Annotated in this window: 56 protein-coding genes (1 of these 56 only partly in view); 11 read left to right on the forward strand and 45 right to left on the reverse strand. The window is 73.5% G+C overall.

Annotated elements, in window-relative coordinates:
• Positions 1-113: 113 nt before the first annotated feature.
• Together ABZ881_RS26700 and ABZ881_RS26705 are read right to left on the reverse strand one after the other, a co-directional pair.
• Positions 114-917 (reverse strand): ABC transporter permease, encoded by an 804-nt coding sequence (locus tag ABZ881_RS26700; RefSeq protein WP_358488381.1) that lies wholly within the window; start codon positions 915-917, stop codon positions 114-116.
• Positions 914-1,891: an ATP-binding cassette domain-containing protein gene (locus ABZ881_RS26705; protein ID WP_358488382.1), complete on the reverse strand. Its 978-nt coding sequence runs from the start codon at positions 1,889-1,891 to the stop codon at positions 914-916. Before ABZ881_RS26705 ends, ABZ881_RS26700 begins: the two co-directional genes overlap by 4 nt.
• Before the next feature lie 102 nt (positions 1,892-1,993).
• Between ABZ881_RS26705 and ABZ881_RS26710 the strand changes: the two genes are divergently transcribed.
• The 4 genes from ABZ881_RS26710 to ABZ881_RS26725 all read left to right on the forward strand — a co-directional run bounded on the left by ABZ881_RS26710 (position 1,994) and on the right by ABZ881_RS26725 (position 6,503).
• Complete coding sequence (locus tag ABZ881_RS26710) at positions 1,994-2,809, forward strand: helix-turn-helix domain-containing protein (protein WP_358488384.1); 816 nt, start codon at positions 1,994-1,996, stop codon at positions 2,807-2,809.
• A gap of 34 nt (positions 2,810-2,843) precedes the next feature.
• Positions 2,844-4,955 (forward strand): RecQ family ATP-dependent DNA helicase, encoded by a 2,112-nt coding sequence (locus ABZ881_RS26715; protein ID WP_358488385.1) that lies wholly within the window; start codon positions 2,844-2,846, stop codon positions 4,953-4,955.
• A gap of 63 nt (positions 4,956-5,018) precedes the next feature.
• Complete coding sequence (locus ABZ881_RS26720) at positions 5,019-6,029, forward strand: ABC transporter substrate-binding protein (RefSeq protein ID WP_358488387.1); 1,011 nt, start codon at positions 5,019-5,021, stop codon at positions 6,027-6,029.
• A 39-nt stretch (positions 6,030-6,068) separates the two neighbouring features.
• Positions 6,069-6,503: a nitroreductase family deazaflavin-dependent oxidoreductase gene (locus ABZ881_RS26725; protein WP_344020386.1), complete on the forward strand. Its 435-nt coding sequence runs from the start codon at positions 6,069-6,071 to the stop codon at positions 6,501-6,503.
• Positions 6,504-6,680: 177 nt separating this feature from the next.
• Here ABZ881_RS26725 and ABZ881_RS26730 read toward each other — a convergent pair whose 3' ends face one another.
• Positions 6,681-7,931: a methyltransferase domain-containing protein gene (locus ABZ881_RS26730; protein ID WP_358488388.1), complete on the reverse strand. Its 1,251-nt coding sequence runs from the start codon at positions 7,929-7,931 to the stop codon at positions 6,681-6,683.
• Positions 7,932-8,079: 148 nt separating this feature from the next.
• Between ABZ881_RS26730 and ABZ881_RS26735 the strand changes: the two genes are divergently transcribed.
• A complete protein-coding gene (locus ABZ881_RS26735) occupies positions 8,080-8,697 on the forward strand; it encodes a hypothetical protein (protein WP_358488390.1) in 618 nt (205 codons plus the stop codon).
• Between the two features lie 54 nt (positions 8,698-8,751).
• Here ABZ881_RS26735 and ABZ881_RS26740 read toward each other — a convergent pair whose 3' ends face one another.
• The 13 genes from ABZ881_RS26740 to ABZ881_RS26800 form a co-directional block, all read right to left on the reverse strand.
• Complete coding sequence (locus ABZ881_RS26740) at positions 8,752-9,798, reverse strand: ABC transporter substrate-binding protein (protein ID WP_358488391.1); 1,047 nt, start codon at positions 9,796-9,798, stop codon at positions 8,752-8,754.
• A 118-nt stretch (positions 9,799-9,916) separates the two neighbouring features.
• Positions 9,917-10,798, reverse strand: coding sequence for an alpha/beta hydrolase (locus ABZ881_RS26745; RefSeq protein WP_358488393.1), 882 nt, complete (start codon positions 10,796-10,798; stop codon positions 9,917-9,919).
• Entirely contained in the window at positions 10,795-11,832 is a 1,038-nt protein-coding gene (locus ABZ881_RS26750) for an amidohydrolase family protein (protein WP_358488394.1), read from the reverse strand. Before ABZ881_RS26750 ends, ABZ881_RS26745 begins: the two co-directional genes overlap by 4 nt.
• Complete coding sequence (locus tag ABZ881_RS26755; protein ID WP_358488395.1) at positions 11,829-12,932, reverse strand: amidohydrolase family protein; 1,104 nt, start codon at positions 12,930-12,932, stop codon at positions 11,829-11,831. Before ABZ881_RS26755 ends, ABZ881_RS26750 begins: the two co-directional genes overlap by 4 nt.
• Complete coding sequence (locus ABZ881_RS26760) at positions 12,929-13,432, reverse strand: Rieske (2Fe-2S) protein (RefSeq protein WP_358488396.1); 504 nt, start codon at positions 13,430-13,432, stop codon at positions 12,929-12,931. The genes ABZ881_RS26755 and ABZ881_RS26760 overlap by 4 nt, the downstream gene beginning before the upstream one ends.
• A gap of 70 nt (positions 13,433-13,502) precedes the next feature.
• Complete coding sequence (locus ABZ881_RS26765; RefSeq protein ID WP_358488398.1) at positions 13,503-14,453, reverse strand: LysR family transcriptional regulator; 951 nt, start codon at positions 14,451-14,453, stop codon at positions 13,503-13,505.
• Position 14,454: 1 nt separating this feature from the next.
• Positions 14,455-15,972, reverse strand: a complete 1,518-nt coding sequence (locus ABZ881_RS26770) for a histidine kinase (protein WP_358488399.1) — start codon at positions 15,970-15,972, stop codon at positions 14,455-14,457.
• Between the two features lie 15 nt (positions 15,973-15,987).
• Positions 15,988-16,230, reverse strand: a complete 243-nt coding sequence (locus ABZ881_RS26775; RefSeq protein ID WP_358488401.1) for a hypothetical protein — start codon at positions 16,228-16,230, stop codon at positions 15,988-15,990.
• Positions 16,227-17,291, reverse strand: a complete 1,065-nt coding sequence (locus ABZ881_RS26780; protein WP_358488402.1) for an ABC transporter ATP-binding protein — start codon at positions 17,289-17,291, stop codon at positions 16,227-16,229. Before ABZ881_RS26780 ends, ABZ881_RS26775 begins: the two co-directional genes overlap by 4 nt.
• Positions 17,288-18,337, reverse strand: a complete 1,050-nt coding sequence (locus ABZ881_RS26785; protein ID WP_358488404.1) for an ABC transporter ATP-binding protein — start codon at positions 18,335-18,337, stop codon at positions 17,288-17,290. Before ABZ881_RS26785 ends, ABZ881_RS26780 begins: the two co-directional genes overlap by 4 nt.
• Positions 18,334-19,209, reverse strand: a complete 876-nt coding sequence (locus tag ABZ881_RS26790; RefSeq protein ID WP_358488405.1) for an ABC transporter permease — start codon at positions 19,207-19,209, stop codon at positions 18,334-18,336. Before ABZ881_RS26790 ends, ABZ881_RS26785 begins: the two co-directional genes overlap by 4 nt.
• Complete coding sequence (locus ABZ881_RS26795) at positions 19,196-20,212, reverse strand: ABC transporter permease (protein ID WP_358488406.1); 1,017 nt, start codon at positions 20,210-20,212, stop codon at positions 19,196-19,198. The genes ABZ881_RS26790 and ABZ881_RS26795 overlap by 14 nt, the downstream gene beginning before the upstream one ends.
• Complete coding sequence (locus ABZ881_RS26800) at positions 20,209-21,825, reverse strand: ABC transporter substrate-binding protein (protein WP_358488408.1); 1,617 nt, start codon at positions 21,823-21,825, stop codon at positions 20,209-20,211. Before ABZ881_RS26800 ends, ABZ881_RS26795 begins: the two co-directional genes overlap by 4 nt.
• A 495-nt stretch (positions 21,826-22,320) precedes the next feature.
• On the opposite strand from ABZ881_RS26800, the gene ABZ881_RS26805 reads away from it, so the two are divergent.
• Positions 22,321-23,049 (forward strand): IclR family transcriptional regulator, encoded by a 729-nt coding sequence (locus ABZ881_RS26805; RefSeq protein ID WP_358488459.1) that lies wholly within the window; start codon positions 22,321-22,323, stop codon positions 23,047-23,049.
• Positions 23,050-23,188: 139 nt separating this feature from the next.
• Here the strand turns inward: ABZ881_RS26805 and ABZ881_RS26810 are convergent, their stop codons facing one another.
• From ABZ881_RS26810 to ABZ881_RS26930, 25 genes are all read right to left on the reverse strand, one after another.
• Complete coding sequence (locus ABZ881_RS26810) at positions 23,189-24,193, reverse strand: amidohydrolase family protein (RefSeq protein WP_358488409.1); 1,005 nt, start codon at positions 24,191-24,193, stop codon at positions 23,189-23,191.
• A gap of 9 nt (positions 24,194-24,202) precedes the next feature.
• Positions 24,203-25,312: a zinc-binding dehydrogenase gene (locus ABZ881_RS26815; RefSeq protein ID WP_358488411.1), complete on the reverse strand. Its 1,110-nt coding sequence runs from the start codon at positions 25,310-25,312 to the stop codon at positions 24,203-24,205.
• Complete coding sequence (locus ABZ881_RS26820) at positions 25,309-26,175, reverse strand: SDR family oxidoreductase (protein ID WP_358488412.1); 867 nt, start codon at positions 26,173-26,175, stop codon at positions 25,309-25,311. The genes ABZ881_RS26815 and ABZ881_RS26820 overlap by 4 nt, the downstream gene beginning before the upstream one ends.
• Positions 26,172-26,492, reverse strand: coding sequence for an SDR family NAD(P)-dependent oxidoreductase (locus ABZ881_RS26825; RefSeq protein WP_358488413.1), 321 nt, complete (start codon positions 26,490-26,492; stop codon positions 26,172-26,174). Before ABZ881_RS26825 ends, ABZ881_RS26820 begins: the two co-directional genes overlap by 4 nt.
• Positions 26,489-27,553: a hypothetical protein gene (locus tag ABZ881_RS26830; protein WP_358488414.1), complete on the reverse strand. Its 1,065-nt coding sequence runs from the start codon at positions 27,551-27,553 to the stop codon at positions 26,489-26,491. The genes ABZ881_RS26825 and ABZ881_RS26830 overlap by 4 nt, the downstream gene beginning before the upstream one ends.
• Complete coding sequence (locus tag ABZ881_RS26835; protein WP_358488416.1) at positions 27,550-28,098, reverse strand: UGSC family (seleno)protein; 549 nt, start codon at positions 28,096-28,098, stop codon at positions 27,550-27,552. Before ABZ881_RS26835 ends, ABZ881_RS26830 begins: the two co-directional genes overlap by 4 nt.
• Positions 28,099-28,144: 46 nt before the next feature.
• Positions 28,145-29,443, reverse strand: coding sequence for an AMP-binding protein (locus tag ABZ881_RS26840; RefSeq protein ID WP_358488417.1), 1,299 nt, complete (start codon positions 29,441-29,443; stop codon positions 28,145-28,147).
• 26 nt (positions 29,444-29,469) lie between these two features.
• On the reverse strand, positions 29,470-30,594 hold the full coding sequence (locus ABZ881_RS26845; RefSeq protein ID WP_358488460.1) for an NDMA-dependent alcohol dehydrogenase: 1,125 nt from the start codon (positions 30,592-30,594) through the stop codon (positions 29,470-29,472).
• 59 nt (positions 30,595-30,653) lie between these two features.
• Complete coding sequence (locus ABZ881_RS26850; RefSeq protein WP_358488462.1) at positions 30,654-31,595, reverse strand: TIGR03560 family F420-dependent LLM class oxidoreductase; 942 nt, start codon at positions 31,593-31,595, stop codon at positions 30,654-30,656.
• A 22-nt stretch (positions 31,596-31,617) separates the two neighbouring features.
• The gene (locus ABZ881_RS26855; RefSeq protein WP_358488418.1) at positions 31,618-33,069 is read right to left on the reverse strand and encodes an aldehyde dehydrogenase family protein; all 1,452 of its coding nucleotides are present in this window, start codon (positions 33,067-33,069) and stop codon (positions 31,618-31,620) included.
• An 8-nt stretch (positions 33,070-33,077) separates the two neighbouring features.
• Positions 33,078-34,187: an NDMA-dependent alcohol dehydrogenase gene (locus tag ABZ881_RS26860; protein WP_358488420.1), complete on the reverse strand. Its 1,110-nt coding sequence runs from the start codon at positions 34,185-34,187 to the stop codon at positions 33,078-33,080.
• Between the two features lie 194 nt (positions 34,188-34,381).
• Positions 34,382-35,470 (reverse strand): zinc-binding dehydrogenase, encoded by a 1,089-nt coding sequence (locus ABZ881_RS26865; RefSeq protein WP_358488421.1) that lies wholly within the window; start codon positions 35,468-35,470, stop codon positions 34,382-34,384.
• 78 nt (positions 35,471-35,548) lie between these two features.
• Positions 35,549-36,481, reverse strand: a complete 933-nt coding sequence (locus ABZ881_RS26870) for an FAD-dependent oxidoreductase (RefSeq protein WP_358488423.1) — start codon at positions 36,479-36,481, stop codon at positions 35,549-35,551.
• 5 nt (positions 36,482-36,486) lie between these two features.
• Positions 36,487-38,169 (reverse strand): UGSC family (seleno)protein, encoded by a 1,683-nt coding sequence (locus ABZ881_RS26875; protein ID WP_358488424.1) that lies wholly within the window; start codon positions 38,167-38,169, stop codon positions 36,487-36,489.
• Positions 38,170-38,205: 36 nt separating this feature from the next.
• Positions 38,206-39,777 (reverse strand): ABC transporter substrate-binding protein, encoded by a 1,572-nt coding sequence (locus ABZ881_RS26880; RefSeq protein ID WP_358488425.1) that lies wholly within the window; start codon positions 39,775-39,777, stop codon positions 38,206-38,208.
• Positions 39,778-39,804: 27 nt separating this feature from the next.
• On the reverse strand, positions 39,805-40,596 hold the full coding sequence (locus ABZ881_RS26885; RefSeq protein ID WP_358488426.1) for an ATP-binding cassette domain-containing protein: 792 nt from the start codon (positions 40,594-40,596) through the stop codon (positions 39,805-39,807).
• A complete protein-coding gene (locus ABZ881_RS26890) occupies positions 40,586-41,497 on the reverse strand; it encodes an ABC transporter ATP-binding protein (protein ID WP_358488428.1) in 912 nt (303 codons plus the stop codon). The genes ABZ881_RS26885 and ABZ881_RS26890 overlap by 11 nt, the downstream gene beginning before the upstream one ends.
• Positions 41,494-42,387: an ABC transporter permease gene (locus tag ABZ881_RS26895; protein ID WP_358488429.1), complete on the reverse strand. Its 894-nt coding sequence runs from the start codon at positions 42,385-42,387 to the stop codon at positions 41,494-41,496. The genes ABZ881_RS26890 and ABZ881_RS26895 overlap by 4 nt, the downstream gene beginning before the upstream one ends.
• Positions 42,384-43,364: an ABC transporter permease gene (locus ABZ881_RS26900; RefSeq protein WP_358488430.1), complete on the reverse strand. Its 981-nt coding sequence runs from the start codon at positions 43,362-43,364 to the stop codon at positions 42,384-42,386. The genes ABZ881_RS26895 and ABZ881_RS26900 overlap by 4 nt, the downstream gene beginning before the upstream one ends.
• 122 nt (positions 43,365-43,486) lie before the next feature.
• Positions 43,487-44,443: a thioredoxin-disulfide reductase gene (trxB, locus tag ABZ881_RS26905; RefSeq protein ID WP_358488432.1), complete on the reverse strand. Its 957-nt coding sequence runs from the start codon at positions 44,441-44,443 to the stop codon at positions 43,487-43,489.
• Entirely contained in the window at positions 44,440-46,032 is a 1,593-nt protein-coding gene (locus ABZ881_RS26910) for an ABC transporter substrate-binding protein (protein ID WP_358488433.1), read from the reverse strand. Before ABZ881_RS26910 ends, trxB begins: the two co-directional genes overlap by 4 nt.
• Positions 46,029-46,955: an SDR family oxidoreductase gene (locus ABZ881_RS26915; RefSeq protein ID WP_358488434.1), complete on the reverse strand. Its 927-nt coding sequence runs from the start codon at positions 46,953-46,955 to the stop codon at positions 46,029-46,031. The genes ABZ881_RS26910 and ABZ881_RS26915 overlap by 4 nt, the downstream gene beginning before the upstream one ends.
• An 11-nt stretch (positions 46,956-46,966) precedes the next feature.
• On the reverse strand, positions 46,967-47,968 hold the full coding sequence (locus ABZ881_RS26920; protein ID WP_358488436.1) for an ABC transporter permease: 1,002 nt from the start codon (positions 47,966-47,968) through the stop codon (positions 46,967-46,969).
• On the reverse strand, positions 47,965-48,924 hold the full coding sequence (locus tag ABZ881_RS26925) for an ABC transporter permease (RefSeq protein WP_358488438.1): 960 nt from the start codon (positions 48,922-48,924) through the stop codon (positions 47,965-47,967). Before ABZ881_RS26925 ends, ABZ881_RS26920 begins: the two co-directional genes overlap by 4 nt.
• The gene (locus ABZ881_RS26930; RefSeq protein WP_358488440.1) at positions 48,921-49,907 is read right to left on the reverse strand and encodes an ABC transporter ATP-binding protein; all 987 of its coding nucleotides are present in this window, start codon (positions 49,905-49,907) and stop codon (positions 48,921-48,923) included. The genes ABZ881_RS26925 and ABZ881_RS26930 overlap by 4 nt, the downstream gene beginning before the upstream one ends.
• 705 nt (positions 49,908-50,612) lie before the next feature.
• On the opposite strand from ABZ881_RS26930, the gene ABZ881_RS26935 reads away from it, so the two are divergent.
• On the forward strand, positions 50,613-50,876 hold the full coding sequence (locus tag ABZ881_RS26935) for a hypothetical protein (RefSeq protein WP_358488441.1): 264 nt from the start codon (positions 50,613-50,615) through the stop codon (positions 50,874-50,876).
• Between the two features lie 200 nt (positions 50,877-51,076).
• On the opposite strand, the gene ABZ881_RS26940 is transcribed toward ABZ881_RS26935, so the two are convergent.
• The 3 genes from ABZ881_RS26940 to ABZ881_RS26950 are packed head-to-tail and all read right to left on the reverse strand — an operon-like array spanning position 51,077 to position 53,678.
• On the reverse strand, positions 51,077-52,090 hold the full coding sequence (locus tag ABZ881_RS26940; RefSeq protein ID WP_358488443.1) for an ABC transporter ATP-binding protein: 1,014 nt from the start codon (positions 52,088-52,090) through the stop codon (positions 51,077-51,079).
• Entirely contained in the window at positions 52,087-53,118 is a 1,032-nt protein-coding gene (locus ABZ881_RS26945; protein ID WP_358488445.1) for a hypothetical protein, read from the reverse strand. Before ABZ881_RS26945 ends, ABZ881_RS26940 begins: the two co-directional genes overlap by 4 nt.
• Entirely contained in the window at positions 53,115-53,678 is a 564-nt protein-coding gene (locus tag ABZ881_RS26950) for a UGSC family (seleno)protein (protein ID WP_358488446.1), read from the reverse strand. The genes ABZ881_RS26945 and ABZ881_RS26950 overlap by 4 nt, the downstream gene beginning before the upstream one ends.
• Before the next feature lie 189 nt (positions 53,679-53,867).
• Here ABZ881_RS26950 and ABZ881_RS26955 point away from each other — a divergent pair, with 189 nt between their 5' ends.
• From ABZ881_RS26955 to ABZ881_RS26970, 4 genes are read left to right on the forward strand one after another with little or no spacing between them, the layout of a single operon-like run.
• Entirely contained in the window at positions 53,868-54,596 is a 729-nt protein-coding gene (locus ABZ881_RS26955) for a PIG-L deacetylase family protein (RefSeq protein WP_358488447.1), read from the forward strand.
• A complete protein-coding gene (locus tag ABZ881_RS26960; protein ID WP_358488448.1) occupies positions 54,593-55,294 on the forward strand; it encodes a 4-carboxy-4-hydroxy-2-oxoadipate aldolase/oxaloacetate decarboxylase in 702 nt (233 codons plus the stop codon). Before ABZ881_RS26955 ends, ABZ881_RS26960 begins: the two co-directional genes overlap by 4 nt.
• The gene (locus ABZ881_RS26965) at positions 55,291-55,995 is read left to right on the forward strand and encodes an alpha/beta fold hydrolase (protein ID WP_358488449.1); all 705 of its coding nucleotides are present in this window, start codon (positions 55,291-55,293) and stop codon (positions 55,993-55,995) included. The genes ABZ881_RS26960 and ABZ881_RS26965 overlap by 4 nt, the downstream gene beginning before the upstream one ends.
• Positions 55,995-56,270, forward strand: a complete 276-nt coding sequence (locus tag ABZ881_RS26970; RefSeq protein WP_358488450.1) for a muconolactone Delta-isomerase family protein — start codon at positions 55,995-55,997, stop codon at positions 56,268-56,270. Before ABZ881_RS26965 ends, ABZ881_RS26970 begins: the two co-directional genes overlap by 1 nt.
• A gap of 52 nt (positions 56,271-56,322) precedes the next feature.
• On the opposite strand, the gene purU is transcribed toward ABZ881_RS26970, so the two are convergent.
• Positions 56,323-56,643: the 3' portion of a formyltetrahydrofolate deformylase gene (purU, locus tag ABZ881_RS26975; RefSeq protein ID WP_358488452.1), read on the reverse strand. Its footprint extends 552 nt past the window's final position; only the last 321 of its 873 coding nucleotides appear in the window; the start codon falls outside the window, past its right edge; it ends in the stop codon at positions 56,323-56,325.

Here is a 56,643-nt window from a genome sequence, read left to right on the forward strand (position 1 = left end):
CCGTCCATGATGCCGACACCGGAGCGGACGGCGGCGCACTCGCGCAGCACGGCCGCCTCCATGTCCTCGCCGGGCCGCGGATAGTGGCGGGCCCGGGTCACCCCACGGCGAGCTCACCGGCTGCGCCGGGCGAACGCCCAGGACGCCGCCGCGAGGAACAGCACGGCCGCGCCGGCGCACCAGGCCAGCGCGACCGCCACCGTCGACCCCAGCCCCACGGCCGGGGCACCGTCGGATCCCATGCCCACCAGCAGCCCGCGGACCGACTCGATCACCGGCGTCACCGGCTGGACCTCGGCGAATCCGCGCAGCCAGCCGGGCATCGTCTCCGGCGGGACGAACGCGCTGGAGACGTAGGGCAGGAAGAGCATCACGAACCCGAACCCGCCGGCCGCGGCGGGTGTGCGCACCACGACGCCGACGAACACCGACACGCAGGTGATGGCGAGGATGTAGGCGGTGACGACGCCCACCGCGCCCAGCCCGGCGGCGATGCCGGCGTCGGCCCGGAAGCCGATCAGGGCCGCCACGCCGAGCACGATGGCCGTCGTGACGAGGTTGCGCGCCACGCTCGCCAGCACGTGCCCGGCCAGCACCGTCGCGCTCGCGACCGGCATCGACCGGAACCGGTCCATGATCCCGTCGGCCATGTCCTGGGTGACCGCGATCGCCGTGTTCGACGCCCCGAAACCGGCGCAGAGCAGGATCACGCCGGGGGTGGCGTAGGTCAGGTAGTCGGTGCCGACCTCCATCGCGCCGCCGAAGACGTAGACGAACATCAGCATGATCAGGGTCGGCATGATCAGGGCGACCAGGAGTTCGTCGGGATCGCGGCCCGCCAGCCGCAGCGCCCGCCCGGTCATGGTCGCGGTGTCCGGGCCGAACCGCGTCCACCGTGCCTGCACCGGGGCGCTCACGCCGCGGCTCCCCGGTCGCCACCGGCCGCCGCGGCCCCGCGATCGCCACCGGCCGCCCGGCCGGTCAGGGCGAGGAACGCGTCGTCCAGGCTGGGCGCCCTGACCTGCCACTGCTCGGGCACGGCACCCGTCCGTTCGACGCCGGCGAGTACCTGCCGCACGTGCCCGACCGAGCCGTCGGTGGGCACCCGCAGCGTCCGCGAGCCCGGGACCGGCAGGCCCAGTGCCGCGGCCACCCTGGTCGCCTCCGGGCCGGCGGCGAAGGTGAGCTCGACGCCCGCGTCGCCGACCCGGCGCTTGAGCTGGGCCGGGGTGCCCTCGGCGACCACCCGGCCGGAGTCGATCATCGCGACCCGGTCGGCGAGCCGGTCCGCCTCCTCCAGGTACTGGGTGGTGAGGAACAGGCCGGCGCCGTCGGCGACGACCCGCTCGATCACCTCCCACATGCCGCGCCGGCTGCGCGGGTCGAGGCCGGTGGTCGGCTCGTCGAGGAACAGCACCCGGGGGCGCCGGACCAGCCCGGCGGCCAGGTCGAGCCGGCGACGCATCCCGCCGGAGTAGGTGTCCAGCCTGCGGTCGGCCGCGGCGGCCAGGTCGAAGGCGTCGAGCAGCTCGTCCACCCGGGGGCGCACGGCGCGCCGCGGCAGGTGCGCCAGCCGGGCCATCATCGTCAGGTTCTCCCGGCCGGTCAGCTTCCCGTCGACGGCCGCGTACTGGCCGGTGAGGCCGATGACCTCGCGCACCCGGCGGGCCTCGGACAGCACGTCGAACCCGGCGACCCGGGCGGTCCCGCCGTCCGGGCGGGCCAGCGTGCTGAGGATGCGCACGGTGGTGGTCTTCCCGGCGCCGTTCGGGCCGAGCAGGGCGAGCACCTCGCCGCGGCCGAGCTCCAGGCCGATGCCGTCCAGCACCCGCACCGAGCGGTAGCTCTTGCGCAGGCCGGTGGCCTGCACGAGGAGATCCGTTCCGGTCATCGCCGTCCCCCTTCTGATTACGATACAAACTGTTTATAGCATCAACTGCTTACCGTGGACACCGTCGGTGTCCCGCCGGATCGGGACGGGAGGATGGGCGGCATGGGCGAGCACGAACCTGATCCCGGCCTCCCGCCGACGCTGCGCAGGCTGTGGCGCCGCGCGGAGCGGCCGCGGCGGGGCCCGAAGCCGGCGCTGAGCGTCGACGCGATCGTGCGGGCCGCCGCCGCGATCGCCGACGCCGAGGGGCTCGCGGCGGTGTCCATGGCCCGGGTCGGTGACGCGCTGGGCTACTCGGCGATGGCCCTCTACCGGCACGTGGAGAGCAAGGACGAGCTGCTGGCCCTGCTCGCCGACCACATCGCCGCGGACCTGGCGATGCCCGCGCACGCCGGTGACTGGCGGTCCGGTCTGCACGCCTGGACGCTCACCCAGATCGAGGCGGTGCTCGCCCGGCCCTGGTTCCTCGATCTGCCGCTGGCCACCGTGCAGCCCGGGCCGAACCGGGTGCGCTGGCTGGACGAGGCGTTCGGGGTGCTGCGCGGGATCGACCTGCCCGCCGCGGAGAAGCTGGCGATCATCGGCCTGCTGGCCCAGCACGTGCTCGCCGAGGGCCGGGTGCAGGTGGAGGCCGGGCGGGCGGCGGCGGCCGGGGCCCGGCGGGCCCGCGGGCTCCCGGCCGACGCCCCGGTCGGCGAGCTCACCCCGGACGAGCTGGCGGCGGCGAACCCGCTGAACGACTTCGAGGCCGTGCTGCGCCATCTCGCCGAGCCGGCCGACTACCCGCACCTGACCGAGGCGCTGGCCGGCGGCGGGGACGGGTTCGCCGCCGCCGACCCGGACACCGACGTCGACTTCGGGCTCACGATCGTGCTCGACGGCGTCGAGGCGTACCTGCGACGCCGCGGCGCCCGGTGACGCGCACGCGGAACTGTCGGGGGGTGGGTGCAGCATGGCGGGCATGACGGCTGAGGGGGACGCCGCGCTGCGGGCGCGGGCGGAGGAGGTGCTCGGGCAGCTGGCCGGCCCGGGCGCCCGGCTGCGCGAGGACCAGTGGACGGCGATTTCCGCGCTCGTCGCGCAGCACCGCCGGGCACTCGTCGTGCAGCGCACAGGCTGGGGCAAGTCGGCGGTCTACTTCGTGGCCACGGCGCTGCTGCGCGAGCAGGGCGCCGGGCCGACGGTGATCGTCTCGCCGCTGCTCGCACTGATGCGCAACCAGATCGACGCGGCGATCCGGTCCGGGATCGTCGCGGTCACCGTGAACTCGGCCAACGCCGACGAATGGGACGCGGTGTACGCCGACATCGCGGCGGGCGACGTCGACGTGCTGCTGGTCAGCCCGGAGCGGCTGAACAACCCCGACTTCCGGGACCGGGTGCTGCCGAAGCTGGCGGCGAGCGCCGGGATGCTGGTGGTCGACGAGGCGCACTGCGTGTCCGACTGGGGGCACGACTTCCGGCCGGACTACCGGCGGCTGCGCACGCTCATCGCGGAGCTGCCGCCCGGCATCCCGGTCCTGGCGACGACGGCGACCGCGAACGACCGGGTGGTCACCGACGTCTCCGAGCAGCTCGGGATGGGCCGCGACCAGCAGGACACCCTGGTGCTGCGCGGCTCGCTGGACCGCGAGTCGCTGCGGCTGGCCGTCGTGTCGCTGCCCACCCCGGCGCGGCGGCTGGCCTGGCTGGCCGCGAAGCTCGGCGAGCTGCCCGGCGCCGGGATCGTCTACACGCTCACCGTGCAGGCCGCCGACGAGGTCGCCGAGTTCCTGCGCGAGCGCGGGTTCGCGGTGCGCTCCTACTCCGGGAAGACCGATCCGGAGGACCGGCTGACCGCCGAGACCGACCTGCAGGAGAACCGGGTGAAGGCGCTGGTGGCGACGTCCGCGCTCGGCATGGGCTTCGACAAGCCCGATCTCGGGTTCGTCGTACACCTGGGCGCGCCGGCCTCACCGGTCGCCTACTACCAGCAGATCGGTCGCGCCGGGCGCGCGCTGGAGCGGGCCGAGGTGGTGCTGCTACCGGGCCGGGAGGACCGCGACATCTGGGCGTACTTCGCGTCCCTGGCGTTCCCGGCGGAGCCGCTGGTCCGCCAGACCCTCGACGTGCTGTCCGACCACCCGCAGTCGACGGCGTCCATCGAGACCAGGGTGGACCTGTCCCGCACCCGGCTGGAGATGCTGCTCAAGGTGCTCGACGCCGACGGCGCGGCGAAGCGGGTGAAGGGCGGCTGGATCGCCACCGGCGAGCCGTGGGTGTACGACACCGAGCGGCACCAGCGGGTGAACGAGGCCCGCCGGGCCGAGCAGCAGGCGATGCTCGACTACATCGCGACGTCCGAGTGCCGGCTGGTCTTCCTGCGCCGCCAGCTCGACGACCCGGACCCGACGCCGTGCGGGCGCTGCGACACCTGCACCGGCACGGTGTGGTCGAACGACGTGCCGGCCGACGGCGAGCAGGCGGCGGCCGAGCGGCTGACCCGCCCCGGGATCGAGATCCCGCCGCGCAAGATGTGGCCGTCCGGGATGAAGGAACTCGACGTTCCGCTCTCCGGCCGGATCGCGGCGGGCGAGCAGGCCGGGAGCGGGCGGGCGGTCGGTCGGCTCTCCGACATCGGCTGGGGCACCCGGTTGCGCGAGCTGCTCGCCGGGCCGGACGAGCCGGTGCCGGCCGATGTTCTCGACGCGGTGGTCCGGGTGCTGGCCGGGTGGGAGTGGGAGCAGCGCCCGGTCGGCGTGGTCGGGATCGGCTCGCGGACCCGGCCGCACCAGCTCGACCACCTGGCTCGGCGGATCGCCGAGATCGGCCGGCTGCCGCTGCTCGGGTCGCTGCCGCCGGCCGGGGAGCGGCCGGGCCCGAAGGAGAACTCCGCCCAGCGGCTCGCCGCGGTGTGGTCGGCGCTCGACTCCGGCGCGCTGCCCGACCTGTCCGGTGTGGACGGGCCGCTGCTGCTCGTCGACGATCTCGTCGACTCCGGGTGGACGATGACGGTCGCGGCCCGCGCCGTCCGCCGGGCCGGCGCCCCGGCTGTGCTCCCGATGACACTTGCCGTCGCCGGCTGATCGACCCTTGACAACTCCGTCGAGCGAATGGAGGTTTGCCTCGCCTCACTGAAGGGACACCTCATGTCGTCACTGCCGCTCGGGCGGTTCCCCGTGGTCGCCGCGCTCCTGTCGGCCGCGGCAGTCCTCGCCGGATGCAGCTCTCCCGCGTCCGAGGACGGTGCGTCGGCGGGCCCCGCCGACGGCCGGTTCCCGGTGACGGTGACGCACGCCTTCGGCGAGACGACGATCCCCGAGAAGCCGCAGCGCATCGTCGCGCTCGGTGCCAACGACCTGGCCGTGGCCCAGGCGGTGGACGCCCCGATCGTCGGGGCCGTGCAGAACGTGAGCGGGTCCGGCCCGGCGCTGCCGTATCTCGATCCGCTGCCCGCAGAGGTGCTGTCGATCAGCGGCGAGGCCCCCACGATCTCGGCCGAGCAGATCGCCACCTTCGATCCGGACGTGATCCTCGCGGTGTCCGCGTGGCAGGTCGCCGATCGGGCGACCTACGACCAGCTCTCCGCGATCGCCCCGGTCGTCGCCCCGGCCGAGGGCCTCTACGCCGCCTCCATGCAGGACGACGCCCGCCAGGTCGGCCGCGCGATCGGCGAGGAGGAGAAGGTCGAGGAGCTGATCGCCACCGCCGAGGGGCAGCTCGCCGAGGTCCGCGAGCAGCTCCCCGGGCTCGCCGGGAAGACCTACCTCTACGGCCAGGCGCGCGGCGAGATCCTGCCGATGGTCGTCGGCGAGCAGAACCAGTCGACGGTGTTCGTGCGGGCGCTGGGCCTGGACGTCCCGCCGTCGTTCAAGGACGCTCCCGCCTCCGACGATCTCGCGCCCGGCACCGTCGGCGTGTCCTACGAGGAGATCGGCCGGCTCTCCGACGCCGACCTGCTCATCATGACCTTCGCCGGTGCCGACGACCGGGCGACGTTCGAGGGGAACGAGCTGGTGCAGCGGGTGCGCGCGGTGCGGGAGGGCAACTACGTCCCGATCGACCTCGACACGGCCGTGGCGCTGCAGGCACCGAACCCGGTGTCCACCGGATGGCTGCTCGACCAGCTGCGACCGTCGCTGGAGAAGGTCGCCGGCTGATCGGGACCCGATGTCCTACCCGCGAGTAGGCTCGACCACATGAACCCTCCGGACTTCGCGCTGAAGGCGATGAACGCCGGTCACCGCCTGCTGATCAAGCTCACCGGTGGCAAGGTCGGCTACTCGACGATGGGCATGCCGGTCGTGGAGCTCACCACCACCGGCCGGCGGACCGGCGAGCCGCGCACCGTGCTGCTGACCGCGCCCGTGCACGGCGACGGACGCTACGTCGTCGTCGCCTCGCGCGGCGGGGACGACAAGCACCCGGCCTGGTTCCTGAACCTGCGGGCGAACCCTGACGTCGAGGTCGCGGTGCAGGGTGGTCCGCGGGTGCCGATGCACGCCCGGGTCGCGTCCCCCGAGGAGCGGGCCGAGCTCTGGCCGACGATCACCGGGAAGTACCGCAACTACGCCGGCTACCAGCGCAGCACCGAGCGGGAGATCCCGCTGGTGCACCTCGAGCCGAAGGACTGACCGCACCCCGGGTGCGAGCGCGCACCCCTTCCACCCGGTGCGGCGCCGAGCGCGGGGTGCGGGAAGCGAAGCGCCGGGGTGCGGCGCCGAGGGCGGGATGCGACACCACGCCCCGGACGCGACACGGCGTGGTCCCGAACAGCGCCGGCCGGGTTCGGGTGGCGGGCGACCCTGCGGTCAGCCCGCGGGCGTGTCCCCGGTGGCCCGCGACCGCCCGGGCGGGGTGCGCTCGTCGGGCCGCGGCCCCCAGCTCGGGTACAGCAGCGTCCCGGCCGAGTCGGTGAGTGGCTCCCCGGCCGGCAGGTCGTCCTCCGCACCCGGGACGGCCGCGTCGATACGCAGGTCGGCGGCGTGCGGCCGGCCGGCCGCGATCCAGCCGGCCGCCAGCTCGGCCAGCCGGTCGGCGGCAGCGGCACCGCCGGGGCCGAACGACCGGATCGTCGCGGCGGGTTCGGCGAGCAGCAACGCGCATCCCTCGCCGGCGCTGACGCCGAGCCCGGCCCGGCCCCCGGCCAGCGGGAACAGCGCGTCGGCGAGCCGCCCGCGGGCCGGTCCCAGCAGCCGGACGACCGCGGGCTCGGCGAGCGCGCACCACAGGCCGAGGCCGTCCCAGAGATCCGACACCGATCCCGGCGTCGGCGACGGGTGATCGGTCCCGAGGTCGCGCAGTGCACGTTCGAGCACGCCCGGATCGGGGTCCGGTGCGCCGTTGCCGGAGTGCTGCACGGTCCAGCCGGACCCGGGCAGCACGGTGTCGGCGCCCGGGTCGGCGCCCGCACCGCGGAGCCGGACGAACGCACAGCTGCGCACCGACACCGACGCGAGCCGGTGCGGACCGGTCCGTGCGAACGCCACCGACAGCTGGCTGCCGCGCACGGTCAGCGGGAGCAGCAGCCTCCCGGTCGGGGTCAGCTGCAGCACCCACTCCGGGCGGATGCCGGTGGAGCCGACGGTCAGCTCGATCCGGTCGTAGGGCGCCGACGGCGGGTACCCGTCGGCCCCGTCGGCGGTGACCACCTCGATCTCGTCGAGACCGGCCGCGAGCAGGTGGGCGCGCGCGCCCTCGACGAGGTCCTCGTCGATGTCGACCGTGGTCACCGCCCCGCGGCAGCCGACGATGTGCGCGAGCAGCCCGGCGTTCCAGCCCGCTCCGGCACCGATCTCGAGGACGCGGTGGCCGGGCGCGGCGTCCAGCTGTTCCAGCATGATCGCCACCATCGACGGCTGCGACACCGAGCTGACGGTGACGCCGTCGGCCGTCTTGATCGGCACGGCCTCGTCGGCGTAGGCGTCGAGCGGGTCGCTGCCGGGCAGGAACAGGTGCCGGGGCACGGCCTGCAGGGCGGCCCGGATCCGCGGGCTGTGCACCCGGCCGTCGCGCTCCAGGTCGGCCACCAGCCGGGCCCGGGCGTCCTCCGCCGTCCGCATGCCGCGCATCCTTGCGGGTAGTCCGTCCGCAGGACAAATCCCGCCCGGGACGAACGACGTAGCCGGACCCCGTCAGCAGCGGCTCCCGCGCACCGCGCGGTGCTCCTAGGCTCGGCGCCGTCACCGTCCCGCTCGACGAGGAGCACCGATGACCTGCCCCTCCACACATCCGGTTGCCGGCTCGCTGTTCGGCCGCCGGCACGTCGTGCTGCCCGGGACCGTCGGTGACGACGAGCTGCGCGCGCTGGCCGCCGAGGCGGCGGCGCTCCCGGCGGAGCCGGCCGGGGACGGTGGCACCGTCGCGATCGCGTCGCTGCGCCGCCCGGTGATCGCGGACGTCGCGCTCCGGCTGAGCGGGCTCGCGGCGGCCCGGCATCTGGCGTCGCCGTTCGAAGCGACCGAGGTCAGCTTCGTGACCCGGGGCGCGGTGGCCGCGGTTCCGCGGCGCGAGCAGCGCTACTACCTGGGCTGCACGGCGTCGGTGGTGCTCGCCGGGACCGGGACACTCACCGAGCATGCCGAGCGCGACCGGGCCGATGTGCTGCAGCGCAGCCGGATCGGGCCGGGGGACGTGGTCCTGCTGCGTGGCTGGAGCCCGCTCGGCGCGGCCGATCCGCGCCCCTACCTCCGCATCGTCGCCGACGGCGGTCCGCTGCTGATGATGCGCCTGCGGCAGAACCTGGTCGGTTCGACGCGGGAGCCGGCCTGGCTCCCGCTGCTGACCGAGGCCGAGATCGCCGAGGCCCGCACCCGAGCCCAGCACTGACCCCGCCGCCCACGCTCCCGCACCGCCCCGGCCCACCCGCACGGGAGGCGACGGTCAGGGGGTGGGGGCGGCGGAGGTGAGGGTGGTGTCGAGCCACGCACCCGGGTCGAGGCCGGGCGGCAGCTGCCCGATCCCGACGATCTCGTCGTAGGCCGCCTGCCAGCGCTCCGGCGAGACGCCGAGCAGCGTGTCGCCGGCGGTGTAGGCGTCGACGTAGGCGGACAGCGCGGCCGTCGCCACCTCCGGATCGGCCAGCGCCGGGACCTCGTACTCCGAGCCGATCAGCCGCATCGTCTCGGCGAACCCGTTCGCCTCGTCGTCGATGATGAACTGCATGGCCTCCTCGACGGCGGCGGCGTAGCGCTCCAGCCGGTCGCGGGTCTGCGGGTCGGCCATCTGCTCGGCGGAGGTGACGTACATCTGGGCGCCGGCGTCGACGTCCTGGTTCGGGTCGTAGACGACGGCCTCGGGCCGGGTGCGGTCGAGGAGCACCGAGGTGTCCAGCGAGACGATGTAGGCGTCCACCCGGCCGGAGGTGAGGAGATCGAACACGCCGGGGCTCAGCCCGACGACCTGGCGGGGCACCTCCTCCGGCGGGACCCCGGCGGAGCCGGCGACCAGGTCCAGGGTGATCGAGCTGGTCCCGCCCTCGGACGGGGTTCCGACGAGCCGGCCGCGGAACTGCTCGGCCCGGGTGATCGGGGCGGCCTCGGTGGAGATCATCCGGATGGTGCCGGTGTGGATCGGCTCGCCGAACGCGAGCAGCGGGGCGTCGCGCTCACCGGCGGCGATCATCGTCTCGATGTCGCCGATCCGGGTCAGCTCGGCGCCGCCGGCGAGCACCGTCTGGATCGCGGGCGCCGAACCCTGGGTGGCCTCGAACGTGACGTCCAGGCCGCGCGCCTCGAACAGGCCGCGGGTGTCGGCGATCATCTCGGGGGCGAACGACAGGCTCTCCAGCGGCAGCACGTTGAGGAAGGTGACCGGCTCGCCGCCGCTCTCGCCGTTCCCGCCGCAGGCGGCGAGCACCGCGCAGGCGGCCAGCGCGGCGGCGCAGGTCCGGCCGATGCGACGGGCACTCCGGGTGGTCGTGGTGGTCATGGCTCACGTCTCCTCGCGTCGTTGCGATCCGTGGCGGTCCCCGGCCACAACGCTAGGAAGGACGGCGGGGACGGCGGAAATAGACGATCCGCCTGCTCGTCATCACTGACGTTGATGATCACTGACGTCGATGCCGGGCCGGCAGGAACGCGGCCAGCTCGGCGAGCACCTCGCCGGGGGCCTCCTCGGCCAGCAGGTGCCCGGCGTCCAGGGCCCGCCCGGTGGCGTCCGGCGCCCAGACCCGCCAGCCGTCCAGGACGTCCGGGGACCGGCCGAGCGGCCCGCGCCGCCCCCACAGGACGAGCGTCGGCGCGGTGATCGTGCGCCGGCCGCGATCGGCCTCGTCGTCGGCGGCGTCGACGTCGAATCCCGCCCGGTAGTCCTGGCACATCCCGTGCACCACCTCGGGACGCGCCCAGGCGGCGGCGTACGCGGTGAGCGCCGCCGGGTCGCAGACCTCCGCCAGCCCGCGGCCGAGGATCGCCTCCGGCTCCGCGGCGACCAGCCGCTCCGCCAGGTCGGCGGGCTGCGACAGCAGGAACCAGTGGAACGCCCCGCGGGCGAACCGGGCGTCGGCGCGGGCCAGCACGTCGGCCGTCGGCAGGATGTCCAGCACGGCCAGGGCGCTCACGGTGCCCGGATGGTCCAGCGCCATCCGGTACCCGCAGCGGGCACCCCGGTCGTGCCCGACGACGGCGAACCGGTCGTGGCCGAGCGCGGCCATCACCGCGACCAGATCCGCCGCCATCGTCCGTTTGCCGGACACGGCGACGTCCGCGCCGGGCGGGAGCGTGCTGTCGCCGTAGCCGGGCAGGTCGGCCAGCACCAGGGTGCGGCCGTCGAGCAGGCCGGGGGCGATCCGGTGCCACATCACCGAGGTCTGCGGCCATCCGTGCAGCAGCAGCACCGGCGGTCCCTCCCCCGCCTGCCGGACCCGCACCGTCGCACCGGACGGCGCCGGGACGTCCCGGGCGCGGCCGGGCAGCCCGATCCCGCTCACCCGAGCCGGTACCAGGCGGCGGCCGTCCCGCCGCGCACCGCGGCCGACTCGTCGTCGTCCAGCACCGCGGCGAGCCGGTCGGCGCCCGGGCCGTGGTCGTGCGGGTGGTCCCCGGCGTGCATCAGCAGCTCCGGGCCGAGCAGGTCGACCGCCTCCCTGGCCTGCACCGGATCGGCCGGCAGGTGGATCGGCGCGGTGGTGAACCGGACGTGCTCGCGGACGATCTCCGACGGTGGCCGGTCCACCCACGGCACTTCCCGCCACACGCCCTTCCAGTCCTTGTCGAACCGCCACAGCAGGGGCGGCAGCCAGGTCGAGCCGCACTCGGCGACGGTCACCCGCAGCCCGGGGAGCTCGGCGAACACGCCCTCGGTCACCAGGCTCACCAGCTGGCCCTGCCCGACGACGTGCCCGTTCGCCAGGTAGTCCTCCAGGTAGCTGTGCGTCATCCCGCTCGACGACGGCGCCTGTCCGGCGCGACCCCAGGCGTGCAGGGTGACGACGAGACCGTGCTCGGCGGCGGCGCGCAGCACCGGCCGGTTCCGGACGTGCCCCCAGCGGGTGTCGTTGCGGACCGGCAGCAGCACCGTGACGACCTCGGATCGGGCGCCGATCCGGCCGATCTCGGCGACCGCCGCGTCGACGTCGAGGGTCGGCACCACCATCGCCACCCGCAGCCGCGGATCGTGGGCCTGCCAGCGCTCCAGCAGCCAGTCGTTGACCGCGCGGCAGAGCGCCGCCTCGTAGTACGGGTTGCGGTTGGTCTGGAAGGTGCTGGTGCAGGTGAGGATCGCGGTACCGGTGCCGTCCGGGGTGAGCACCCGCTCGCCCAGCTCGCCGACGTCGGACAGCGGCCGCCCGCCGGGACCGACGCCGGGCGGGTAGGCGCCGCCCTGGGTCGGCGACAGCGACACCCCGCCGTCGGTGGTGTAGTCGCTCCAGTACGGGTCCATGTGCGCGACCAGCTCGGCCAGCGCGGACGGGACACAGTGGACGTCGGTGTCGATTCTCTCCGACCCCAGGCTCACGCTCACGACGCCACCCGCTCGGGCAGGCCGTAGAGCCGGCAGGCGTTCGATCCCATGATCGACTCGCGCAGGTCGGGCGGGAACAGCCGCGGCGCCGCCTGCGGCGAGTCGAAGTCCCAGTGCGGGTAGTCCGAGGCGAACATGATCCTCTCGCCCAGCCCGAGATGCCGGACGACGGTGGCCAGGTCGGCCGGGTCGCGCGGCTCCTCGATCGGCTGGGTGGTGAACCACAGGTGCTCGCGCAGGATCTCCGACGGCGGCCGGTCCAGGTGCGGGACGTCCTCGCGCAGCGCGGCCCAGCCGTCGTCGAGCGACCACATCAGCGGCGCCGCCCAGGCCAGTCCGCCCTCCACGCAGACCACCTGCAGCTCGGGGAACTCGGTGAGCACGCCCTCGCAGAGCAGGCTGGTGACCAGCGCGCCCATCATGTTGCCGTTCCAGACGTGTTCCTCGAGGTAGAACGAGGGCCAGCCGGCGCCACGGTGCTGCTCCAGTCCGCCGGTGTGCGCGGCGATCGGCAGGCCGGCCTCGGCGGCCGCGGCGTAGATCGGCCAGTACCGGCGCCTGCCGAACCCGGACTCGCCGCCGGTGGCCAGCAGCACCTGGCAGAACCGCGGGTCACCGGCGCGCCTGCGGATCTCCGCGGCGGCCAGGTCCGGCGACTCCAGCGACACCGCGATCGACGACCGCAGCCGCGGCTCGCGGTCCAGCCAGCACTCGGCCACCCAGTCGTTGAGCGCCCGGCACAGCGAGGCGGCGAAGTCCGGCGTCTCGGCGCCCCAGCTGTGTGACTGCAGCGGGATGAGCACGCCGTGGTCGATGTCGAACTCGTCCAGCAGCTGGTCGCGGACGAGCTGCAGGTCGCTGCCCGGGAAGGCACCGTCCGGCCAGGCGTCCAGCCGGTACCCGGAGTTGCGGACCCGCGGGTAGACGTCCGGCGGGGCGGGGACCCGGCTGCCGAACAGCTCGTAGCGGCGCCGGGCGGCCGGGTCCAGCCGGCGCAGCAGCTCGGCCGGCGGGCAGGTCGGGTGGATGTCGGTGTCGACGATGGTGAAGGTGGTGCGCCGGCGGGGCGGTGCCGCCGGCGCCTCGGGTGCGGTGGTCACGGGCTCTCCCCCGGGCTCGGCACGGTGCGGGCGGGTCGCGGCGTGGTGTCGACGACGACGTGATCGCCCGAGCCGAACCGCTCCACGGTCACGTCGAAGGTCTCCGCGACGAACGGGCCGGGCCGCCGCTCGCCGGGCGCCGGATCGGTGGCACCGGCACAGTCCTCGCCGGCGGGCTCTACGCTCACCTCGTAGCTGCGGGCGGGCGGCTCCGCCGGGCCGAGGAACGACTGGCCGGTCGCCAGGTCGTACTCCCAGCCGTGCCAGGGGCAGGCGATCAGGGCGTGCTCGTCGTCGCGCTCGTAGCGCCCCGGCATGCTCGACCGGACCCACGCCTGGGTGCGGCCCCGGCACAGCGGGCCACCCAGGTGCGGGCAGTGGTTGTTGAGTGCGTAGAACCGGTCGCCGACCCGGAAGACGCCGATCGAGCGCCGTCCGCGGGTGACGATCTTCCGTTCGCCGGGGGCGAAGTCGTCCACCCGGGCCACCACGATCCGCATGCCCCCGACGCTATGTCGCAGGTCACCCGGGCCGGAAAGAAAGAGTTGGGATGCCGGGCATCCACCGGGTCTATGGGCCGGGGCGCAACGACCGCGATGCGCTGTCCAGCATCGAGCGGAGCCAGGTGTGCGCAGCGTCGCCGGAGCGCAGCCGGTGCCACCAGAAGACCTCCACGATCGGCGGCGGGTTCCCGGGGCACGGCACGATCCGCAGGTCCGGACGGTCGGCGAAGCCGGCCGCGAGCCGTCCCTGCATGACGGCGACCCGGTCGGTCCCGGCGACGAACCACGGGGTCGCCGCGTAGCTGTCGACCCGCACCGCGACCCGCGGCCGGCTGCCGAGCATGGCGAGCAGCGGGGCGAGCGGGGAGCTCGCCGGGTACTGCGCGTCCGGATGGTTCGGGATGACCCACGGCAACCGTTCCAGGTCGGCCAGGCCGATCCGGTCGGACACCGGGTTCGCCGCGTCGACGACGCACACCCAGCTGTCCCGGAACAGCTCCTGGCCGCACAGCTCGTCCACCTTGAACTCGGCCTTCGGCGCGGAGATGATCCCGTCCAGCGTGCGCAGCGTCTCCGGCAGGTCGGCCGGCAGCCTGCCCTTGACGACGGGGACGTGCAGCCGGACGCCGGGCGCGGCGTCGTGCACCGCGCGCGAGAGCGCCTCGCCCATCGCCGCGAGCACGTAGTCGGTGGTCATCACGGTGAACTCCCGCTCGGAGACCTCGGGCCGGAACGGCTCCTCCGGCGCGAAGAACCGCTCCAGCCCCAGGCACAGCGGCTCGATCTGGACGGCGAGCCGGCGCCCGAGCGGCGACAGCACGAAGCCGCCGCGGGTGCGTTCGAGCAGGTCGTCGTCGAAGTGCCTGCGCAGCCGGGCGAGCGCGGCGCTCGCCGCGGGCTGGGTCACCCCGACCCGCTCGGCGGCCCGGGTGACGTTCCGCTCGCGCAGCAGCTCGCGCAGGATCACCAGCAGGTTGAGGTCGACGTTGGCCAGCGCGACCGCGGCGGAGCGGGGCACCTCAGGCGCCCTCCCCGTGCAGGCCGGCGACCGGCAGCACGGTCCGGACGGTCCAGCCGCCGTCCGGGCGCGGGCCCGCCGAGCAGGTGCCGCCCCAGCGCTCGGCGCGCTCGCGCATCGACACCAGCCCGATGCCGCCGGGGACGCCGGTCAGCGGATCGGCCGGCCGGATCCCGGTGCCGTCGTCGGCGATCTCGACGACCAGGTCGCCGTCGATCCGCTCGATCCGCACCCGCACCGTGTCGGCGCCGGCGTGCTTGACGACGTTGTGCAGCGCCTCCCGGACGGTGCGGTACAGGTCGTCGGCGACGCCGGGGCCCAGTCGCGGGTCCACCGGCGCGAGCACGTCCACCCGCAGGCCGGTCCGGGACTGCACCTCGGAGGCGTGCGTGCGGACCGCCTCCACCAGGTCGCCGCCGCGCGGCGCGGCCGGGTGCATCTCGCGCACCAGCAGCCGCAGGTCGTCCAGCGCGTCGGCGGACATCTCGGAGAGCTCGGTGGCCGCGCCGAGCACCCGGCTCGGGTCCGGATCGGAGCGGTCCAGCTGGCCCTGCAGCGCGGAGACCTGCATCCGGATCGAGAACAGCTGCTGCACCACCGAGTCGTGCAGATCCCGGGCCAGCCTGCGGCGTTCCGCGGTGCGCGCCTCGGACCGCGAGCGGGCGACCAGCCGGGCGGTGTCCACGGCGACCGCGGCGTGCGCGGCCATCGCCTCCAGGAACGCCAGCGACGACGGGTCCGGCGCCTCGTCCGGCTCGTAGTAGGCGTTGATCACGCCGACGGTGGTGCCGCGCACGACCATCGGCATCGCGACGAAGCCGTCCCAGTCCGGCCGGCCCATGATCTCGTGCAGCGGCTCCCACGCCGGGTCGGACAGGATCGCCGCCCGGCGGTGCGGCACCACGACCGGCTCGCCGCGCGCGTGCGCCTCCAGGAACCGGATGTCGGCGCCGCGTTCCCGGCAGGACCGCAGCCGCCGGACGAAGTCCGGTGCGGACCCGAACCCAGCCATCCCGAGCACCTGCAGGTCGGCGGCCGGGTCGTCGACGGCCAGGATCTGCGCGGCCGCGATGTGCGCGGTGCCGATGATCTCGCGGGCGATCGCGTCCAACGTGCTGGTCAGCGAGCCCGCCTCGGCGACCCCGGCGGCCGCCCGGACGATCGCGGTCAGCCGCTCCTGCCGGGCCAGCCGGTCGGTGACGTCGCCGAACCACACGGCCCAGCCACCGGTGCCGTCCGGCGCGATCCGGTACCGCAGCTCGCGGCCCGGACCGTCCGGACCGGGCCGGCGCAGGGTCCGGGTCCCCGACGGGCCGGCCGGGCCGGGGACGAACGGCGCCGGGGTGCCGAGCAGTTCGTCGGCCGGGCGGCCGAGCAGCGCGGCGGCGGCCGGGTTCAGCGATCGGAACCGACCCTCGTCGTCGAGCAGGACGAGGCCGTCCGGGCACACCGCGACCAGCGCGGCGGCTCCGGGCGCATCCCGGTCCGGCACCGGAACGGTCGTCACATCGTCGTGCACCGCACCATCATGCGGTCACCCGGCGCCGGGTTCGAGCGTTTCATCAGGGTAATTGATATCGATCCGCTCCTCCGGCACCCCGAGTGCCGAGCCCAGCACGGACCGCATCATGTCCTTCGGGACGAGGCAGTCCGCGCAGGCGTCCGGCCCGGCGCTGATCCGGACCTCGAGCCGGTCGCCCGCCTCGGTCACCTCCATCGCGTAGTCGTCGGCCTCCAGGCCGGTGCGCAGCCCCTCCAGGGCGGTGTGGTCGATCACGGGCGGGTCCCCTCGTTCTCGGTGCCGTTCGGGCCGGTGGGTGGGTCCAGCGGGAAGTGGCAGGCGGTGCGGTGCCCCGGCGCCAGCTCCAGGAGCACCGGCTCCTCCTCGGCGCAGCGCTGCTGCGCGCGCGGGCAGCGGGTCCGGTAGCGGCAGCCGCTCGGCGGGTCCAGCGGCGACGGCGGTTCGCCGGGCGGCGCTTTCGGCCGCCGCACCCGTCCGGTCGCCGGGTCCAGGCCGGGGATGGAGTCGAGCAGCGCCGCGGTGTAGGGGTGCCGGGGCGCCCGGTAGAGCGCGGTCGCCGGGCCGATCTCGGCGAGCTGCCCGAGGTGCATCACCGCGACCCGGTCGCTGACCTGCTTGACCAGCGCCAGGTCGTGTGCGATGAACAGGTACGAGAGGCCGAGATCGGTGCGCAGCCGTTCGAACAGGTTCAGCACCTGCGCCTGGATCAGCACGTCGAGCGACGACACCGCCTCGTCGCAGATGAGCAGTGCCGGGTCCAGCGCGATCGCCCGCGCGATCGCGACCCGCTGGCACTGCCCGCCGGACAGCTCGTGCGGGCGCCGCCGCCCGTAGAGCGACGGATCGAGGCCGACCATGTCCAGCAGCTCGTCGACCCGGCGGGCGCGCGCCGACGCGGTGCCCTCCCGGTAGCCGATCAGCGGCTCGGCGACCAGCTCGGCGACCCGCCAGCGCGGGTTCAGCGAGCCGAACGGGTCCTGGTAGACCATCTGCAGCGATCGCCGGGCGCGCACCAGGTCGCGCCGGCGCAGCCCCATCAGGTCGACGCCCTGGAACTCGATCTCGCCGGACTGCGGCCGCGGTGCCTGGATCAGCGACCGGGCCAATGTGGACTTGCCGGAACCGGTCTCGCCGACCACGCCGAGCGTCTCGCCCGGGTATACCTCCAGCGACACGTTCGACACGGCGTGCACGACGCCGCCCTTCACCCCGCCCGCGGCCCGCACCGGGAACTCCTGGACGACGTCGCGGGCGGCCAGCAACGGCGCCGCCGGGGCGGCCCGGGTGCCGGTCTCCCGGTGATCGGTGACCGTCATCGCCGTCCCTCCTCGGTGCCGGTGGTGCCGCCCGGCTCGGGATGCCAGCAGGCCCAGCGGTGGCCGGGCTCGTGTTCGGCCAGCGGCGGCTCGGTCAGGCACTGCTCGTCGGCCGACGCGCAGCGCGGCCGGAACGGGCAGCCCTCGGGCAGCGCCCGCAGGTCCGGCGGCTGGCCGGGGATCACCGGCAGCAGCGTGTGCGACGGCCGGTCGAGCAGCGGGATCGCGCCGAGCAACGCGGCCGTGTACGGCATCCGGACCGCACCGAACAGGGTCGGTGCCGGTGCGTACTCGACGGCCCGGCCCGCGTACATCACGAGCACGTCATCGGCGTAGCTGGCGGCCAGCCCGAGATCGTGGGAGATCATGACGACGGCGGTGCCGAGCCGCTGCTGCAGCTCGGCCAGCAGCTCCATGATCTGGGCCTGGGTGGTCACGTCGAGCGCGGTGGTCGCCTCGTCGGCGATCAGCAGCCGGGGCTGCCCGGCGAGCGCGATCGCGATCATCACCCGCTGCCGCATGCCGCCGGAGAGCTGGTGCGGGTACTCGAAGAAGCGCCGTTCCGGCGCCGGCAGCCGGACCATCGTCAGGAGTTCGACGGCGCGCTCCCGGGCGGCCCGGGCGTCGACGTCGGCGTGCACCCGGACGGCCTCGGTGATCTGGTTGCCGATCCGCATCGTCGGGTTGAGCGAGCGGGCCGGGTCCTGGAAGACCATCGCGATGTCCGCGCCGCGCCGGCGGCGCATCGCGCGCTCCCCGAGCCCGATCAGCTCGGTGCCGTCGAACATCGCCGAGCCGGTGACCCGCGCGGACTCCGGCAGCAGGCCGAGCAGCGCCCGGGAGCTCACGCTCTTGCCGGACCCGGACTCGCCGATCACCGCCAGCGTCCGGCCGGGGGCGACGCTGTAGGACAGCCCGTTGACCGCGTGCACGGGCACCCCGTCGCGGGTGAACCGGACCCGCAGGTCCCGCACCACCAGCAGCGGATCGGGTACCGGCGCCGGGCCGGTGCGGGCCGGGGCGGTGTCGGTTCCGGAGATGCTCATCGGCCGCTCCATCGTGCGCGCAGGGTCTCGCCGAGCAGGTTGAAGGTCAGGACGGTCACGAAGAGCACCAGGCACGGCCAGACGACCAGCATCGGCGTCGCGGACAGGCTCTGCTGGCCCTGGGCGATCATGTTCCCCCAGCTCGGTGCGGGTGGCGGGATGCCGAGGCCGAGGAACGACAGCGCGCCCTCGATCACCATCACGATGCCCATGCCGAGCATCCCGAAGGTGATCAGCTGGGGTGCGATGTTGGGCGCCACGTGCCGCAGCAGCGTCCGGTGCCCGGGTGTGCCGCACAGCTCGGCGGCCGCCATGAACGGCTGCTCACGCAGTCGCAGGGTGGCCGCCCTGGCGATCCGGGCGAACGCCGGGACGCTGAAGAACGCCAGGGCGAGGATGGTGTTCGTGCGGCTCGGGCCGAGGCTCTGCGCCACCGCCAGGGTGAGCACCAGCGACGGGAACGCGATCAGCACGTCCAGCACCCGCATGATGACGGTGTCGACGATCCCGCCGAGGAAGCCGGACACCGCGCCGAGGGTGCCACCGACCAGTAGACCCAGCAGGTTCACCGAGACCGCGACGATCAGCGACGAGCGCCCGCCGTGCAGCACCCGGGACAGGATGTCGTTGCCGTTCGGGTCGGTCCCGAGCAGGTGCCCCGGCGAGAGCGCCGGGAGGTAGCTGTCCAGCACGCTCCCGCCGATCGGCGGTGGCACCGGCAGCACCAGCGGGCCGACGAAGCAGGCCGCAGCGATCAGGGCGAGCAGCCCGCCGGGCAGCACGATCGCCGGGGTCCGGAGCAGGCCGCGCCGCCCCGGTGGTGAGTCAGGGGTGACAGGGGTTCCGGAGGTGACGGGCTCAGCGACTGCCATAGCGGATCCTCGGGTCGAGCACGGCGTAGAGCAGGTCGGCGAGCAGGTTGGCCAGTACGGCGATCACGGCGAACACGACGACGCACGCCTGCACCACCACGAAGTCCCGGGTGTTGATCGCCTGCAGGAGCAGCTGCCCGAGGCCGGGCAGCGCGAAGATCTGCTCGATGATCACGGTCGCGCCGATCAGCGTGCCCAGGTTCAGCCCGACCACGGTGATCAGCCCGAACGACGAGTTCCGGAAGGCGTGCCGGACCAGCACCCGCCACGGCCCGGCGCCCTTCGCCCGGGCCGTGGTGATGTAGTCCTCCCCCTGCAGCTGGTCCACCAGGTCGCCGCGCAGGAACCGGGTGTAGAAGCAGAACAGCGGGAACGCGATCGCCACCGCGGGCAGCGCCAGCGAGTGCAGGTTGCCGGTCACGCTCTCCGAGAGCGGGACGAAGCCGATCGCCGGGAACATCGAGAACTGCACCGCGAACAGCAGCACCAGCAGCAGCGCCAGCACGTAGTTCGCCACCGACAGCCCGGTGATGCCGACCAGCATGCTGAGCCGGTCGAACAGGTGGTTCGGCCGGTAGGCGGCGAGCAGCGCGACCGGGACCGCCAGGCCGAGCGACAGCACGAACGCCAGGCCGACCAGCTGCCCGGTGACGGCGAGCCGCTCCCCCAGCAACGGGGTGACCGGCTGGCCGCTGATCACCGAGCTGCCGAGGTCGCCGGTCACCGCGCCGCCGAGCCACTGCAGATAGCGCACCGGTCCGGACCGGTCGAGCCCGAGCCGCTGTTCCAGCGCCGCGATCTGCTCGGCGGTCGCCTCCGGCCCGAGCAGCTGCTGGGCCGCCCCGCCAGGGATCAGGCTGAGCACCCAGAAGGTCAGGATGCTGGCGCCGAGCACGATCGGGATGGCCATCAGCGACCGCTTGCCGACCATCCGCAGCGCCGGCGAGCCGAGGAACGATGCGAGGCCGCCGGACCGGTCGCGGACCGGTGCGCCGGCCGTCACTGCTGCGGCTCCCGCCAGACCTCGTCCCAGTGCACGCCGGTGTTGACGACGATCGGCGGGATCTGGGTGGTCAGCCCGGGTCCGTACACCCCCGGGACCGCGAGGTTCGCCGGGGCGAACGCCAGACCGAACGGGCCGTAGTGGTTCTCGGCGATCAGCCCGCCCGCCCGGTCGTAGAGCTCCTGGCGCTCGGCGGGATCGACCGACGCGGCGGCCTCGTCGAACAGCGCGTCCAGCTCGGGATCGGCGACCCCGGAGAACGGGCTCTCCGAGTCGAACCGGAAGTTGACGCCGACGCCGGCCGCCGGGTCCCAGGATCCGGCGGTCTGCAGCATCGCCTGCCAGCTGCCCGCGTTGAACGCCTGGACCAGTGTGGACAGCTCGTAGGTCTCGGTCCGGACGGTGATGCCGGCCTCCTGCCACTGCGTCTGCAGGGCGGTCATGACCTGCTCGGCGACGTAGGCGCCGAGCGTCCCGAGATCGACCTCCAGCCCACCGAGATCGGCGACGAGCTGCCGGGCCCGCTCCGGGTCGTGGCCGGTGTAGCCGTCGATCCCCTCGGTGTGGAACAGCCCGCCGGGGCCGGTGAAGCTCTGGCTGACCGGGTACTGGCCGCCGAACAGGCCCTGGGCGATCGCGTCGAAGTCGGTGGCGGCGTAGATCGCCTCCCGGGCCCGAGGGTCGTCGAACGGCGCGGCCCGGGTGTTGAGCTGGACGACATAGGGCGACGTCGCGGGCTGCACCGTCACGCTGAGCTGCCCCTGCGACTGCGCCTGCTCCAGCAGCGGGGTGGTGGTCAGCCCCTCGTACGCCTGCGCCTGACCGGCCAGCAGCGCCTGGTAGGCGGGCTGGTCGCCGCCGATCGACTGGAAGGTCAGCCGGTCCAGGTAGGGCAGCCCGTCCTTGAAGTAGTCGGGATTGCGCTCCAGCACCAGCTCCGAGCTGAGCTGGTTCGACACCACGGTGAACGGCCCGGCGCCGACCGGCTCGATCGCGAACGCCTCCTCGCCCTTCTCGGCGAGCGCGGTCGGTGAGGCGATCCAGTTCACGTTCGTCACCGGCATTGCGTTGATCACCGCGGCGTAAGGCCGGGTGAACTCCAGCAGGACCGTCAGCGGGCCGTCGGTGGTGATGCCGCCGTCGGCGAGCGGCCAGTTCGGCGAGCAGGTGCACGGCGAGTCGACGGCCCGCCGGAAGTTGGCGGCGACCGCCTCGGCGTCGAACGGGGTGCCGTCGGTGAACCGCATGCCCTCGCGCAGCGTGATCCGGACGGTCCGCCCGTCGTTCTCGATGGAGCTGCTCTCGGCCTGGTGCGGCTCGACCCGGGCGTTCGTGCCGTCGTCGTCGGCGACGAGCCGGAACAGCCCGCCGTAGATCGCGCTCATCTGCGGCACGTTCGCGCCGCCGGTGGTGTTGGTGGCCGGGTCCAGGCCGGTCGGCCAGCCGCCGGCGAACGACGCGTCCTCCAGAACGGTCAGCTCACCGCCCTGCTGCGGCGGCCCGGAGGGTTCCGCGGGACCGCCGCCCGCGGTCGTGGCCGCCCCACCTCCGCAGCCGGCCACGACCATGGCCGTGGCCAGCAGCAGGGCCGGCAGGTGCATCCGTCGTCTCACGGGGCACTCCCGTTCGGTTCGGACCGGCCCGCCCGCCCAACGGCGGCGACGTCCGGTCGGTGGTGGGGACCCGGGCACCGTGCGGTCGGGGCCGCCGGCGGGCGTGACCGGGCTCACTGTGACGTCGACCAGCGTCGAGCAGCGCCGCAGTCGCGGTGGAGGGCGCTTTCGCCCGACGGAAGACAACTTGGGCGCCCCGACGGGCCACCCACGACGAATGACGTAGACCGGCCTGTCCCATCCGACCCGTTCGTCGGCGGGAACCTTGTGACGCAGCGTGTGGCCTGCGGAGACTGGTCGGGCGCCGGCCCCGGCCGGCACACGACGTGGACGCTGGACGAGGGGGTCGGGCGTGGTGGAACGCTGCCGGACGACTGACACGGCGACGCGGGCTGCGGGGGCCGTGCGATGACGGTGACGGCCGAGCGCGGCCCCGGCTGGGCGCCCGAACCCGATCCCGACGACGCCGGCCGCCGGGTCACCGCGGCCGGCCGGATGCTGGCCGTGCTCGACGCGTTCGGCCCCCGGCACCGGTCGCTCTCGCTCAGCGACATCGCGCGCCGCGGCGGGCTCAGCCTGTCCACCGCGCACCGGCTGGTGCACGAGCTGCTGGCGTGGGGCGCCCTGGAACGCGACGGTGAGGGCCGCTACTCGGTCGGCCTGCGGCTGCTGGAGCTCTCCGCGCTCGCGCCGCGCGGGCTCGGCCTGCGCGAGGCCGCCTACCCGCACCTGGAGGACCTGCACCGGGCCACCCGCGGCAACGTCCACCTCGGCGTGCGGGACGGCACCGGCGTGGTCTACGTCGAGGCGATCCGGGCCCGGGTGCGCAACCCGGTGAACAGCCGGGTCGGTGACCGCTGGCCGATGCACGCCACCGGGACCGGCCTGGTCCTGCTCGCGCACGCCGAGCCCGAGTTCCAGGAGCAGGTGCTGAGCTCGCCGCTGGAGCGCTTCAGCCCGATGACCGTCGTCGACCCGGACGAGCTGCGCCGCACCCTGGCCTCGATCCGGCAGACGGGGGTCGCAGTGGCCCGCGGGCAGATCACCGTGCCCGACCTGGTCGTCGCGGTGCCGGTGCACGACGCCGGCGGCCGGGTCGCCGCCGCCGTCAGCGTGGTCGTGGAAGCGACCGACGCGCGCACCCGGGAGCTGGCGGGGGTACTGACCCAGGCCTCCCGGGCGATCTCCCGGACCCTCGGCCCGCGGCCGGTCACCGGCCTCTGACCCGTCGCGCCGGCCGGCGCGTCGCAGCCGTGCCCCGCCGAGATGCAGCTCAGCGGGAATTGTCGATCTCCACAGCCCGCCGAGCTGCATCTCGGTGACGGGAGGGGTGCGACAGGGTGGCGGGGCCGGAGCGAGCGGGTCAGGGCGACGGGTCGACCCCGAGCCAGCGGAAGGTGTTGTGCCACAGGATGTCGTCCAGCTCGGCCGGGGACAGGTCCAGCGAGCGCAGGGTCCGCCCGCACGGCTCCTCCCGGGGCATCGCCGGGAAGTCGGAGCCGGCCAGCAGCCGGTCGTGGCCGAGCAGGTCGACCAGGTAGCGCAGGGCGCGGTGGTCGAAGACCATCGTGTCGTAGTAGAAGCGGCGGGCGTAGTCCAGCGGGGACGGGCCGTCGTCGTGCGCGAAGGCCCGTTCCGGCACCGCGGGCTCCTCGTTCCAGGTTCCGCTCCAGAAGTACTGCGCCCGCGGTAGCACCAGTGGGAACCCGCCCGCTGCGTGGCTGAACGACAACCGCAGGTCGGGGTAGTCGGCCGCGGTCCCGCCGGTGATCAACGACGCGGCCGCGGTCGCGCCCTGCAGACCGACGACGTGGGTGCCCATCGCCGAGGCGGGGAGCTGGTCGGTCGGCACCGGCATGGCGTGCACGAACACCGGCAGACCCAGCCGCTCCGCCTCGGCGAAGAACGGCCGGAACCGCTCGTCGCCGATCGGGCGGCCGAGCACAGCGGACGCGATCTCGACACCGTGCAGGCCCGCGTCGCGGATCTGCTTCAGCTCGGCGGCGGCGGTGTCCGGATCCTGCAAGGGGACGATGCCGAACCCGTACAGCCGCCCGGGCGCCGCCCCGGCCAGCGCCGCGCTGAACTCGTTGACGTGCCTGGCCAGGGACAGCCCGTCGGCGACGGGGAGGTCGTAGCGCAGCAACGGCGGCATCGGTGTGATCACCTCGGCGTCCACGCCGGACGCGTCCTGGGCCTCGATCCGCCGCTCGGCGTCGAAGAACGCCGCCTTCGCGGTGAACCGGGTCGCGCCGAACAGCATCAATCGGGCGTCGGTGCCGTCGAGCGCCTCCATCCGTGGGAAGCACTCCGGGGCGTCGGCCGGGTAGTCGTAGGGCAGCAGGTGTGCATGTGCGTCGATCAGCACGGTGGCTCCTCAGGGCAGGTGGGGGTGGATCGACACGTGCACCGCTCGCTCATCGGGCTCGTCCCCGGCCAGGGTCCGCAGCGCCTGCGCAGTGTCGTCGAGTCCGAACGTGTGGGTGTGCAGCGCCTCCAGCGGGAACCGGCCGGACTCGATGATCGCGATGGCCTCGGCGTAGCCGCGGGCATCGACGCCGAACGCGCCGCGCACGGTCAGCGCCCGGTTGATGATCAGGTCGGTGTTCAGCGGGTTCTCCCGGCCGCCCTTGAGCCCGGCGAGCACCACGGTGCCGCCGTGCTTCGCGGCGCGCAGCGCCTGGGTGAGCGGGGCGGCGGCCATCGGGGTCAGCTCCAGGACGACGTCGGCCCCGGCCCCGCCGGTCAGGTCGAGCACCCTCTCGACCGGGTCCTCGGCATCCGGCCCGTCGACGACGAGGACGTGGTCGGCCCCGAACTCCCGGGCCAGCTCCAGCTTGTGCACGTCGGACTGCAGCCCGGTGATGACGATCGTCCCGGCGCCCGCGGCCCGGGCGGCGATCACCGAGGCGATGCCCCGCTGCCCGGCCCCGAGCACCAGGACCGTGTCGCCGAGGCCGATCCCGCCCAGGTGCACCGCCCACCGGACGCCGGCACCGAGCGGGTTGAACATCACCGCCAGCTCGGCGGGCAGGTTCCGGTCGACCTTGTGCAGCACCGCGTTCGGTGCCAGGTAGAGGTACTCGGCCATGCCACCCCACAGCGACGGGGCGACGTCGATGCCGGTGACGCCGTGCGAGTTCCCGCGGTTGCGGCAGGACTGGTAGCGGCCGGTCAAGCAGTCGTGGCAGGCCCGACAGGGCACCGTCACCTCCAGCGCGACCCGGTCGCCCGGTTCGACGCCCCACCGGGCGGCCGCCCGCTCGCCGACCTCCTCGACGATCCCCAGCGGCTCGTGCCCGGGGATCACCGGGCCGCCCGAGCCCATCTGCATGTGCCCGCGGAACATCTCGACGTCGCTGCCGCAGATCCCGTTCGCCTCCACCCGCAGCAGGCCGTCGTCAGGACCGGTCGTGGGCCGCGGGAACTCGCGCAGCTCGATCGTTCCGGGCGCAGTCTGCACGGCAGCGCGTACCTGGTCGGTCATGACGGATCTCCTGCCGTCTCGGGTGGTCGGGGGATCGGGAACGGGCTGAGCCCGCCGCCGTCGAGGACGAGGGTCTGGGCGGTGACGTACCCGGCGTCCTCGGCGGCGAGATAGGCGACCGCCGCGGCGACGTCGTCGGGGCGCCCGGCCCGGCCGACCGGGATGGACCGGCCACGGGCCGCGACCGCGGCCGCAGCGGCCGCGTCGTCGAGGGTGGGATCGAGCACCGCGCGGCTGGTGGCGAGCAGGCCGGGGCAGATCGCGTTGACCGTGATCCCCCATCCGGCGACGTCCATCGCGAGCGCCCGGGTCAGGCCGATCACCCCCGCCTTGGAGGCCGAGTAGGCGGCCGAGCGCGGCGCCGCGGACAGCCCGGCCATCGACGAGATGTTGACGATGCGGCCGTAGCACTGCCCGCGCATCACCGGCACCGCCTCCCGGCACATCAGGAAGGTGCCGGTCAGGTTGGTGTGCAGCAGCTCCTGCCACACCTGCAGCGAGGTCTCGCAGACGTCGGCCCGGTCGGCGCCCTGCGGTGCGGCGGCGTTGTTGACCAGCACGTCGAGCCGGCCGAACCCGTCGACGGCGGTGCCGACCATCCGGGCGGCGTCGTCCGGGTGGCCGATGTCGCCGAGCGCGGCGACGGCGCGGCCGCCGCTGCCGGTGAGTTCGGCGACGAGCGCCGCGAGCCCGTCGTGGGTCCCGGTTCCGGTGTGCGCCGCCTGCCGGGCGTTGGGCACGCCGCCGGGCACCCGGTCGGTGACGACGACGGCGTACCCGGCCCGGGCGAGCCGGCGGGCGATCCCCTGCCCGGCGCCGTCCGGCTTGCCGCAGCCGGTGACCAGCGCGACCCGGCTGGTCACGGTGCACCGCCCGCGCCGGAGTCGGCACCGACGGTGGGTGTGCCCCCGGCGGCCGCGCAGCCGGCGTCAGTGATGACGTCGGCGACCACCGGTACCGCCCGGCCACCGGCGGAGGTGATCCGTTCCACGGTGCGGCCGGCGGCGGCCGCGTCCAGGTCGAGGACGGCGACCCGGGCACCCCTGGCGGCAGCCATCCGGGCGGTCGCGTGGCCGACACCGGGCAGGTCGCCGTTCTGCCCGGCACCGGTGACGAGCACGGCTCGCCCGGCCATCGGCGGGTCGCAGACCGGGAACGGGTCGTCCAGCGGGCCCGTCACGCCGCACCGCCCCGCACCGGCACCGCTGTCCCGGACCAGTCCGAGAACAGCCGCACCACCATCGAGATGCCCGCGTTGCGGGCGCCCGCGACGGCCAGCAGCAGGTTCTCCCGCTCCGGCCCGCGCAGCAGCGGGTCGAACCCGTCGGCGCGGGTCCCGTCGGCGAACCGGACCATGCCGTCCAGGCCGTCCTTCCCGGCCCGGGCGAGGTCGGCGACGCTGCGGCCACAGCGTTCCGCGAGCCACGCCCGCACCTCGGCGCGGCCGAACCCAGCGGTGGCCAGCTGCTGGGCGTGCTCCGGGCAGAAGACGATCCCGGCACTGGCGTTGCGGAAGATCCAGGCGCCGGTGCGGGAGAGCGTGTCGGCGAAGTCGGCGAGCAGCTGCTCCGCCGAGCCGGTGTGCCGGTTGTCGACGAACTCGCTGGTCCGCAGCAGCGTCGCGGACACTGCCGAGGTCCCGGCTGCCAGGCCGGCCTCGGCGGCGAGCGGCTCCCAGGGGCTCTCCTCCTCGTTCTCGGCGATGCAGATCTGCCAGCGCCCCGGCAACCCCTGGGTGGCCTGTTCCAGAGCGTGCGGGTGGATGCCGTAGACGTTGCGCACGATCAGCCCGATCGTGCGGGCCACGGTCGCGTTCGGCCGGAACCCGGGGCCGAACACGCCGCCGGTGGCGTTGAGGCCCAGCTCGGACCGGACCGGCCCGTTGACCACGATCAGCGGTGCCGGGCCGCTGGTCGACTGCCATCCCCCGCCACCGGCGGCGCGCTCGGCCATCAGCGCCTCCCAGGCCGCGAGGACGACCGGGAAGTACTCGGGCAGGCAGCCGGCCATCACCGCGTTGATCGCGGCCAGCTCGACGGTGACTACCCGGTCGAGCTGGGGCAGCCTGCCGATCTCGGTCTCCGGCCCGAGCGCGGTGGTGGCGAGGAACCGGTCGACCAGCGCGCGGGACGCCGGTACCACCGGCAACCCGTCGGTCCAACCCTGCTCGTAGCAGCGCTCGACGGCCGCGGCGGCGAGATCCGGGTCCGGGTCCGTCGGTGCGTCGGGGCCGGCCGTCACCGCAGCGGCCCGGTGAGCAGAGCGGCGACGTCGTCGGCCAGCCGGGCGGCCCGTTCCCGCACCTGGTCCGGTGAGAGCACCGCGACCGGATGCGGCGTCGTCAGGTAGCGGTAGCCGGTGGCGCCGCGCAGCGTGGCCATCGTGTCGGCGGTGGCGGCGAACGCGTCACTGCAGACCACCGCCGCGGGCAGGCCCGCCTGCTCGAACAGCACGCCGTCGGCGACCGCGGAAGCGCTGCACGAACCGCAGTCCCCGACACCGGTCACGACCACGTCGCAGCCGCCCGCATACTCCTCGATCAGCTCGGGAGGGGCGGGCGCGGCGAACTGTTGCTTGGTCCGGTGCAGGGTGACCCCGGCGGCACCGTGCACGGTCACGAGCAGCCGGGACAGCTCGGTGAGCAGCAGGTCGGCGTTCTTCTTCGTGTTCTCCAGGACGCCGATCCGCAGGCCGGTCAGGTCCGGGCGGCGTGGCGCGAGCAGTGACACCCCCGGTTCGCGTGCGTCGACCGCCCGGCCGGTCGGGTCGAGGATGGGGTTGGACACGGTCGCCTCCTGGTCGGGCGGGCGGTCTGGTTGACGGTCGTGCGGCTCAGCCCGCGAGCCGGGTCAGCCGCGACTTCATCTCGGCGCGCTCCAGCGAACCGGGCGGCACCAGGGTCACCGTCGCCTTCACCGACAGCCGGGATCGGATCGCGGACTCGATCTCCTTGCCGAGCTGCACGGTGTCGCCGGGGGTCTCGCCCCACTCGGCCTCGATCCGCAGTGGCGGCTCGATCCGTGGGCCCTGCTGGGGCAGCACGATCTGCACCGCGCCGGTGGTGCGCGGGTGCATCGCGACGACCAGGTCACGCACCGCGGAGGGGAACACGTTGACGCCGAGCACGATCAGCATGTCGTCGGTACGTCCGATGCAGCGGATCAGCGGGGCGTCGTCGGCCGCCCGCCCGGTGACGACCACCCGGTCCCGGGTGCGGAACCGCACCAGCGGGCAGCACTCCCGGTCCACTGAGGTGTAGACGAGCTCCCCCTCGGCCCCGGGTTCGGCGGTCACCGGTTCGCCGGACTCCGGGTCGATCAGCTCCGCGACCACGTGCCGCCCGCCGGTGAAGCGCATTCCGCCGCTGCCGGGCTGCTCGGCGAACAGCACGGGCGCCATGTCGGCGTTCCCGAGGCCCTCGGTGACCGGGGCGCCCCACTCCTGCTCGACGTGCCTGCGGAATGCGGGCTCCCCGCCGCCGGGCTCACCGCCGACGAAGATCTTCCGCAGCCCGAACTCGCGCGGGTCCCGGCCCGCGGCCCGCAGGTACTCGGCCAGGTAGCGGGCGTAGGACGGGGTGGAGTGCAGCGCCGTGACGCCGAGCGACTCCAGTGCCTGCACGGCCTTCTCCGAGGCGCCGGTGCCGATCGGGACCATGGTGCTGCCGATTCGCTCCAGGGCGTCGCGGATCGGCAGCCCGCCGACGAACAGGGTGAGCCCTGCACCGTGCAGGACGACGTCGTCACGGGTGGCGCCCATCGTGCGGAACGCACGCGCGACCAGGTCGGTCCACGCGCCGGCGTCCCGCCGGGTCACCCCGACCCAGCTGGGGCGCCCGGTGGTCCCGGTGGAGGCGTGCACCCGCACCACCTCGGACATCGCAACACCGGCGTGCCTGCCCAGTGGCGGCTGCGCAGCCTGCGAGTCGCGAAGCATCTGCTTGTCGGTGAAGGGGAACCGGCCCAGGTCGGCCAGCGAGCCGAACGCGGAGGCGTCGACGTCGTGCCCGGCGAACAGGTCGGCGTAGAGCGGGGAACGGCCCGGCAGGCCCTCGAGCTGGGCACGCAACAGGTCGGTGACGGCATCGGCGTCGGCGGGCGCGACGAAACCGGGCACGGGCGCTGGGGACACGGTGGCTCCTCGGATCGCAGCGGGGGTCAGGCGTCGTGCACGACGACGCCGCGGATGGTGCGGCCGTCGGTCATGTCCCGATAGCCCTGGTTCACCTCGTCGAGGCGGTACCGGCGGGTGATCAGCTCGTCGAGCTTGAGATCACCCGCCCGGTACAGGCCGAGCAGGCGGGGAATGTCGTACAACGGATTGCAGCCGCCGAACAGCGCGCCCTGGATCCGGCGCTGGTAGCTGATCATCATCCCGGCGTGCACGTCGACGGTGTTCTCGCCGAGCCGCCCGACCGCCGTGACGGTGACGGTGCCGCCCTTACCGACGACCGCGACGGCCGCCGAGACGACCTCGGGGGTGAGCACTCCCGGCGTGCAGATCGCGTGGTCGGCGAGCTGGCCCCAGGTCGTCTCGACCACGAACTCGTGGGCGCTCGCCGCGTCGGCGAAGGTGTGCGTCGCACCGAAGGTCTCCGCGGACTCGCGCTTGAACGCGACCGGATCGACGACGACCACGTTCTTCGCCCCGGCGTAGCGAGCGCCCTGCACCGCGTTTGACCCGACCCCACCCGATCCGTAGATCACCACGGTCTCCCCGGCGCGGACGCCGGCGGCGTACACCGCGGATCCCCAGCCGGTGGGGACGCCGCAGCCGACCAGCGCACCGATCTCGAACGGGATGTCGTCGGGCAGCGGTACGCACGCCCACTCCGAGACCACCGCGTACTGGGAGAACGTGCCGAGCGTGCAGAACCCGCCGAAGTCGACGCGATCCTCACCGGTGCCCTGGTGGAACCGGAAGGACCCGTCGAGGAACATCCCGGTGCCCGCGTTGAGCCCCTTCACGCACATGTTCTGCTGCCCGGTGGAGCACGGCCGGCACGCCCCGCAGGCAGGGATGTAGGAACAGACGACCCGGTCGCCGGGGCGGACCCGGCGCACGTCCGGGCCCACCGACTCGACGACGCCCGCGCCCTCGTGCCCGCCGACGACCGGGAACCGGACGGGCGCGTCGCCCGCGGTGATGTGGTCGTCGGAGTGGCAGAGCCCGGAGGCGTGGAAGCGGACCCGGACCTCGTGTGCGCGGGGCGGGTCGAGCCGCAGGTCGGTCAGCTCCCAGCCGGTGTGCGGGCCCCGGGCCACCGCCGCCCGGGTGCTGATCACCCCGGCGTCGGCGGCCCCGGACGGTTCGGTCGCGGCGCTCGCCGTGCTCGCTGTGCTCACTGCAGGGCCCCCTCCGGTCGTGCCGCGACGTGCGGCAGCACCTCCGCCCCGATCAGGGCGATGTGGTCGAGATCTGCGATGTCGTAGATGTGCAGGTAGACGGTGTCGGCACCGGCCTCGGCGAGCTCCCCGACCCGGTCGGTGACGAGCTCGGGGGACCCGATCGCGGCGTTGTCGCGCATGAAGTCGGAGCCGATGACCGCGCCCCTGCGGTCCACCTCGCCCGGGGTGGCGCCGCAGGCCACCGGCAGCACCGCGGAGCGGCGCGCGGTCGCCGGGTCCCGATCGATCGCCTCGCAGGCCCGGTCGAACACGCTGTAGCGGGCGGCCAGGTCGCCGCCGAGGGCGCCGTTGAACTCGTCGGCGTGCCGGGCGGCGATCGCGGGGGTCCGTTTCGGACCGGTCCCGCCGACCACCACCGGCGGGTACGGGGTCTGTACCGGATGCGGCGGGGTGTGGTTGTCGTCGATCCGGTGGTGGGTGCCGTCGAAGGAGAAGCCGTCGCCGCTGTGCGCGGCCCGCCACAGCCCGGTGACGACGGCCAGCTGCTCCTCCAGCCGGTCGAACCGGTCCCGGATCGGCGGGAACGGAAGCCCGAACGCGGTGTGCTCGCGCTCGTACCAGCCGGTGCCCAGGCCCAGCTCGACCCGGCCGCCGCTCATCTCGTCGACCGAGGCGACGATGGTGGCGAGCAGGCCCGCCTCGCGGAAGGTCGCGGCGCCGACCAGCGCGCCGAGCCGGACCCGGGTGGTCTCGCGGGCCAGCCCGCCGAGCGTCGTCCAGCAGTCGGTGGGTCGGTAGCTGCGGTCGTGCGGGTCGACACCCATCAGGTGGTCGGAGCGGAAGAAGGCGTCGAACCCGGCAGCCTCGGTGGCCCGCGCGAGGGCGAGGATCTCGGCGTAGCGGGCGCCGTGCCGGGGTTCCATGAGCACCCGCATCCGGACCCCGTGGCCGCTCCGCTCAGCCACGGAACGACACCGTCTTCACCTGGGTGTGTTCCAGCACCGCGTCGGCGCCCATCGTCCTGCCGAAGCCGCTGCGCCGGTAGCCGCCGAAGGGGCCGCCGATCACCCCGGCGCCGAGCGCCGCGTTCACCGCGACCTGCCCGGCGGCCAGTCCGCGCGACATCCGTACGGCGCGGCCGACGTCGCGGGTCCACACCGAGGCGACCAGGCCGTAGTCGGTGCCGTTGGCGACCTCGAGTGCCTGGGCCTCACCGTCGACCTCCAGCACCGACAGCACCGGTCCGAAGATCTCCTCGCGGGCGATCGTCATGCCGGGGTCGACGCCGTCGAACAGGGTGGGCTCGACGAAGAAGCCGCGGTCCAGGTCGTCCCCCGCCGGGGTCCCGCCGCCGGTGACCAGCCGGGCACCCTCCTCGATGCCGGTCCGGACGTAGCCGAGCACTCGGTCCCGCTGCCGGGCGTTGATCAACGGTCCCATCCGGACCGGTTCGTGCCACGGGCCGACGCTGACCGCCGCCATTTCGGCGGCGAGCCGGTCCACCAGCTCGGCCCGGATGGACCGGTCCACGACCACCCGGGACCCGGCGGCGCAGATCTGGCCGGTGTTGAGCGTGATGCCGGCGACGATCGCCGGGACCGCCTTGTCCAGATCGGCGTCCGGGAACACCACCTGCGGGGACTTGCCGCCCAGCTCCAGATGCAACGGCACCAGCCGGCGCGCGCAGGTCGCCATCACCGCGGAGCCGATCTCCGGGGAGCCGGTGAACCCGACCCTGGCGACGCCGGGGTGCGCGGGGAGCGCGGCACCCGCCTCGTGCCCGTAGCCGGTGACGACGTTGACCACCCCCGGCGGGATCCCGGCCTCGCGGGCGAGCCGGGCCAGTGCCAGCGGGGTCAGCGGGGCGTCCTCGGCCGGCTTGACGACGATCGTGTTGCCCGCCGCGATCGCGGCCCCGGTGTCGTTGGCGAACATCGGGCCGGGCGCGTTCCACGGGATGATCGACGCGACCACGCCGTAGGGCTCGCGCAGGGTGAAGCCGAGCGCGTCCGGGGTGTGCGTCGGCAGCGACAGTCCCTGCACCTTGTCGGCCTGCCCGGCGAGGAAGGTGAGCATCCTGGCCATCGGCGGCGGGCCCCAGTGCGGGCGCCCGACCTCGCGTGATTCCAGCCGGTCCAGCTCGTCGGCGTGCTCCTCGACCAGCTGGGCCCAGCGCAGCAGCAGCCGGCCGCGCTCGGTGGCGCTGGTGTCGCGCCACGCCGGGAAGGCCTCTCCGGCGGCCACCACGGCGGCGTCGACGTCGGCGGCAGTGCCGCGCGGGACCCGCCCGACGACCTCGCCGGTGGCGGGATCGAGCACGTCGATCGTGCGGGCGTCGGCGGCGGGTACCCAGCCGTCGCCGATCAGATGGGTGCCGTCCGTGGGCAGGGCGGTGTCGGTGATCGTCATGGTTCCCCTCAGTGCTCGTGCACGATCACGCCGCGGATGTTCCGGCCGTCGAGCATGTCCTGGTAGCCCTGGTTGACCTCGTCGAGGCGGTACCGGCGGGTGATCAGCTCGTCGAGCTTGAGATCGCCGGAGCGGTAGAGGTCGAGCAGCCGGGGCACGTCGTGCAGCGGGTTGCAGCCGCCGAAGATCGCGCCCTGCACCCGGCGCTGGTAGCCGATCAGCATCCCGGAGGGGGTCCGCACCGAGCCGTTGCCGACCGCGGTGATCGTGACCTGACCGGACTTCCCGGTGATCGCCAGCGCGCGGCCGATCACCTCGTCGTGCAGCACGCCGACGGTGATGATCGCGTGATCGGCGAGCTCACCCCAGGTCGTCTCGACGACGAACTGCTGGGCCTCGTCGGCGTCGGCGAAGGTGTGCGTGGCGCCGAAGACCTTCGCCATGTCCCGCTTGAAGGGCACCGGATCGACGACCACCACGTTGCGGGCACCGGCGAGCCGGGCACCCTGCACCGCGTTGGAGCCGACCCCGCCCGCGCCGTAGACGACGACGGTCTGCCCGGCCCGCACCCCTGCGGCGTGCACCGCGGAGCCCCAGCCGGTCGGGACACCGCAGCCGACCAGGGATGCGACGTCGAACGGGATGTCGTCCGGGATAGGGATGCAGGAGAACTCGGAGACCACCGCGTGCTGGGCGAACGTGCCGAGCACGCAGAGGCCGCCGAGATCCTGCCCGTCCAGGTGGAACCGGAAGGTTCCGTCGGGGAACTCGCCGGTGGCGGCGTTCTTCCCGGCGTCGCACAGGTTCTGCCGGGCGGTGGAGCAGTAGCGGCAGGTGCCGCAGGCCGGGATGAACGAGCAGACGACGTGGTCGCCGACCTGTACCCGGGTCACCCCCGGTCCGACCGCGTCGACCACCCCGGCGCCCTCGTGACCGCCGACGACCGGCATCCGCATCGCCGCGTCGCCTTTCTGGATGTGGTCGTCGGAGTGACAGAGCCCCGCCGCGTGGAACCGGATGCGGACCTCGTTGGCATGCGGGTCGTCCAGCTCGACGTCGGTGATCTCCCACGGTGTCCCGGGTTCGCGACAGATCGCGGCTCGGGTGGTGATTCCCATGTCGGCTCCTGTGTGTCGCAACGGATGCGGCCGCGTGTGCGAAGGCCGGGCCCGGTCCGCGGTAAGGGCCGGGGTGTGGGCCGGGTCACCGGCTCGTGCTCTCACGATGCCGCCCTCCGGGCGGGTGCCGGGAGTCCGATTTCACGTCGCGGAAGGCAGGTCGTGCCCCACGATCGGACCGACCACCGGTGTGGTCAGGGGTGCGGGTGGACGGAGACGTGGACGGCCGTGCCGTCGCCTGCGCGGCCGGCCAGGGTGTCGATGGCCAGGCCGACGTCGTCGAGACCGAAGGTGTGGGTGTGCAGGCGTTCGAACGGGAACCGCCGCGACTCCAGCAGCTCGATGGCCCGGCGGTTCGCGACGGCGTCCACCCCGAACGCACCCTTCACGACCAGCCCGCGCTGGATGATCTGGTCGGTCACGAGCGGGATCTTCTTGTGCCCCTTCAGCCCCGCCAGGACGACGGTGCCACCGAACCGGACCGAGGCGAGCGCGTCGGCGATCGGGCCGCCCGCCATCGGGGTCATGTCGACCGCGACGTCGGCCATTGCGCCGCCGGTCAGCTCGCGTACCCGCTCCGGGAGCTCGGGGCCGCCGTCGTCCACCACGAGGGTGTGGTCCGCGCCGAGCTCGCGGGCCAGTGCGAGCTTGTGCCCATCCGACTCCAGCCCGGTGACGACGATCGTCCCGGCGCCCGCGGCCCGGGCCGCAACGACGGCCGCCAGTCCGCGCTGCCCGGCCCCGAGCACCAGCAGGGTGTCGCCGAGGCCGACCCCGCCGAGGTCCACCGCCCAGCGGACGCCTGCCCCGAGCGGGTTGTACATCGCGGCGACCTCGGCCGGGAGGCTGCGGTCGATCCGGTGCAGCACCGAGGTCGGGGACAGGTAGAGGTACTCGGCGAAGCCGCCCCACAGCGCCGGGTCGACGTCGATCCCGGTCACCCCGTGCCCGTAGCGGCGCAACCGGCAGGCCTGGTAGCGCCCGGTCAGACAGGAGTGACAGGCCCGGCACGGGACGACGACCTCCAGCGCGACCCGGTCGCCCGCCTGCACCCCCCACCGCTGCGCGGCCCGCTCCCCGATCTCCTCCACGATCCCCATCGGCTCGTGGCCGGGGATGAAGGGCGGTCGTTCCCGGTCGAAGATCTCGATGTCGCTCCCGCAGATCCCGTTCGCCTCGACCCGCAGCAGCCCGTCGTCCGGGCCGGTCGCCGGGCGCGGGAACTCGCGCATCTCGATCTGCCGGGGCCCGGTCTGCACCGCTGCCCGTACCGTCGTCGTCACGTCGTGTCCTCGCTCTCGTCGGGGATGTGTGTCCGGTGCCGGCACCCGCGGCACCGGCCTGCGGTCCGCGCCCCGGGGTTATCCCCACCGTGGCCGCCGGGCGAGGTGCCGCAGCACGGTCCGCGCGGCCGTGCCGCCGTCGGCCGCCGAGTCGGTGAGCAGTGCGGCGCTGCCGGTCCGGAGGTCGCCGGCCGCGACGATCCCGGGACGGGAGGTCGTCAGGTCCTCGTCCACGACGAGCCGCCCGGTCCCGTCGCGGCGCACGAGATCGGCCAGCCATCCGGTGTCCGGTTCCAGCCCGATCTGCACGAGCAGCCCGTCCGCGGGTTCCTCGGTCTCCGCTCCGGTGCCGAGGTCCCGGACGACCACCGACCGGACCCGGTCCGCACCATCGACCGCGACGACGCCTGCCCCGGCCCGGAACGTCACGTTGGGCAGCGCCGCGGTCCGGGCGACGAGCTCGTCCCTGGCGGTCGGGACCGGGCCGTGGTGGACGATCAGCACCCGGTTCGCGTACCCGGCGAGCACCGCGGCCTCGTCCATCGCCGAGTCCCCGCCGCCGACGACGACCACGTCCAGGTCACGCAGGAGCGGCCCGTCGCAGGAGGCGCAGCGGGTCACCCCGCGCCCGGTGAGCTGCTGCTCGCCGGGCACCCCGAGCCGTCGCCGGACGGAGCCACCGGCCAGCACGACCGCGGTCGCGCCGAACTCGGCTCCGCCGTCGGCGTGCAGCCGGTACCGGTCGCCGTCCGGGACGACCGCGGTGACATCGGCGAGCGCGACCGCCGCCCCGGCCGCCTCGGCCTGCTCCATCAGCAGCGCGCCCAGGTCGTAGCCGGCGATCGGAACCGGATGGCCGGGTGCGTTCCTGATGGCGTCCACCGTGGACACCTGACCGCCGACCGTCCCCCGGTCGAGCAGCAGCACGTCGGCGCCACCGGTGGCGATCTCCCGGGCGCAGGTCAGGCCGGCCATCCCGGCCCCGACGACGACCACGTCGGGGCCGCTCACCGCGGTCACCGCCACTCGTCGACGGAGACGGTGGCGACCGGGCGGGAGCCCATGATCTGCCAGTAGCCGTTGGTCCCGCCGCCCACCACGACGACGTTGACGTCCCGTTCCAGGAACATCGGGATCTCCTCCTCCGGTGCCGCCGTCAGCCGTCCGGCCAGCGGTTCCTCACCGGAGCCGGCCCGCGGCTCGATGTAGTTGCGCACCAGCTGCAGATCCCAGTAGCGGTCAGCGCGCATGGTGGCGGTGTCGTGGATCCAGGAGATCAGCGCCGCCTTGTCGGCGAAGCCACCGCGCTCGACGAACTGCTCGGCCGCGATCGGGTCCAGCAGCAGCATCGGCGCCCCGACCACGTCGGTACCGCGCAGCATGTCCTGCACGTGCTCGCGCCAGTGCTGCGCGCGCAGACCGAGTCCGAACGTGGTGGAGCGGCCGCCCTGGAACACGGTCACCGTGCTCTCCTCGGCGCGGTGACCGCGCTGCACGTGCAGCGGCTCCCAGGGGCTGCGCTCCTCGTTCTCGGCGAAGGTGACGTTGCTGTAGGTGAGGGCGTTGCCCTGGGATCCCATGTACGTCTCGCCGGGCACCGAACCGCCCTGCAGGTTCTGAGAGGCCAGCCCGTACGCCCGCCCTATGGTGGCGTTCGCGTGGTTGTACGGGCCCATCGCGCCGATCCCGCTGTTCATGCCGATCTCGTCCCGGACCGGCCCGTTCACCACCACCGTCACCGCCGCCGAGCTGGACGAGCTGCCGCGCGCCGAGCGCCCGCTCGCCGTCAGCGCGAGGACCACCGGGAGGTACTCCGGCCGGCAGCCCGCCATGACGGCGTTCACCGCGACCATCTCCACCGTGTAGCTCCAGGCACCGCGGTTCGCGGTGGGCTGCATCCGGCCGACCACCTCGCCGGGGTCACGGCTGGTGCCCCTCAGCATCGCGGCCACCCGGGCCTCGGTCGGCAGGACCACCGGCAGCTGGTCGGTCCAGGCCCGCTCCAGGAACAGCTCGTGCAACCGCTCCTCGGACGCCGCGGCCAGCAGTCGCCTGCGCCCGGTCCGTACGGTGCCCGACCCGGTGCCCGTTCCCCCGGCGCCGCCGCCCGCCGCGGTGAGGCCGTCCACGATCCGCTGCATCACCGGGCCGCCGTGCACCGGATCGGTCCCGTCGACGTAGTCCCGCAGCTGCGCGGCCGACCGCCCCATCACCGGCTGCGGCACGAACACCTGGGTCAGGTCGGCGAGCCCGCCCATCCGCGCCACCGAGCCCACGACGCGGTGGAACGTCTCGGTGTGCACCGCGACCGCCGGCACCCCGTAGCGGGTCTCCAGGGTGATGGCGTGTGTGGTCACGGCCGGGGCGCAGGTGCTGCAGTGCCCGACGCCGAGGATCGCCACACCGCCCTCCCCGGCGATCCGCTCCCACAGCTGCGGGTCGTCGGTGGCGTAGGTACCGGAGAGCTGCACCGGGGTCGTCCGCACGGTCGGCAGGTGCTCGCCGAACCAGGCGTCGACCTGGCGCAGCAGCTCGCCGGAGTCGTCGAACCTGCTGTCCACCAGGAACACCGGCCTGCCCTCCAGGGAGGGGCCCCGGTCCGCGAGGTGCTTGCCGGTCACCACGGGCGGGACACCGGTCGGGTCGTGCACGACCAGGCGTGTCCGCTGCCTGTCGTCGGTACTCGTGGGGCCGGTCATCCGATCGTCTCTCCCGTCATCGGCGGAACTCCGCCGTCACTTCGGCGTGATCGTGGTCCAGTCGTTGCTGAGTAGGCCGTCCGGATTGCCCAGGCCGTCCCACACCTCGGTGTTGTAGACGCCGAACGGCCGGGTGTAGACGAGCGGGGCGGCGATCATGATCTCGGTGGCCCGGTCCTGTACGGCTCGCAGGTGCCGGGCCCGGTCGGCCCGGTCGCTGCTGCGCAGGGCGTTGTCGACGGCCTGCTGGATCTCCTGGTCACAGACCCCGGACGGGTTCTCTGCATCCACCGGCTCCGGCACGCAGTGGTACCAGCGGGTGATGCCGACGCTCGGGTCGACGCCGAGCGTCGCCTCCACGATGGCCATGTCGAAGTCCCGCCGGTGGTACACGTTCTCCTGGAAGACGCTCGTGTCCTCGCCGCGCAGGTCCACCCCGATCCCGACCTCGGCCATCGACGACTGGATCACCGCGCCGACCGCCCGCGCCTCCGCGGTGACGCTCATCAGGTGCAGCCGCAGGGTGAACCGGTTCCCGTCGGGGCCGCGCGGGTGACCTGCCGCGTCGAGTGCCGCGTTCACCTCGTCCGGGTCGTGGGAGAACTCCTCGCGGTAGTCGACGCCCGGGTCGATCCACTCCATCTCCTCCGGGAACATCGCCGTCGCCTCGGTGGACACCTCGGGCAGCGCGACGTCGGCGACCTGCGCCCGGTTGATCGACCGGTAGACCAGCTTGCGGACCTCCGGGTCGGCGAGCTCCGGCACATCGGTGTTCATGGTGAAGACGAACTGGCGGGGCAGCTGGCCGCGCTGGGTCAGCTCCAGGTGCTCGGCGGCCCTGATCTGGTCCAGCATCCCCTGCCCGGCGCCACCGATCTGGGTGTCCCCGGCCAGCAGCGCGAGGGTGGCGGCGTTCGTGTCGGTCATGCTGACGAAGATCAGCCGGTCGACTTCGACATCCCCGCGCCAGTAGTCCGGGTTCGCCGTCATCGAGATCTCCCGGCCCTCGTCGAAGTTCTCGAAGACGAACGCGCCGGTGCCGACCGGCGCCATGTTCGCAGGATTGTCCAGGATGTCGGTGCCCTCGAAGACGTGCCGCGGCAGGATCTGTTGCAGCGTCAGGACCTCCATGATCGGACCGAACGGCTCGTCCAGGGTGATCACCACGGTCGAGTCGTCCGGTGTCGCGACCGACTCCACGTGCTCCACGAGCTGCGCCCCGTACGCCTGGTACCGCATCACCTCCTCGACGTTGAACCGGACGTCCTCGGCGGTGAACGGCTCACCGTCGTGCCAGCTCACCCCCTCCTGGAGCTGCAGGGTCACCGTGCGCCCGTCCTCGCTGACCTCCCAGTCCCGCGCCAGCCAGGGATGAACCTGGAAGGTGTCGTCGAGCCGGACCAGCGGTTCGAGCATCGGTGAGGTGACGATGTCCACCGACGGTGACGCGATCACCTGCGGGTTGAGATGGGGCACGGTCCCGGTGGACGTGACGAAGGTGCGCGGCTCCCCGGCGGCGCCACCGTCCGGGTCGCCGAGTGCGCAGGATGCCAGCAGGACCGCGGTCACCGCGATCACCGCCGTCACCACGATCGGTCGTACACGCATGGGAGCCACCTCTCTGTAGCCGTTCGGTCATCCGGGTCGGCCGGTGGCGAGCGTCGGCGCAGCCGCCAGCAGGGTCATGGTGTAGGGATGGCGCGGGGCGTCGAAGATCTGGTCCTTGTCGCCGTGCTCGACGATCTCGCCGGACTTCATGACGTAGACGTGCTCGGCGACCTTGTTCACCACCGGCAGGTCGTGGGTGATGAACACGTATCCGACGCCGAGGCGGCGCCGCAGGTCGTCCATCAGCCGCAGCACCCCGGCCTTGACCGAGGCGTCCAGCGCCGACACCGCTTCGTCCGCGACGATGATCGTCGGTTCCAGCACGATCGCCCGGGCGATCAGCACCCGCTGCCGCTGCCCGCCGCTCAGCTCGTGCGGGTACCGGCCGAGGTAGGCCTCCGGTGGGGTCATCCCGACCAGGTCCAGCGCATCGCACACGGCCCGGCGCACCGCGTCGCGGCCCTCGGCGATCCGGTGCAGCCGGACGACCTCGCCGACAGCGGTGGCGACCGTCTTGCGCGGGTTCAGCGACCCGGCCGGGTCCTGCAGGACGGCCTGCACGTGCCTGCGGTAGCCGTTCCAGCGCTGCCGGTCCATCGAGGCGAGCGCGACACCGTCGAACTCGACGCTGCCGGAGGTGACCGGCACCAGTCCGAGCAGCATCCTGGCCAGCGTGCTCTTGCCGCTGCCGCTCTCCCCGACGATCGCGACGAACTCGCCGGGCCGCACCTGCAGGCTCGCGTCGATCACGGCGTCGACCGACCGGCCGCCGCGGCGCGCCCGGAACGTCTTGCAGGCCCGCACTGCCTCAAGGAGCACCGGAGACCTCCTCCCTGGCCCAGCTCGCACGTAGCGAGTCGGGGATCGAGTACAGCTCCACGCCGTCGTCGGTCAGGCTCCGCACGCTGCGCAGCAGCGCTCGGGTGTAGGCGTGCCGGGGTGCGTCGAGGACGTCGGCGGTCGGTCCGGACTCGACCACCCGCCCGGCGTACATGACGTAGATCCGGTCCGTCATCCCGGCGACGACGGCGATGTCGTGCGAGATCAGCACCAACGAGGTCCCGAGCCGGCGCACCGTCTCGTCGAGAGTGGCCAGCACCCGCTTCTGCACGGTCGCGTCGAGCGCGGTGGTCGGTTCGTCGGCGACCAGCAGGTCGGGGGTCTTGGCGATGGCGACCGCGATCAGTACCCGCTGCCGCATCCCGCCGCTCAGCTCGTGCGGGAACCGGCGGGCGACCTCGTCGACGTCCTCCAGCCCGGCCAGCGCCAGGAACCGTCCGACATCGCCGTCCTGCCCGGACCGGTCGCGCCCGGCGGGCACCGCCTCGGCGACCTGCCGCCCGATCGTCATCACCGGGTTCAGGTAGGTCAGCGGGTCCTGGAAGATCATCCCGACGGTGCGGGTGCGCACCGCGTCCCACGCCTGCGGCGGCGCACCGACCATCTCCCGGCCCTCCAGCACGATCGACCCGCGGACCCGCACTCGGGGCGAGGTGGGCAGCAGGCCCGCGATCGCCCGGCCGGTGACGGTCTTACCCGAGCCGGACTCGCCGACCACGCCCACCCGCTCACCCCGGTCGACGTGCAGTGAGACGGACCGGACCGCCTCCACCTCGCTGCGCACGCCGGTGGGCAGGCACACGTTGAGGTCGGTGACCCGGACCAGCGGGCCCCCGCCGGCGCGCGGCTCGGTGGTCCCGGTCAGCAGTTCAGAGCTCATTTGACCCTCCCGATCGTCGGGTTGAGGGCGTCGTTGAGCGCGTCGCCGATCATGTTCACGGCCAGCACCACGACGAAGATGCAGATCCCCGGGAACAGCGCCATCCACCAGGCCGAGTTCAGATAGGGCTGGGCGTCGTTGAGCAGCGACCCCCAGGTGGCCCGGTTGGCGTCACCGATCCCGAGGAAGGCCAGCCCGGACTCGGCAAGGATCGCCATTCCCACCGTCATCGTGGTGGAGACGACGACCGGGGCCATCGAGTTCGGCAGCACGTCGGAGACGAGGATCCGCCGGCCCGGGAAGCCCGCGGCCCGCGCGAACTCGACGTAGCCGAGCTGGGCGACCCGCGCCGCCTCGGCCCGCATGATCCGGGCCACCCCCGGCCATCCGGTCAGGCCCATGATCGCGATGATGATGAAGATGTTCGCGCCCAGGATGGCCGCGGCGACGAGCACCAGCACCAGCCCGGGGATGGCCTGGAAGAACTCGATGACCTTGACCAGCGCCACGTCGATGACGCCGCCGTAGTAGCCGGCCAGACCACCGATCAGCACGCCGAGCGTCATCGACAGCAGCGCGACGGCGAACCCGACGAACAGCGAGAGTCTACCGCCGTGCAGCACCCGTGCCAGGAAGTCCCGACCGAGGTGGTCGGTGCCGAGCGGATAGGCGGCCGACGGCGGCTGCATCGGCGGGTGGGCGGTGCTGACCGGGTCACCACCGAAGACCGGTCCCAGCAGGGCGACCAGGGTCATCAGGGCCATCACGACGAGAAAGACGATCGCCAGCGGCTTGCGGAAGAAGATCCGGGTCGGCGTCTCCTCCCGCCGTCCGCCTGCACCGGTGGTGCCGGCGACCGGCGGAGCGGTCTCGGTCCCGTGCACGGTCATGACTGTGCCCCTCCGGATCGGGTGAACCGGGCTCGCAGCCGCGGATCGATGAGGCCGTAGGCGATGTCGGTGAGGACGTTCGCGACGAGGATCATCACCGTCATCACGATCGTCACCCCGAGGACGACCATGTTGTCCTTCTGGTTGATCGCGTCCACCATCAGCAGGCCCATGCCCGGCCAGCTGAAGACCCGCTCGATGAGGGTCGATCCAGCCAGCAGGCCGCCGACGCTCAGACCGATGATCGTGACCATCGGCAGCATCGCGTTCGGCAGCCCGTGCCGGTAGAGCACCCGGTCGGCGGAGAGGCCCTTCGACCGGGCCGTGTCGATGTAGTCCTGGCCCAGCGCCTCGATCATGGACGAGCGCATGATCCGGGTCTTGAAGGCGAGCTGGCTCATCGCCATGCAGATCAGCGGGAGCAGCATGTACCGTAGCTGGATCCCGCTCTCCCCGTAGGGGCTGGCCCCCGCGGTCGGCAGCCAGCCGAGCAGAACGCCGAAGACCCAGATCAGCATGAGCCCGAGCCAGAAGTTCGGGATGGAGAAGATCACCAGCGAGCCGCCGGAGATCGAGGCGTCCAGCCAGCGCCGCCGGGTCCGTCCGGCGATCGCACCGAGCACGATGCAGACCACCGTGGACAGCGCCATCGCCCAGAACGCGAGGACCAGGGTGTATGGCGCTCGGCTCGCGATGAGCTCGGTGACCGGTCTGCCGCTGATCGCCGAGGAACCGAGGTCACCGGTGAACACGTTCCCGACATAGATCAGGTAGCGCTGCCAGAGCGGGAGGTCCAGCCCGAAGCGGGCGGCCATCTCGGCCTCGAACTCGGGTGACACCGGGGCGTCCCCGAGCAGCGCCTGCAGCGGGTTGCCCGGAGCCAGTTCGAGGAGCAGGAACAGGATCGTGATGACGACCAGGAGCAGGACCACCGAGCTCACCAGCAGCCTGGCGTAGTGGACGGCAACGGCCTTCATCGCGACTCACCCATTCGTCGGAGGTGGGCTCCACTGCAGACGACAGTCACCCTGTGTCCTGCACCACTGTCCGAGAGTGGCGGTGGTCGCCGCGTCCGTCATTCCGTGACGCGGGAGCCATTTCACGAGGCGGAAGGCAGTCCGGCCGGCTCGACCCGGCCGGCCAGCCAGCGCTCGGCGTCGATCGCCGCGGCGCAGCCCGACCCGGCCGCGGTGACGGCCTGCCGGTAGTTCCGATCGACAAGGTCCCCGCAGGCGAACACACCGTCCACCCCGGTCCGGGTGCTCCCGTCCAGGGTGCGGACGTAACCGTCGGGATCCAGGTCGAGCCGGTCCCTGACGAGCCCGCTGCGCGGGTCGTGACCGATCGCGACGAACATCCCGGCGACCTCCAGCTCTGAGCCGGATCCATCCCGGACGTCGCGCAGCCGCAGCCCGGCCACCGCGCCGTCACCGGTCACCGCGGCCACCTCCTGGTGAGTCCGCCAACGGATCGCCGGATTCGCCCGCGCCCGCTCCAGCAGGATCTCCGAGGAGCGGAACGTGTCCCGCCGGTGCACCACGGTGACGCTGCGGGCGAACCGGGTCAGGAACTCGGCCTCCTCCATCGCCGAGTCCCCGCCACCGACGACCGCCACGTCGCGGTCGCGGAAGAAGAACCCGTCGCAGGTCGCGCAGGACGACACGCCGCGGCCCAGCAGCTCCTGTTCCCCGGGCACGCCCAGGTAGCGGGGGGCGGCACCCATCGCGAGCACCACCGCGTGCGCCCGGTGCGTCTCGCCGTCCGCGACGATCTCCTTCACCGGCCCGTCCAGCCGCAGCTCATCGACGTCGCGAGGGCGCAGGTCGGCGCCGAACCGCGTGGCCTGCGCCCGCATCCGTTCCATCAGGCCGGGACCGTCCACCCCGTCCGGGAAGCCGGGAAAGTTCTCGACATCGGTGGTGGTCATCAGGGCACCGCCGTAGCTGCTGCCCTCGAACACCACCGGTGCGAGCCGGGCCCGGGCGGCGTAGATCGCCGCGGTGTACCCGGCCGGGCCGGAGCCGACGACGACCAGGTCGTGCACCGGCGCGGTCACGGTGTCTCCGGCTGGTCGCTGAGCCAGACCTCGGCCAGCCTGCGGCCCTGGTGGATCGGGCTCGGGTGGAGATCCTGCACCCGGGACGAGAAGACCGTGTAGTCGAACTTCTGGATCGGCAGCATCCCCTGCACGATCTCGGTCTCCATCCGGGCCTGCATGGCCCTGTGCAGCTCGCGCTGCTCGTTCTCGTCGGTCGAGGTCTGGGTGCGGGCGTAGCTGTCGATCAGCTCCTGGTCGTCGACCAGGGCGTAGTTCTCGATGTAGCCCGGCATGAAGTCGCGCCAGGTCTGGTCGGGCAGGTGCAGGGTGCGCAGCGCCTTGGCCATCGCGAACTCGTGGTTGCGCCTGCGCTCGATCCCGGTGCCGGGGTCGACGGTCTCGATCGTGACGTCGATCCCGACCTCGGCCAGGTCGGCCTGGATCCACTGGGCCTCGCGGACGTCCTCGTCATCGACCCGCTGCACGGTCAGGGTGGTCGTGAAGCCCTCCGGCAGACCTGCCTCGGCGAGCAGCCGGCGGGCCTGGTCGGGATCGAACGGGCGCAGCTCGCGCACCTCGTCGGCGGACAGTGCGGCGTCACTGATGTCCGGGCGCAGCGTCGAGGTCAGGTTGAACGAGCCGCGGATGGTCTCCCCCATCCCCTCCCAGTCGATCGCCAGCATCACCGCGCGACGCACCCGCAGGTCGTCGAACGGCTCCTCGCGCGGGTTCAGATAGAAGCTCACCGGTGCACCAGGGGTCTCGTCGACGGTGAAGTCGCCGTCGCGGAACTCGTCGGCCACGTTGACGTCGCTGGTAGTGCCGATGTCGAGCCGGCCGCTGCGCAGGGCGGCGGTGAGCGCCGCGGTGTCGCTGATCACCGGCCGCCGGATCTCGTCGAGGTAGGGACGATCCGGCACGTGGTAGTCGGGGTTGCGGCGCAGCACCCACTCGACGTCGGGTGAGTGCTCGGCGAGCAGGAACGGACCGGTCCCGATCGCGACCGTGTCGAGGTCGTATTGCCCCTCGATCCCCTCCCGGGGCACCATCAGGAAGGTGTGGTAAGCCAGGTACTCCAGCAGCGGGGCGAACGGCCTCGACAGGTTCAGCACGACGGTGTGCTCGTCCGGCGCCTCGACGCTCTCCACCGCCTCCAGCATGTAGGCCTGCAACCCGCGCTCCTTCATCGCGGTGATCGTCGCGACCACGTCGTCGGCGACGAAGGCGCGTCCGTTCACCGGCGCGACATCGTGCCAGGTGACGTCCTGTCGCAGGGCGAAGGTGTAGGTCAGGCCGTCCTCGGAGATCTTCCAGGACTCGGCGAGATCGCCCTCCAGCTCCATCCCGGTGACGTCCGGGCCGTTGCGCCAGTCGAGCAGCTTCCCGTAGACCGAACCGGAGATCAGCCCGGTGGCACTCGGGTCGGAGCTCTCCAGCGGGTGCAGGTCGGTGGAGACCTCGTTCGGCAGCTGCCAGACCAGCGAACCACCCGGGCGCGGGTCGCCGACCGGTTCGTCGGCCCCGCCACCGGCGCCACCACCGCCGCAGGCCGACAGCACCAGCGCACCCGCCAGCACCAGGGCCGGCAGCGCCCGCCGGGCTCTCACGACAGCTCCCGGTCGAGCTCGCCGGTGACATCCAGCCCGACCAGCGGCACCGGGCCGGCCAGGTCGGACGCCGCGGCCGGGACGTAGGCGAAGTTCTTCGCCCGCGCACCACCGTCCACGACGAAGTCCTGGCCGGTGATCAGCCGGGCCTGATCCGAGCACATCCAGGCCACGCAGTGCCCGATATCGGTCGGGGTGCCGGTGGTGCCCATCGGCACCATCGGCGTGCGGTCCCCGCTCCAGCGGGCCGGCCGCCGCCACGGCTCGTCGCCGGTGCCGCCGCCGATCCCGTTGCGCGGCCGGTCCATCACCGATCTCCCGTTCGGGCCGGTCAGCGCCGGGTTGTCCGGGGTCGGTGCGGTCGGGGTGAAGGAGTTGACCCGGATCCCGTACGGCGCGAGGTCCATCGCCGCGGCCCGCACGAAGTTGTTCACGCCACCCTTGTGGAAGGCGTAGGCGATCACCCCTGCCGAGCCGGACCAGCCGTTCGACGAGGAGACCATCACGACCGATCCGCGGGTCCCGCGCTCGGCCATGTGCCGCCCGACCGCACGGGTGTTGAGGAAGCTGCCCAGCCCGGCGACCCGCACCGCCCGGTCGAAGAACTCCGCGCTCTCGTCGAGCACGCCGCGGCCGCCGAGCAGCGCGGCGTTGTTGACCAGGATGTCGATGCCGCCGAGCTCGCCGACCACCCGGTCCACGTAGCCGGCCACATGCGCCTCGTCGGTGACGTCGCCGGGGACCGCGATGGCGCGTCCGCCGTTGCGCTCGACCCGCTCGACCGCGGCGTCGGCGGCGGCCGGGTCGATGTCGTTGCAGGCCACCGTGGCGCCGTAGCGGGACAGCGCCAGCGCTATCCCGCTGCCGATGTTCGGGCCGGCACCGGTGACGAGAGCCACCTTCCCGGCGAGTGAGATGTCCACTGTGGTTGCTCCTAGTCGGGTCGGGATCGGTCTGTGGGGGCCCGGTCGGGGGCCGCCTCGGCGGCGGCGTCGGCACCGGCCAGACTCGGCGCAAGCCGCGTCGGCGGCCGGACCCGCCACCACCTGCGGGACTCGGTAAAGGTGGCGCGCTGCAATCGTGGGTCCAGGTGGTCGCGCAACGCGTCGCCGAGCAGGTTGAGGCTGAACACGGCCAGCGAGAGCAGGACCGCCGGGACGACGATCAGCCACGGTGCCCGCTCGACGTATCGGACCCCGTCGGAGAGCATCAGCCCCCACGACGGGGTCGGCGGCGGGGCGCCGATGCCGAGGAAGCTGAGCGCCGACTCGGCGATGATCACACCGGCGAAGATCAGGCTGGCGAGGGTGAACACCGGGGCGAGAATGTTCGGCAGTACGTGCAGGGAGAGAATCCTCCCGGTCCGCGCCCCCGTCGCGCGGGCCGCCTCGACATAACGTTCCTCGCGCACCCGCAGCGTCTCACCGCGGGCGATCCGGTTGAACGACGGAGTGATCACCACGGTCAGCGCGATGATCGTGTTGCGCACCGACGGACCCAGGATCACCGCGATGAACAGCAGCAGGACGATGCCGGGGATCGCCTGCACCGCGTCCATCACTCGCTGCAGGACGATGTCGATCCCTCGGCCGGCGTACCCGGAGACGACCCCGATCGCGGTGCCCAGCACCAGGCTGATCGCGGTGGTCGTCACGCCGATCAGCAACGACGTGCGGGCCCCGTGCAGCGCCCGGCTCAGCACGTCGCGGCCCAGGTCGTCGGTACCGAGCAGGAACGCCGCGGACGGTTCGGCGAGGATGTCCCGGCGGAACTGCTCCAGCGGGTCGTAGGGTGCCACCAGCGGCGCGAGCAGCCCGGCCAGCACGAACAGCGTCAGCACGCTCAGCGCGACTGCGCCGAGCGGCTGGGCACGGACGAACCTGGCGACGGCGCGGGGCACGGCGCGCAGCCAGGAGGGTGCGGCGGTGCTGGTCACGACAGGGCCCTCCCGGTCCGGATCCGTGGGTCGACCAGCGCGTAGAGCAGGTCGATCACGATGATCGTCACGACGAACAGCGCGGCGTAGAAGATCGTGCAGGCAACCACCACCGGGTAGTCCCGTTCCAGCACCGCGGAGTAGATGAGCTGCCCGGTCCCGGGGATGCCGAACATCTGCTCCAGGATCACGGTGCCGCCGAGGACGGTCGCCAGCTCCAGTCCGAGCAGCGTGAGCACCGCGATCGTCGAGTTTCGGGCGGCGTGCTTGCCGACGACGGTGCGCTCTCGCGCGCCCTTCGCGCGAACGGTGCGCACGTAGTCCGAGCCCAGCGACTCCAGCAGCGACGACCGCGCCATCCGAGCCGTGCCCGCCATCCCGGCGGTCCCCAGCGCGATGATCGGGATGGCCATCTGCTGGATCCAGCTCACGGGGTCCTCGGTGAGCGGCCGGTAGGCAAGCGGTGGCGACCAGTTCAGCCAGACCGCGCACGCAGTGAGCGCCAGCAGCGCGACCACGAAGTTCGGCACCGACAGGAACGCGACGGCGAAGGTCCGCACGGCGCCGTCCAGCGCGGACCCGCGGCTGATCGCGGCGACCGTCCCCAGAGCGATCCCGGCGACGGTGGCGAACAGCATGGCGAGCAGGCCGAGGGTCACCGTCACCGGGACGCGGGCCAGGAACAGCTCGGTGACCGGGGCCCCGCCGTAGAACGAGGTGCCCAGGTCCCCCCGGACGGCGTCGGCCAGCCAGCTGCCCAGCTGTACCCAGACCGGGGCGTCCAGACCGAACTCGGCGCGCAGTGCGGCGATCTGCTCGGGCGTCGCCCCCGAGTCGGCGAGCTGCACCGACACGGCGTCCCCGGGGACGAGCCGCATGAGGACGAACACCAGCGTGGTCACCAGCGCCATCACCACGCCGCCGTAGGCCAGCCTGCGCAGCACGTACCGGGTCACGAGCCCACCGCCTCCGGGGTGCGCGGGCCGGCGAGCCGGCAGGCGACCGTGCGACCGGCCGACGGGTCCGCGATCGGGCGCAGCGCCGGACGGTCGCCGGCGCACTCCGGTTCGGCCCGCGGGCAGCGGGTGTGGAAGCGGCACCCGGGCGGCGGGTCGATCGGGCTGGGCACCTCGCCGACCGGCGCGACCTCGTCGATCGGCCCGGCCGTGGCGAGATCGGGCACCGCGGAGACCAGCATCCGGGTGTAGGGGTGCTGCGGGTCGCGCAGCACCGCGTCGCCGTCACCGCGCTCGACGATCTCGCCGAGGTACATCACACAGACCTCATCGGACATGTACCGGACGACGTTCAGGTCGTGGGCGATGAACAGGTAGGAGATCCCGCGCTCGGCCTGCAGGCCGCGGAGCAGGTTGAGCACCTGGGCCTGTACCGACACGTCCAGCGCGGAGACCGCCTCGTCGCACACGATCAGGTCCGGGTCGGTCGCCAGCGCGCGGGCGATCCCGATCCGCTGTGCCTGGCCGCCGGAGAACTGGTGAGCGTAGCGGTGCAGATCACGCGCACCCAGACCGACCCGTTCGAGGAGTTCCACGACCCGGTCGGTGAGCGCGGCGCCGCTGGCCATCCGGTGCACGACCAGTGGCTCGCCGACCGCCTGCAGGACGGTCATCCGCGGGTTCAGCGATCCGTGCGGGTCCTGGAAGACGATCTGCATCCGGCGCCGTAGCCTGCGCAGAGCCGCGCCCGAGGCAGCCCCGAGATCCGCACCGTCGAAGGACAGCGTCCCCGCGGACGGCTCCAGCAGCCGCAGCGCGAGCCGGGCCACCGTGGACTTGCCGGACCCCGACTCACCGACCAGGCCGACGGTGCGGCCGCGCGGGATGCTCAGCGAGACGCCATTGACGGCTTGCACGACACCACGCGGGGACCGGAAATGCTTGACCAGGTCACGAGCCTCGAACAGGGGCGGATCGGTCACCGGGCACCGGCCGGGCTGCCCACCGGAGCGCACCCGTTCCAGTCGATCGTGGTCTGACACATGTGGTCTCCCGTCGGACTCCGCCGGCCGTGTGCAGCGGGCACGCTAGGAATGGTGTCCACCCGGCCGCCAGACCGACTTCCACCAGGGAGAAGAGTGCGCGCAGGTTACAGATCGTGTCGCAGATCACGGCGCGACCGATGACGTAGCCGTCCGGCTCGACGGCCGGATCGGCACTGAGTCGACAAACTACGTCGGTTCCACCGCGACTGCTGGTCGCGCCGCTGGCCGCGCGGGGCCCACGCGCCGTCGTGCACTCCTCCCTGCGCCGCCCGCCACAGGGCATCGACCCCGCCGGTCCAGCTCGCGCTGACCCCCGATCACCATGTTGATGGCCTGGGAGCCGGCCTCGCCGGCCGGTGACACCTGGCTCGCCCGGTACGGCGTCGGCAGGTCCGGCTGCCGTGTGCAGGGTGCCTGGCTGGTGTCGGTGCCCTACCTGCTCGGGATCCTGTTCGCAGGGCGGGGTGTGGGCGCCGGGTACTGGAGGCAGAACCCGGGCGACCCGCGCGGGCGGTACCGCCCGCCCATGAGCCTGCTCTCATCGGTCGCGCTTTCCCCGCTGCAGCTCTACAGCGCCGCCACGCTGCGCCGCGGCATCTGGTCCCGCGGAGGAGCGCCCCGACCGCGCGCACCCGCGACCGGGTGCTCGACGCCGCCTTCGCCGTGCTCCTGGCCCTGGTCATCCTGGTGCTGCTCACTCGTGGCCAGGTCCTGTACCGGACGGGGATCCTTGATGGGCCACGTCTCGACGCGGTACGGCGTGGCGGCTACTCGGCGCTGCTGCTGCGCGAGGGCTCCGCCGGCGCGCTGCGGATCACCGTCGGCCACAGCGGCATGGAGGTCAGCACCGCGGACGGGACGGAGCTCGCCGCCACGCGCTTCCCGGACTCGCCACGCACGAGGTGACCGCGACTCTCGCCGGGCCGCAGCTGCAGATCGAGGTGGACAGGCGCCCGTTGCCGGTCGTAACGGTCCCCGACCCCGGGGCCGCTCGGGGTGGCATCGGGCTGCGTGTGGGTGCCGCACCGTCGGAGACGACGGTGCGCGGGTTACAGGTCACGGCAGCGGTGTGAGCGGGCCCGGCCCGACAGGCCGGGCCCGGGCGGTCATCGGGCGGCGGTACCCGCCGCACCGCTCGACGTCGGTTCCCGGGCAGCCTCCTCAGCCAGCCAGCAGCGGCTGATCCGGCCCGCCCCCGTCCGGACGACCGGCGGAACCTCGGTACGGCACCGCTCCAGCGCCTGCGGGCAGCGTGGATGGAACCGGCAGCCGTCCGGCACCTCGGCCGGGTTCGGCACGCTCCCCTGGATCACGGTCAGTGGTTCATCCCGTCCGGTGTGGATGGTCGGGACGGAGCCGATCAGCGCGCGGGTGTACGGGTGCGTCGGCGAGGTCAGGACCTGGGCCGAGGTCCCCCGCTCGACGACCTGTCCGGCGTACATCACCACCACCCGGTCGGCCATCCGGGCCACCACCGACATGTCGTGCGTGATGAGTAGCAGCGCTGCGCCGTGCTCACGCTGCAGCCGCCGCATCAGCGCCAGGATCTGTGCCTCGACCGTCACGTCGAGAGCGGTCGTCGGTTCGTCGGCGATCAGCAGCTCCGGATCGCATGCCAGCGCCATCGCCACACCGACCCGTTGCTGCTGGCCACCGGAGAGCTCGTGCGGGTACGAACGCATGCGACGCTCCGGATCGGGCAGGCCCACCTCGCGGAGCAGCTCGACCGCGCGTTCCCGGGCCTGTGCCCGGCCCACCGGCCGGTGCACCCGGATCGCCTCGACGACCTGGTCGCCCACGCTGAACAGCGGATCCAGCGCGCTCATCGGGTTCTGGAACACCATTGCGATCTCGGCGCCACGCAGCCGGCGCAGCCGCTCGGGCCCGGCACCGGCGATCTCTTCACCGCGGAACGACACGGAGCCGCCTGCGATCCGACCGCTGCCGAGCAGCCCGAGCACCGCCAGCGAGCTCACGCTCTTGCCGGACCCGGACTCGCCGACCAGCGCGACCGTCTCCCCCGGCGCCACGTCGAACGAGACGCAGTCGACCACTCCGAGAGCACCCGCCGCCGTCGGGAACTCGACGCGCAGGTCCCGCACGTCCAGAACCGGGTTCACGCCGTGGCCCCGTCGACCGGGTGGGTACCGGACCATCCGCCGAACCCGAACGGCCGCACGACCAGCGACATCCCGGCATTGCGGGCGCCGGTGACCACGATCGGGAACTGCCCCGGCCCGGGGACCAGCGGGAACCGAGTGTCGTCTGCAGCGGCCCCGGCGGCCCGTCCCTTCCCCACCGCGCGCAGGTCGGCAGCGGTCCGGACTGCGCGCTCACAGACCCATGCAGCCACGTCGGCCTTGCCGAACCCGCCATCGGCCAGCATCGTGGCGTGCTCGATCCCGAGCAGCAGCCCCGCCGACGAGCGCGCCCCGACCACGGCGCCGGTCCGCGCCACCGTGTCCGCGATGTCGCGCAACAGGTCCTCCGGATCGGTGGTGTCCCGGTTGTCGACGAACTCGCAGGTCCGGATGAGCATCGCCGAGACCGACCCGGCGCCGGGGGCGGCCCCCAGATCGACCGAGAGCGGCGCCCAGGGGCTCTCCTCCTCGTTCTCCCCGATGCAGATCGAGAACCGGCCGGGCAGCCCCTGGGTCGCCTGGTCCAGCTCGTGCGGGCGGATGCCGAGCACGTTGCGTACGGTCAGCCCGATCGCCCGGGCGATGGTGGCGTTCGCGCGGAACCCCGGACCGACCACGCCGCCCACCGAGTTGATTCCCAGCTCGCCCCGGACGTCACCGTTGACCACGATCACCGGCGCCGGACCGCTGGTGCTCTGCCAGCCACCGCTGGTGACGATCCGCTGCGCCATCAGCGCGTCCCACGCCGCCAGGACGACCGGCATGTACTCGGGGCGGCAGCCGGCCATCGCGGCGTTCACCGCGACCTGCTCGACGGTGCACTCGCGGCCCAGGTTACCGGTGTGGACGATCACCTCGGCCGGATCGCGCCGGGTTGCAGCCAGGAACTCGTCCCGGGTCGCGGCGGTGACCGGGACGACCGGGAGGCCGTCGGTCCAGCCCTGCTCGTAGGCGTGCTCGACGGCCGCCCGGGCGACGTCCACCGGATCGGTGGCGGCCGCGCTCACGTGCCGACCCGGTCACCGGCCGGGGAGCTCAGCAGCCGGACCAGCTCGGGTAGCACCCCGTCGGCCCGGACCGCCACCCCCGCAGCGTCCAGTGAGGCCACCGGGTGCGGCACGCACGCGTAGTCGTAGCCGGGGCTGCCTCGCAGCGTCGCCATCGCGTCCGCCGTCGCCCGGAACGCCTCGCTGCACACCACCGCCGCGGGGACCCCGGCCGCCTCCAGCGCGATACCGTCGGTGACGGCGGACGCGCTGCATGATCCGCAGTCGCCGACCCCGACGACCACCACGTCGCACCGATCGACGAGATCGGCCAGCACCTCAGGCGACACCGGGTCGTTGATGAAGGGCTTGGTATGCCTGGCGGACACCACGGTGCCGTGCCCCCGGGTGAACCGCTCGGCGATCGCGTCGACCAGCTCCGCGGCGTTGCGCTTGGTGTTCAGCAGCAGGCCGAGCCGCAGCCCCGCCAAGTCGCCCGGGCGAGGGGCGAGCGCCGGCCCCGTCCCGGGTGCGGTGACCGGATCGGGTGCCCCGGTCGGGTCGATCATGCTCTCGAACATGGCGGATCCCGTCGTCGGAACTGGGGGTCGGAGAGCACGATAAAGAGCCTGCTACCGAACCCGCCAGACCAACTTCCACCAGGCAAAAGAGTCCACGGAGGACGCACTGAGGCGCACGACGGATGACGTAGCGGCGCCCGGTCATTCGCGTGTACCCCCCGCCCGCGGCGCTGCCTACCGTCGGGGGCCATGACCTCGCCCGATCGACCGGCCATCCAGGTGATCAGTGCACATTCCGGGGACTTCGTGTGGCGGGCAGGCGGGGCGCTGGCCCGCTACGCCGAACGCGGCTACGACGTGCGCGTCGTCTGCCTGAGCTACGGCGAGCGCGGCGAGTCACCGGGGCTCTGGCGGCGCCCCGGTACGACCGTCGACACCGCGAAGGCAGCCCGTCGCGATGAGGCCGAGGCCGCAGCCGACGCACTCGGAGCATCCGTCACCTTCCTCGACCTGGGCGACTATCCACTGCGGATCGACGACGACGGCCTGTCCCGGATCGTCGCCGAGATCCGGGCCGCGGCGCCGGAGGTGCTGCTCACGCACGTCGCGAACGACCCGTACAACCGCGACCACGACGCCGCGCACGAGGCGACCCTGCTGGCCCGCCAGGTCGCGCAGGCCGCCGGGCACGATCCGTCGACGCCACCGATCGGCGCGCCGCAGGTGCTGCAGTTCGAGCCGCACCAGCCCGAGCAGTGCGGCTTCGTGCCGAACCTGCTGCTCGACGTCACCGGTGTGTTCGAGCGCAAGCGCAAGGCGATGGAGTGCATGGGCGCCCAGGCCCACCTGGTGCGCTACTACACCGATCTCGGGCTGCGCCGCGGCGTGCAGGCCGTCCGCAACGGCGGCGACCCGTCGATCGTGCACGCCGAGGCCTACCAGCGGGTCTTCCCGGTCGTCGGGGACGTGCTGCGGTGAGCGGACACGTGATCGTCCGGACCCGACGCGGACCGGACCCGGACGTGCTCGCCGGACTGGCCCGGCTCGGCGTCGCGACCGTGCACGAGGCGCACGGGCGGCGTGGCCTGCTCGGCCCGGCGATCCGGCCGGTCCAGCACGGGGCGCGGATCGCCGGGCGTGCAGTCACCGTGCTGTCGCACCCCGGCGACAACCTGATGATCCACGCCTGCGTCGAGCAGTGCGGGCCGGGCGACGTCCTCGTCGTCGCCACCACCTCGCGGTCCACCGACGGGATGTTCGGCGAGCTGTTCGCCACGCAGCTGGCGCACCGCGGGGTGCTCGGCCTGGTCAGCGACGCCGGTGTCCGCGACGTCGCCGAGCTGGCCGCGATGGGTTTCCCCGCCTGGTCGCGCGCCGTGCACGCGCAGGGCACCGCGAAGGCGGTGGCCGGCTCGGTGAACGTCCCGGTCGTCGTCGCCGGACAGCGGATCGACCCCGGCGACGCGGTGATCGCCGACGACGACGGCGTGCTCTGCGTCCCGCGCGCCGAGGCCGCCGCGATCGCCGGGGCCGCCGCGGCGCGGGCCGCGAACGAGGAGGACAAGCGCCGCCGGTTCGCCGACGGCGTGCTCGGCCTGGACCTCTACGACCTGCGGCCCACCCTGGACCGGCTGGGCGTGCGCTACGTCGACGACCCCGAGGGGGACCTCTCATGAGCACGTTCGTCCTGCTGCACGGCGCCTGGCACGGGGGCTGGGTGTGGCAGCGCGTCGCCCCCGGCCTGCGGGCGGCCGGTCACGACGTCCTCGCGCCGACGCTGACCGGGGTGAGCGACCGGGCCCACCTGCTCCACCCGCAGGTCGGGCTGTCCACGCACGTCCAGGACGTCGTCGCGCTGCTGGAGGCGCACGACGCCCGCGACGTCGTGCTGGCCGGGCACAGCTACGCCGGCCAGGTCGTCACCGGGGTCGCCGACCGCGTCCCGGACCGGGTGGCCCGCCGGGTGTACCTGGACGCCTTCGTCGGCGACGACGGCGACGCCGCGATCGACCTGCTCCCGCCGACCGTCGCCGGGCACTACCGGGAGGCGGTCGCCGGGCCCGGCTTCGGCTGGCTGGTCCCGGTCCGCCCGCTGGAGCGGCTCGGCGTCACCGAGCAGGCCGACCTGGACTGGCTCACGCCGCGCCTCACCCCGCACCCGTGGCTCACCTACACCGAGCCGCTGCGGGTGACCGGGAAGGGCGACGCGGTGCCAGCGGCGTTCGTCGAGTGCACCGACTGGATGCGGGTCTTCCGCGAGCACGCCGGGCGAGCGGCCGACCGGGGGTGGCCGGTCCACGAGGTCGCGACCGGTCACGAGGCCATGGTCACCGCGCCCGCCGAGCTGAGCGCACTGCTGATGGAGCTGACCCGCTGATGGAGTTCCTGGTCCGCACTCAGAACCTGCTGCCGGTCGACACCCCGGCCGCGATCCGCGACGAGCTGAAGGCCGGTGAGCGCGCCCGCGCCGTCGAGCTGCGCGAGGCCGGGGTCCTCAAGCGCCTGTGGCGGGTCCCCGGGCGGAACGCGACCGTCGGGCTCTACGAGGCCGACGACCCCACCGCGCTGCACGACGCGCTGGCGTCGCTGCCGATGTTCCCCTGGATGGACGTGACCGTCGAGGCACTGGCGACGCACCCGCAGGAGCGCTGAGCGCCGGTCCCCGCCGCCGCCGGCGGCGGCGTTCTCCCCGGTCCGGGCCGGGTCAGGGGAACACGACGGTGCGGTTGCCGGACACCGCGACCCGGTGCTCGCTGTGCCACCGCACCGCCCGGGCCAGCGCGAGCCGTTCGGCCTCCCGGCCCCGGGCGGCGAGCTGCTCCGGGCTCAGCGAGTGGTCGACGCGCAGCAGCTCCTGCTCGATGATCGGCCCCTCGTCGAGGTCCGCGGTCACGTAGTGCGCGGTGGCCCCGATGAACTTCACCCCGCGCTCGTGCGCCTGGTGGTAGGGCCGCGCCCCCTTGAAGCTGGGCAGCATCGAGTGGTGGATGTTGATCGCCCGGCCCTCCAGGGCTGTGCACGCGTC

The sequence above is a fragment of the Pseudonocardia sp. NPDC046786 genome (assembly GCF_040645415.1).
Classification (GTDB): Bacteria; Actinomycetota; Actinomycetes; order Mycobacteriales; family Pseudonocardiaceae; genus Pseudonocardia; species Pseudonocardia kongjuensis.

Bases quoted from the DNA above. Each gene is read 5' to 3' on its own strand.
- ABZ881_RS26860 (WP_358488420.1), bottom strand. From the start codon at position 34,187: ATGGGAATCACCACCCGAGCCGCGATCTGTCGCGAACCCGGGACACCG.
- ABZ881_RS26705 (WP_358488382.1), bottom strand. From the start codon at position 1,891: ATGACCGGAACGGATCTCCTCGTGCAGGCCACCGGCCTGCGCAAGAGC.
- ABZ881_RS26730 (WP_358488388.1), bottom strand. From the start codon at position 7,931: ATGCGGACGGCGGAGGACGCCCGGGCCCGGCTGGTGGCCGACCTGGAG.
- ABZ881_RS26970 (WP_358488450.1), top strand. From the start codon at position 55,995: ATGGAGTTCCTGGTCCGCACTCAGAACCTGCTGCCGGTCGACACCCCG.
- ABZ881_RS26710 (WP_358488384.1), top strand. From the start codon at position 1,994: ATGGGCGAGCACGAACCTGATCCCGGCCTCCCGCCGACGCTGCGCAGG.
- ABZ881_RS26760 (WP_358488396.1), bottom strand. From the start codon at position 13,432: ATGCGGATCGTGGTGGCCCGGGTGGACGACTTCGCCCCCGGCGAACGG.
- ABZ881_RS26875 (WP_358488424.1), bottom strand. From the start codon at position 38,169: ATGACCGGCCCCACGAGTACCGACGACAGGCAGCGGACACGCCTGGTC.
- ABZ881_RS26965 (WP_358488449.1), top strand. From the start codon at position 55,291: ATGAGCACGTTCGTCCTGCTGCACGGCGCCTGGCACGGGGGCTGGGTG.
- ABZ881_RS26955 (WP_358488447.1), top strand. From the start codon at position 53,868: ATGACCTCGCCCGATCGACCGGCCATCCAGGTGATCAGTGCACATTCC.
- ABZ881_RS26735 (WP_358488390.1), top strand. From the start codon at position 8,080: ATGACCTGCCCCTCCACACATCCGGTTGCCGGCTCGCTGTTCGGCCGC.
- ABZ881_RS26725 (WP_344020386.1), top strand. From the start codon at position 6,069: ATGAACCCTCCGGACTTCGCGCTGAAGGCGATGAACGCCGGTCACCGC.
- ABZ881_RS26950 (WP_358488446.1), bottom strand. From the start codon at position 53,678: ATGTTCGAGAGCATGATCGACCCGACCGGGGCACCCGATCCGGTCACC.
- ABZ881_RS26815 (WP_358488411.1), bottom strand. From the start codon at position 25,312: ATGACCGACCAGGTACGCGCTGCCGTGCAGACTGCGCCCGGAACGATC.
- ABZ881_RS26720 (WP_358488387.1), top strand. From the start codon at position 5,019: ATGTCGTCACTGCCGCTCGGGCGGTTCCCCGTGGTCGCCGCGCTCCTG.
- ABZ881_RS26805 (WP_358488459.1), top strand. From the start codon at position 22,321: ATGCTGGCCGTGCTCGACGCGTTCGGCCCCCGGCACCGGTCGCTCTCG.
- ABZ881_RS26850 (WP_358488462.1), bottom strand. From the start codon at position 31,595: ATGCGGGTGCTCATGGAACCCCGGCACGGCGCCCGCTACGCCGAGATC.
- ABZ881_RS26780 (WP_358488402.1), bottom strand. From the start codon at position 17,291: ATGACGGTCACCGATCACCGGGAGACCGGCACCCGGGCCGCCCCGGCG.
- ABZ881_RS26785 (WP_358488404.1), bottom strand. From the start codon at position 18,337: ATGAGCATCTCCGGAACCGACACCGCCCCGGCCCGCACCGGCCCGGCG.
- ABZ881_RS26880 (WP_358488425.1), bottom strand. From the start codon at position 39,777: ATGCGTGTACGACCGATCGTGGTGACGGCGGTGATCGCGGTGACCGCG.
- ABZ881_RS26900 (WP_358488430.1), bottom strand. From the start codon at position 43,364: ATGAAGGCCGTTGCCGTCCACTACGCCAGGCTGCTGGTGAGCTCGGTG.
- ABZ881_RS26895 (WP_358488429.1), bottom strand. From the start codon at position 42,387: ATGACCGTGCACGGGACCGAGACCGCTCCGCCGGTCGCCGGCACCACC.
- ABZ881_RS26715 (WP_358488385.1), top strand. From the start codon at position 2,844: ATGGCGGGCATGACGGCTGAGGGGGACGCCGCGCTGCGGGCGCGGGCG.
- ABZ881_RS26890 (WP_358488428.1), bottom strand. From the start codon at position 41,497: ATGAGCTCTGAACTGCTGACCGGGACCACCGAGCCGCGCGCCGGCGGG.
- ABZ881_RS26790 (WP_358488405.1), bottom strand. From the start codon at position 19,209: ATGGCAGTCGCTGAGCCCGTCACCTCCGGAACCCCTGTCACCCCTGAC.
- ABZ881_RS26855 (WP_358488418.1), bottom strand. From the start codon at position 33,069: ATGACGATCACCGACACCGCCCTGCCCACGGACGGCACCCATCTGATC.
- ABZ881_RS26740 (WP_358488391.1), bottom strand. From the start codon at position 9,798: ATGACCACCACGACCACCCGGAGTGCCCGTCGCATCGGCCGGACCTGC.